The organism is Actinacidiphila epipremni (assembly GCF_012034175.1).
GTDB classification, from domain to species: Bacteria; Actinomycetota; Actinomycetes; order Streptomycetales; family Streptomycetaceae; genus Actinacidiphila; species Actinacidiphila epipremni.
Genome location: NZ_JAATEJ010000006.1, coordinates 224161 through 281831, shown reverse-complemented (window position 1 = coordinate 281831; position 57671 = coordinate 224161). Strand labels below are relative to the sequence as shown.

Genomic DNA, 57671 nt, shown 5'->3' with positions numbered 1-57671 from the left:
GCGCAGGTCGTGACGCGCACGCAGCGCGGCCGGCTGGGCGTCAGCCCGTATCTGCTGCCGGGGATGCTGCCGAACATGGGCGCCGCCCGGGTCGCGATCCGGCACGGCATCCGCGGCTACAGCTCCTCGATCGGGACGGCGTGCGCGGCGGGCGCGCAGTCCGTGGGCGAGGGGCTGCGGCTGCTGCGCGCGGGCGAGGCGGACGTGGTGGTGTGCGGGTGCAGCGAGGCGCCGCTCTTCCCGACGCTCGCCGACACGTTCAACAACGCCCGTGCGCTGGCCCGCGGTTGGGCCGCCGACCCGACGGGCGCGAGCCGGCCCTTCGACCGGCGGCGCAACGGGCTCGTGCTGGGCGAGGGCGCGGGCGTGCTGGTCCTGGAGCGCGCGGACCACGCGGACGCGCGCGGCGCCGCCGGTTACGCGGCCGTCGCCGGCTGGGGCGCCACGAACGACGCCCACCACCCGACGACCCCGCACCCCGACGGCGAGGGCGCCGCGGCCTGCATGCGCCGCGCCCTGGCCGACGCGGGCCTGGAGCCGGCCGACATCGGCTACGTCAACGCGCACGGCACGAGCACGAAGATCGGCGACCGCGCGGAGTCCCTGGCCATCCGCCGGGTCTTCGGCCCGGACGCCCCGCCGGTCAGCGGCACGAAGGCCGTCACCGGCCACATGCTCGGAGCGTCGGGCGTCGTGGAGGCGGGCGTCAGCGTCCTGGCCCTGCGCCGCGGTGTGCTCCCGCCGACCCACAACCTGGACGACCCGGACCCGGAGTGCGACCTGGACCACATCCGCAAGAGCCCCCGCCCGGCGCCCGGCATCACCCACGTGATGTCCAACTCCTTCGGCTTCGGCGGCCACAACGTCTCCCTCGTCCTCGGCCCACCGGCCACCCGGCTGGCCCGGAACGTCTGAGCGGCTGATCGTCAGCGGCCCTGACCGTCAGCCTGCCGGCCGGGCTGATCGTCAGCGGCCCTGACCGTCAGGCCGGCGGACGGGCGGACGGGCTGGGCCGGCCGTCAGCAGCCCCGATCGTCAGCCCACCTGAGCATCAGCCCGACCGAGCATCAGTCCACCCGACCCGCCGACCGTCAGCGCTCCCGACCGTCAGTCCGCCTGATCGTCAGCCCAACCACGCCCCGACCCCGCCAGCCCTCAGCACCCCTGACCGTCAGCCCGCCTGAACCTCAGCACCACCGAACGCCGGAACCTCAGCACGCCGGAAGCTCAGCGCACCTGAACGTCAGCGCACCTGAACGTCTGCACGTCATCGACCAAGGAGCGGCAATGGATTACCTCGGCATCGATCATGTCGAGTTCTACGTGGGGGACGCGCGCCAGGCGGCGTTCGTCCTGTGTTCCGCCTTCGGCTTCCGGCTGTACGGACAGGGCGGCCCCGAGACGGGACTCGACGGGCAGCGCAGCCTGCTGCTGGGACAGGGCGACAGCCGGGTGCTGCTGACCTCGGCGTTGCGGCCCGACCACCCGGCGGTGGACTACGTGGCCCGGCACGGGGACGGCGTGGCGGTGGTCGCGTTCGGGACGCCGGACGCGCGGAGTGCGTTCGCCGGGGCGGTGGCCGGTGGGGCGACCGCGATCGAGGCGCCGCGCACGCACGAGGGCAAGGACGCCACCGTGCTGACCGCGACCGTGTCCGGCTTCGGCGATGTGACGCACCGGCTGGTGGAACGGCACGGCGCGCCGGGCGAGTTCCTGCCCGGCGTGATCGAGATGCAGGACGTGCCGCCGCCCGCGGAAGCGGACCTGCTGCACACCATCGACCACGCGGCGGTGTGCCTGGAGGCCGGCACGCTCGACGCGACGGTCCGCTTCTACCACGAGGCGTTCGGCTTCGACATGATCTTCGAGGAGTACATCGAGGTCGGCGGCCAGGGGATGTTCTCGCAGGTGGTGCAGAGCCCCGGCGGCGGCGCGACGCTCACCCTCATCCAGCCCGACCTCACCCACACGCCCGGCCAGATCGACGACTTCCTGGCCTGGCACGGCGGCCCCGGCGTACAGCACCTGGCGCTGAGCACGCACGACATCGTCGCCGCCGTGGACGCGCTCGGCGAGCGCGGGGTCGGCTTCGCGCCGACGCCGGCCAGCTACTACGACACGCTCGGCGGCCGGCTCGGCGCCGTGGACGTGCCGGTGGACCGGCTGCGCCCGCGCGGCATCCTCGTCGACCGCGATCACTGGGGCCAGATGTACCAGATCTTCGCCCAGTCCCTGCACGTACGGCGGACCTACTTCTGGGAGCTGATCGAGCGGCACGGCGCCCGCACCTTCGGCACCAGCAACATCCCCGCGCTGTACGAGGCCAAGCAGCGCGAGCTGGACGCCGTCCGTCCGACCACGAAGGCAGGGCTGTGAGATGACCACCGACCAGGACCGTACGACCACCGCGCCCGCGCGGACCGACCCGCCCGCGCAGGCAGAACCGCTCGCGCAGACCGACCCGCTCGCGCGCGAATTCGCCCTCACCGAGGCCGAGTCGGCGCTGCTGCCCGATGACGACGACGTCGCCTTCTACGCCGAGCACGGCTGGTTCCTGACCAAGAAGCTGCTGACCGACGACGAGGTGGACGCGCTCGTCGCGGCGAGCGACGCCTACTACGAGGGCGAGCGCAGCCGTACGCTGCCGGTCCGGCCGCCGCGGCTCGCGGCCTGGCAGCCGTCGGACGGGCCGGTGCAGCGGCACAACGACTACGTGCACTACGAGAGCGACCCGATCGCCCGCGTCCTGCGCAAGCCGCTGATCGGCGCGGTCGCGGCGCGCCTTGCGCAGGCGGCGGAGATCCGGGTCTTCCAGTCCACGCTCATCCTCAAGCCGCCGATCGCGGGCGAGCCGAGCAACGTCGTGCCGTGGCACATCGACAAGCACTACTGGTCGACGTCCACCTCCGAGCGGATGCTGACCGCGTTCATCCCCTTCCACGACTGCGGCGAGGAGATGGGCACGCTCACCGTCGTCGACGGCAGCCACCGGTGGAAGGAGACCGGCCGGGAGGACTCGATGACCCGGCACTTCGCCGACCGCGACAAGAGCCAGCTGGAGCAACTGCTCGCCGAGAACGCCGCGTTCAACGGCGCCGAGGTGCGCAAGGTGCCGCTGGCGATCCCCAAGGGCCATATGACCTTCCACCACTGCCTGACCTACCACGGCAGCGGCACCAACCGCAGCGACCGGCCGCGCCGGGCGATCTCGCTGCACATGCAGGACGGCGGCAACGAATACCGCCGCTTCCCGCTGAGCGACGGCACGCACGCCGCGTACAACCACGACGTGCTGGTGCGCCGGCTGCCGGACGGCCGGCCCGACTACGCCGACCCCGCGTACTGCCCGGTGCTGTGGCGTACGGAAGCCGCGGCGGACCGTGGCTGACGCACCACCCGCGGCCGGGGACGCCGCCGCCGGGCTCTACCGGACGATCGCCCTCATCCGCGGCTTCGAGCAGCGCGCGGTGGAGCTCGTGCGCTCCGGCGTGATCCGCGGCGGCATCCACCCGTGCACGGGCCAGGAGGCGGTCGCCGCGGGCACGTGCGCGGCGCTGCGGCCCGGCGACGTCGTCACCAGCACCCACCGCGGCCACGGCCACGTCCTGGCCAAGGGCGCCGACCCGGCCCGCATGATGGCCGAGCTCGCCGGCCGCACGACCGGGCTCAACCAGGGCCGCGGCGGCTCGATGCACGCGGCGGACTTCGCGGTGGGCGTGCTGGGCGCGAACGCGATCGTCGGCGCCGCGGTGCCGATCGCCGCGGGCGCGGCGTGGGCGATGCGCCGCTCGGCGGCGTACGGGCCGGGTACGTACCGCCCCGCCGCGGCGGACGGCACGGACCGGGTCGCGCTCACGTACTTCGGTGACGGGGCGGTCAGCCAGGGCGTGGTGCTGGAGGCGTTCAACCTCGCCGCCCTGTGGCGGGTCCCGCTGGTGCTGGTGTGCGAGAACAACGGCTTCGCGACGTCCATGCGCCCGCAGGACACCATGGCCGGCACCGTCACCGCCCGGGCCGCGGCCTTCGGCATCCCCGCGGTCACGGTGGACGGCATGGACGCCGAGGCCGTACGGGACGCCACCGCCGAGGCCGCCGCACGGGCCCGTACGGGGGCGGGGCCGTCGCTGGTGGAGTGCGTGACGTACCGCTTCGACGCCCACCACACGTGGGAGCACACCGCCCGCCCCCGCTACCGCACCGACGCCGAGGTCGAAGCCGGCCGGGCCCGCGATCCGCTGGAGGTGCAGGGCGCCCGCATCGCGCGGGCGACCCGGGCGGCGATCGACGCGGAGACCGCGGGGCTGCTGGACGCGGCCGTACGGTATGCGCTCGACGGGCCGCACCCGGACCCGGCGACCGCGCTCGACGGGCTGTACGCGAGCGGGCTGCGGCCCAGGGCGGGGGCGCTGTGATGCCGAACCTGTCCTATCTCAAGGCGCTCAACCGGGCCATCGGCGACGAGATGGAGCGCGACCCGGCGGTGTGCGTGCTCGGCGAGGACGTCGGGGTGGCCGTCGGCTACGCGACCGCCGGGCTGCTGCGGCGCTTCGGGCCCGACCGGGTGCTGGACACGCCCATCTCGGAGCAGGCGTTCACGAGTTTCGCGACCGGCGCGGCGATGGCCGGGATGCGACCGCTGGTGGAGTTCCAGATCCCGGCGCTGCTCTTCCTGGTCTTCGAGCAGATCGCCAACCAGGCGCACAAGTTCGCCCTGATGACGGGCGGGCAGACCCGGGTGCCGGTGACGTATCTGCTGCCCGGTTCCGGTTCGCGCGACAGCTGGGCGGGCCAGCATTCGGACCACCCGTACAGCCTGTTCGCGCATGTCGGGGTGAAGACGGTGGTGCCGGCGACGGCGACGGACGCGTACGGGCTGCTGGTGACGGCGATCCGGGACGACGACCCGGTCGTCGTCTTCGCGCCGGCCGGCGCGCTGCCGCTGCGCGAGGACGTGGACTTCGGGGCGCTCGCGCCGGTGCCGCTGGGCTCGGGGCGGGTGCACCGGGCCGGTACGGACGTCACGGTGGTGGCGGTCGGGCATCTGGTGCGGGACGCGCTCGCGGTGGCGGAGGAGCTGGCGGGGACGGTGTCGGTGGAGGTGTTCGACCCGCGCACGCTCTACCCGTTCGACTGGCGGGGGCTGGCGGCGTCGCTGGAGCGGACCGGGCGGCTGGTGGTCGTGGACGACTCCAACCGGACGTGCGGCATCGGGGCGGAGATCGTCGCGACGGCGGCGGAGGAGATGCGGCTGACGGCCCCGCCGCGCCGGGTGACCCGCCCGGACGGCGCGGTGCTGCCCTTCGCGCGCGAGCTGGACCTGGCGTGCCAGCCGACCCGGGCGCAACTGCGGGCGGCCGTCGAGAAGGTGGCGGGGGTCGGGTGAACGCGCATGAACGGCGGACGGCGACGGGTGACGAGTGGCGGCGGGTGGAGACGGATGAAGCGGCGCAGGACGAGGCGATACGTAGGAGGAACGCTGTGACCGGCAGCAACATGCGGGCCAGGCTCGCGGCCGACCCGGAGCTGGGCGCGGGCAACGTGCTGCCCCGGCTCTTCGCGCACGGGGCGGACCCGGACGGGCCGGGCGCGGCCTTCGACGTGCCCGTGGACGGGCACCCGGCGTGGCAGGAGCTGACGCTCGGCCAGTTGCGGGACCGGGTGGCGGCCCGGGCGGCGTGGTGGCACGCGCACGGCATCGGGCCGCGCGACCCCGTCGCGGTCTACGTGTCGAGCTCGGCGGACTGCATGCTGAGCTTCCTCGCGCTGGCCTGGCTCGGCGCGATCCCCGCGCTGATGAACCAGTACCTGCCCGGTGACATCGCCGCGGAGTACGTACGGCGGCTGCGCGGGGTCGCGCTGGTGACCGACGCCGAGCACCGGGCGCGGCTGGCCGGCCACGACCTGGGCGGGCCCGCGGTGCACGCGGACGCCGCGGAGACCGGTACGGCCGACCCGGCGGACGCGCCCGAGCCGTACCGGCACCACGCGGACGACCCGATCGCGATCACGCACTCCTCCGGCACGACCCGTACGCCCGCCGCGGTCGTGCACTCGCACGCGAGCCTGTTCGCCGCGATGCGGCTCTTCCGGCTGTCGGCGCCGCGCGCGCGGGGCGCCGAGCGGATCCTCAGCGCGCTGCCCGCGGCGCACGCGGCCGGCATCTCGGCGCTGAACATGGCGCTGTGCCTGCGCAGCGGGCTGCTGTTCCTGTCGACGCAGAACGACGGCGCGGCGGTCGTGCGGGCGATCGAGCGCTGGAAGCCCAGCGGGGTGCTCGGGTTCGCCGCGACCTGGGCGCAGATGGCCCGGCTGGACCTGGCGGGGCGGGACCTGGACTCGGTGTCGCTGTGGTTCAACACCGGGGACTGCGCGCACGAGCCGCACATCCGGCGGCTGGTGGCGGTCGGCTCGCGCGAGACGGTGACGCGCGAGGGCGTACGCCGGCTGCCCGGCTCCAGCTTCGTCGACGGCCTGGGCTCCACCGAGATGGGCCACTCCGCCTTCCACATCACCCACACCCGCACGACCGGGCGGTACGGGCGCTGCGTCGGCGTGCCGCACGGCTTCGCGGAGGTGGCGCTGCTCGACACGGCGACAGGCCGCGAGGTGCCGGTCGGCGAGGTCGGCCAACTGGGCTTGAAGGCGCCGACGTTGGCGCCCGGCTACTGGAACGACTCGGGCGCGACCTACCGCAACCGGCTGGCCGGCTACTACCTCACGGGCGACCTGATGTACCGCGACGAGGAGGGCTACTACTACCACGTCGACCGGGCGGTGGACGCGGTCGACCTGGGCGGCGGGGAGTGGCTGTACACGGCGATGTCGGAGGAGCGGATCCTCGCCGCGTGCCCGGACGTGCACGACTGCACGGTGGTCTCGGCGGAGGTGGACGGGCGGGTCGTGACGGACGTGCTGCTGGCGCTGCACGCGGACGCCGACGCGCACGGGGACGGGGACGGGGACGCGAACTCCGCGGACGCGGGCCGGGACCGTACGGCCGCGGTGCGCGGCGCGCTGACCGCCGCGGCGGCGGCGACGCTGCGGAACGTCGTCGTCATCTCGGAGTCGGACCTCATCACGGGGCCGACGGGGAAGGTGCGCAAGTTCCTGATGCGGCAGCGGCACCGGGCGCAGACGGCGGGGGTGTGACATGACGACGCAGGAGCGGGCGGCGGACGCCGCCGAAGACGTGCCGGGCGTGGCGGGTACGGGCGGGGACGCAGGCGAGGTGGAGGGTACGGGCGGGGCGCCGGTCGTCAGCGAGCGGGTGGTCGTGGACTTCGCCGGGGACGGCGAGGGCGTGGCCGAGATGTCCTGGGGCATGTGGGAGATCTGGCAGGCGATGGCCCGGCAGCGCAGCCCGCTGCCGATCGGCGGGCGGGCCGCGCTGGAGCCGGGCACGACGGTCGACGACCTGGCGGCCGAACTGCGCTATCTGCTGGAGCGGTTCCCCTCGATGCGCACCCGGCTGCGTTTCGCGCCCGGCGGCCGGGCCCTGCAGCAGCTCTTCGCCACCGGGCAGACCGTGCTGGAGGTCTACGACGCCCCGCCGGACGCCGACCCGGACGAGGTCGCCGCCGCAGTCGAACAGGCGTACCGGGACCGGGAGTTCGACTTCGCCGGGGAGTGGCCGGTGCGGATGGGGGCGGTACGGCAGCACGGCCGGCCGGTCCATCTGGTCACCGTCATGCACCACTTGGTGACCGACGGCCTCGGCGGCGCGATCATGCTGCGCCAGGTCGCGACCCGGGACACCTCGCCGGTCAGCGGCATGCAGCAGCTGGAGCAGGCGCGGTGGCAGCGCTCACCCGCCGGGCAGCGGCAGAGCGAGCGGGCGCTGCGGCACTTCGAGAACGTCCTGCGGACCATGCCGGCACGGCAGTTGCCCGGTCCGACGGACCCGCGCAGCCCCCGGCACTGGGGTGCCGAGTTCCACTCGCCGGCGCTGGTGGCGGCGCTGCCGCGGATCTCGGCGCGAACGGGCACCGGCATACCGGGAGTTCTGCTGGGGCTGTTCGCGATCGGGCTGTACCGGGCCACCGGGATCGATCCGGTGGTGGTGCGGCCGGTGGTCAACAACCGCTTCCGGGCGGCCTTCTCGGACGTCGTGTGCATGGTGGCGCAGGCGGGCGTGTGCGTGATCGACGTCGCCGGCGCGACGGCGGCCGAGGTCGTCGAGCGGGCCCGGCGCGGCAGCATGGCGGCGTACAAGCACGCATATTTCGATCCCGAGGCGCTGGACGAGCTGGTCGCGCGGATCTCGGTCGAGCGCGGCGAGGACGCCGAGATCCGCACGTACTTCAACAACCGCAGCACGTACGAGCCGCCGCCGGGCGCCGGCGCGGACGCGGAGGCGGACCCGCAGGAGCTGGCGCGGGAGCTGCTCGCGGCGCGCGCGGACACGGTCTTCCGCTGGATCGCCGAGGAGGACGCCCAGACCGAGCGGTTCTTCATGCACGTGGACGACACGGCGGAGGGCGGGCTGCGGTTCGAGATCCGCATCGACACGCATTACGTCTCGCCCGCGCAGGCGGAGGCGTTCGCCTACGCCATGGAGGCCGCGGCGATCGAGGCGGCGGTCTCGGAGGTGGTCGCAGAGGCGGTCGCGGGGCCGGTCCCGGAGGCGGTCCCGGAGGCCGTCCCGGCGGGGCTCGCGCCGGGTGAGGGAGCGCAAGCCGAGGCCGCTGGAGCCGAGCCGGTGGAGGCCGGCCGGTGACCTCGCTCGCCGCGGTGGCCGCGTACGTGCCGGCGGGCCGCGTGCCGATCGAGGAGCCCGCCGGCCGGCTCGGGCTCAGCGCCATGCAGGTCAAGGTCTTCCGGCGCTACCACCGGCTCGGCGAGGTCGCCCGCGACCCCGGGGGCGGCCTCGGCGATCTGCTGCGCGGCGCCCTCGACCGGCTCGAAGGACTCCGCGGCCAGGAGCACCGGGTGCGGTACGTGCTGCACGCCCGCACCTTCCCCACCGTCACGCCGTACGGCCACGACCCGCTGCGGCGGCTGTGCGAGGAGTACGGGCTGGGCCACGCCACGGCGTTCTCGGTCGGGCACCACGCGTGCGCGTCCGGCCTGCTGGCGCTGGACGCGGCCGGGCGGCTGCTCGCGGCGGACGGCGACCCGGACGGCCTCGCGCTCGTCCTCACCGGCGAGAAGGCCTTCACCGGCGAGGCCCAACTCGTGCCCGACACCTCCTTCTTCGGCGAGGGCGCGGCGGCCTGCCTGGTCGCCGCGTCCGGCGAGCGCGACCGCATGCTGTGCTACGCGACCGAGCTGCGCGGGGAGTTCGACTCCGAGGAGCCCGAACTCGCCCTGGAATTCCAGCGGATCTACGCCGAAGCGCTCGCCGCCGCGATCACCGCGGCGGTCGGCCGGGCCGGGCTGGCGGTGGACGGCATCGCGGCGATCCTGCCGCACAACGTGAACCACCAGGCGTGGAAGCAGGTGTGCCGCATCCTCGGCTACCCGCGCGAGCGCGTGCTGCTCGACCACGTGACGGGCACCGGGCACCTCTTCTGCGCCGACAGCTTCGTCAACTACCGCACCGCGAAGGAGCGCGGGCTGCTGCGGCCGGGCGAACCGTATGTGGTCGCCGCGGCCGGCGCCGGTCTCGGCGCGGCCTTCTCCGCGATGGTCCTGGTCCACTGACCCGCCCCGACTCCCCCGTTCTTCCCAGAGAGGCTTGCCTGACCATGACGGAGCAGAACACCGCCGCCCCCGCCGCGGCCGATCCCGAGCTGCGCGAACGGCTCGTCGGCAGCATCCGCGAGCTGCTGCCGCAGGTGCTGCGGCGCGAGGTGGACGGGGTCACCGAGGACACCGCGCTGATGGACGCGCTGGGGCTCAGCTCGACGACCGGCCTGGAGCTGGTCCTCGAACTGGAGGAGCGGCTGGAGCTGGAGATCAGCGTCGAGGACCTGGGCCGCGACGACTTCGGCACGGTCGGCTCGCTCGCCGACTACGTGGCGGGGAATCTGCTGACGGAAGCCTGAGGCGGCCGAGGATGCGCACCTATCTGCCCAGTGGCCCCGACCAGGACGTCCCCGCGGGCTGGGGCGTCCGCCGGGCCGCACGCCTGGCCTTTCCCGGCGCCGCGGCCGTCGCCGCCGACCCCGTGCACAGCGGGCGGCTGCGCACCTACCTCACCGACATGCTGCGGCCGTACGAACTCGCCCTGGACGAGGCGGCGTTCGCCCGCGGCGGCCAGTCGTACGGCGAGATGGCCGAGGCGCTGATCCGCGCCGCGGTGCCGCCGGGCGAGTCGGTGGACCTGCTGGTCCTGGCGTACAGCGTGCCGGACGTCACGCCGGGCCGCGCGACGGCGACGTGGCTGAGCCATGTGTGCCCGGGCGGCCCGCTGGCCTTTGCGGTGTCCGACGAGACGCACACGGCCGCCTTCACGGCGCTGCGGCTGGCCCGGGCGTACGCGGCGGGCGCGGGCCCGGCGCGGGCACTGCTGCTGGTCGTGGAGCAGCCGGTGCTGCCGTACCCTCCCGGGGCGGCGGTGCTGCCGTCCGGCGCGTACGGGGTGGGGCTGCTGCTGGGCCCGACGGGGCTCGCGGGCCCGGACGGGGAGGCGCCGGGGGACGTCACGGCGATCCTCGGCCAGGGGCTGGCGGGCGGGCTGCCGGACGGGTTGCCGGGCGAGCTGGCCGGCGTACAGCGGGTGCGGACCGCGGAGCCGGGGCGGCCCGGCACCGGGGTGTGGTGGGAGCTGGCCGGGGAGGTCGAGCGGGCGGCCCCGGGCCGCGCCCGGGTGGGCGACGGGACGCCCGAGCCGCGCGTGCTCGTCGGCGCGGACCGTACCGGCGCCCGTACCGGGCCCCCGGCGGCGATGCGGACCCAGCCGCCGCCGGACGGCCGCCCCGTCGCGCGGCGCTTCGTGCTGGCCGACCGGGCGGCCGGCGGCGGCCTCGCCCTCGCGACCGTGGACGCCGCCGCCGGCTCCCTCTCCGGCTCCATCTCCGGCTCCGGGGGGCGGCGATGACGCTGCCGCAGACCGTGGCACCGGCCACCCTCCACGACTACGAGCAGGTCGCGCGCGGCCGACTCGACGGCGCCGTCTGGGACTTCATCGAGGGCGGCGCCGAGAGCGAGCGGACCGTCGCGGCGAACCGGCGGGCGTACGGGCGCGTTTCGCTGCGGCCCCGGGTGCTCGTGGACGTCTCGGTGTGCGACACCGGCACCGAACTGCTCGGGGCGCGCCTGCGCACCCCGGTCGGGATCGCGCCGACCGCGTACCACCAACTGGTCCACCCGGACGGGGAGGTGGGGACGGCGCGGGGCGCGGCGGCGGCGGGGGCGCTCTTCGTGGTGAGCATCTACGCCAGCCGTACCGTCGAGGACATCGCCGCGGCGGCGGGCGGCCCGCTGTGGATGCAGCTGTACTGGCTGCGCCGGCGGGAGGCGCTGGCCGCGCTCATATCCCGGGCGGCGGCGGCCGGTTGCCGGGCGATCGTGCTGACGGTGGACGCGCCGCGGCTCGGCCGCCGGCACCGGGACGCACGCAACGGCTTCGCCCTGGGCCCCGGCATCCGCGCCGCCAACCTCGACCCGGCGCTGACGGCCGCCGCGCACGTCCCGGGCGCCGGCCGCTCTGCGCTGGCGACGCACGCCGTCGAGGCCGTGGACCCCTCGGTGACCTGGGCGGACCTGGCGTGGCTGCGGGAGCGCAGCGATCTGCCGCTGGTCCTGAAGGGCATCCTGACCGGCGAGGACGCGGCCCTGGCGGTGGCGCACGGCGCCGACGCGCTGATCGTGTCCAACCACGGCGGGCGGCAGCTGGACGGGGCGCCGGCGAGCCTGGACGCGCTCGCGGAGGTCGTGGCGGCGGTCGGCGGGGCGTGCCCGGTGCTGCTGGACGGCGGGGTGCGCGGCGGCACCGACGCCTTCGCGGCGCTCGCGCTCGGCGCCCGGGCGGTGCTGCTGGGGCGGCCCGTGCTGTGGGGGCTCGCGGCGGGCGGCGCGGCGGGCGTGGCGGGTGTACTGGACCTGGCGACCGAGGAGTTGGCGCACACGATGGCGCTGACCGGCCGCCCGGACCTCGCGTCGGTCGACGCGTCGGCGGTGGTGCTGCGAACGGAGGCCCGATGACAGTGGAGTTGGCCCGCGAGGACCTGCACGCGTCCGTGTCCGACCCGGAGTCGGCGTCGATGAACTTCCTCAACGAGGTCGCCGCCCGCTTCCCCGACGCCATCTCCCTTGCGGCGGGCCGCCCTTACGACGGCTTCCACACCACGGACGACGTCCACCGCTACTTGCGCAGCTACCTGGCGCACCTGGAGGCGCAGGGCCTGAGCCACGAGCAGCGCGAGCGGCGGCTGCTGCAGTACGGCCGCACCAACGGCTATCTCGGCGACCTCATCGCCCGGATGCTCGCGGTGGACGAGGGCATCGAGGTGCCCGGCGACGCGGTGATGGTCACCACGGGCTGCCAGGAGGGCATGGTCGTGGCGCTGCGCGGCCTGTGCGCGCTGCCCGGCGACGTCGTGCTCGCGGTCGAGCCCTGCTATGTCGGCCTCACGGGCGCGGCCCGGCTGCTGGGCGTCGAGGTCGTGCCCGTACCGGAGTCCGCGGACGGGCTGGACCCGGAGACGGTACGGGAGGTGGCCGCCGCGGTACGGGTTTCGGGGCGCCGGCCACGGGCCCTCTATGTCGTGCCGAGCTTCGCGAACCCGTCCGGCGCGTCGATGCCGGTGCCGGCGCGGCGGCGGCTGCTGGAGGTCGCGGCGCAGTGCGAGCTGCTGGTGCTGGAGGACGACCCGTACGGGCTGTTCGGCCTGGACGACGAACCGCGGCCCACGCTCAAGGCGTTGGACACCGACGGGCGGGTGGTCTACCTGGGCTCGTTCGCCAAGTCCGCCTTCCCCGGCGCCCGGGTGGGCTTCCTGGTCGCCGACCAGACGGTGCGGGCGGCGGACGGCACGCGCACGCTGCTCGCGGAGGAACTGTCCAGCGTCAAGAGCCTGTTGACGGTGAACACCGCGCCGGTCGCGCAGGCGGTGATCGGCGGCTACCTGGTGGAGTCCGGGTGCAGCCTGCGGGCGGCGGGCAAGGAGAAGACGGCCTTCTACCGGGCCAACCTGCGGGCGCTGCTGGGGGCGTTGGAGCAGTCCTTCGGTGAGGATCCGCGGGTGCGGTGGAACGCCCCGGCGGGCGGCTTCTTCGCCGTCGTGGACGTGCCGTTGACGGCGGACGGGGCGATGCTGGAGGTCTCGGGGCGGGACTTCGGGGTGCTGTGGACGCCGATGGGCTTCTTCTACGCGCCGGGTTCCGGCGGCGGGCGGCGCTCGGTGCGGCTGTCGTGCAGCGCGCTGCCGCCGGAGCGCGTCGCGGAGGGGGTCCGCCGGCTGGCGGAGCTGGTGCGGGCGCACGGTGACCCGGTGGAGGCGGCGGGGAGGTGAGCGGCGCTCGTGGACGCGGATGCGGATGTGGATGAGGATGAGGTCGAGGTGTGGGTGGTGGCCGGGCCCGGCCCGGCGGAGGCCGAGCTTTTCGCCGTGCTGGACGCGGAGGAGCGGGAGCGGGCGGCGGCGTACCGCTCGGCGGTGGACCGGCGGCGGTTCGTGCTGGCGCACGGGGCGCTGCGGCACATCGTCGCGGCGCGGCTCGGGGCGCCGGCCGGGGAGCTGCGGTTCCGGCGCGGGCCGCACGGCAAGCCGGAGCTGGCGGGCCGGTGGCAGGGCGCGCAGCTGAACCTCTCGCACTCCGCGGAGGTCGCGATGGTCGCGCTCAGCGCGGCCCGGCCGGTCGGCGTGGACGTCCAGCAGGTGCTGCCGCGGCTGGACGCGGAGGCGATGGCCCGCCGCTACTTCCCGCCCCAGGAAGCCGGTCACGTCGGCGCCGCGCCCGACGCCCTCACCCGCGCCGAGCGCTTCGCCCGGCTGTGGGCCCGCAAGGAGGCGCTGACCAAGGCCCACGGCGGGCGCCTGGCCCAGGCCCTGCGCGTCCCCGTCCCGGACGGCCCGCCGCCGCCCGACCTGCCCGCCCGCGACGCCTGGTCCCGCGGCTACCGCCTCACCGACGTCCCCGCCCCGCCCGGCTACCGCGCGGCGGTGGCCCTCTCGGGCGACGCGGCCTTCACGGTCGCCCAGCACCACTGGACGGGCCCCCCGAGCCCCGCCCCCGCCCTCGACCCCGAACCGCAGCCATGACGACCACGAAACGCACCCGAACCGAGCGGCCGGCCGCCCGCACACCCCCGGCCTCCACCGCCACCGAACCGCAGCCATGACGCCCACGAAACGCGCCCGGACCGAGCCGGCGGACCGCCGCACATCCCCGGCCGCACCGCCCGCCCGGCGCGCAGCCGCCGCCGAGCGGCGTGTCGCCGGGCCCCCACGCCAGCCGAAGAGCCCCGCACCCGGAGGTGCCCCGCATGCCGCTCCACCCGCAGTTCCAGGCCCTGCGTGACCGGCGCGCCCGCAGCGGGGAGCCGCCGCTGTACGCGATGTCGGTCGCGGACGCCCGTGCCGCCGACCTCGCAGCGATCCGGGCCGACGGCGGGAGCCCGCGGGCGCTGCACCAGGTGACGCACCGTACGATCCCCGGGCCCGGCGGCGCGCTGCCGATCCGGGTCTACCGGCCGGGGCCCGGGCGTCATCTGCCGGTGCTGCTCTACTGCTTCGGCGGCGGCTGGACCCTCGGCAGCCTGGACACCAGCGACGTGCTGTGCCGGACGCTCGCCGCCGAGGCGGGGTGCCTGGTGGTGAGCGTCGGCTACCGGCTCGCGCCCGAGCACCCGTTCCCGGCGGCGGTGCACGACTGCCACGCCGGGCTGCGCTGGGTCGCCGCGCACGCCCGGGAGCTGGGCGCGGACCCGGCGCGGCTCGCGGTGGGCGGGGACAGCGCGGGCGGCAATCTCGCCGCCGCGGTGACGCTGCTCGCCCGCGAGCGCCAAGGCCCGCCGCTCGCGGGCCAGTTGCTGGTCTACCCGAACACCGACCAGCTCGCCGACGACGCCTCGCTGCGGGAGAACGACGACCCGCACCTGTTCAACCACCACTCGGTGGCCTGGTACGCCCGCAACTACCTGCGCGACCCGGCGGACGCCGCGAACCCGCTGGCCTCGCCGCTGCGGGCCGCCGACCTGTCCGGCCTGCCGCCCGCCCTGGTCGTCACCGCGGAGTACGACCCGCTGCGCGACCAGGGCGAGGCGTACGCCCACCGGCTCGCCGACGCCGGCGTGCCGGTGGAGCTCACCCGCTACCCGGGCATGGCGCACGGCTTCTTCGCCATGGCCGGCACCCTGGACGCGGCGACCGCCGCGACCACCCAGGCCGCCCGCCACCTGCGCCGCTGCTTCGGACTCCCCGAGCACGACGGGGCCGAGGACGCCGGGGGCATCGGCTAGGCCGCGGTCGCGTATCCGAAGTCCGCCCGTACGCCGGTCATTTCCTCCGACAGCGTCCACAACCGGCCGGCGGTCGCGGTGTCGTGGAGGGTACGGGTGCGGTGCCAGGTGCGCGGGGCGCCGCGCTGCTGCATGGGCCCGCCCGGGGCGACGTAGCTGCCGCCGGGCAGGTCGGCGGTGGCCGCGTAGAGCACGGGTGCGGCGCCTTGCGCCGGGGGCTTGCCGAGCAGCCGCACCACCCGGCGCAGCACGGCGTGTTCGCCGTTGGCGCCGAGGACGTTGGTGCGGGTCAGGCCGGGTGCGGCGCCGATGCTCAGCAGCGGGGTGCCGGCCGCGTCGGCGCGCCGCTGGAGTTCCGCGGCGAAGTACAGGTTGGCCTGCTTGGAGCGCAGATAGGCCGCCCAAGGGCGGTAGCGGCGCTCGCAGTTGGGGTCGGCGAGGTCGAGCGCGGCGACCCGTTGCGCCTCGCTGCTGACGGTGACCACCCGCGGCCGGGGCGCCGCCAGCAGCCGTGGCAGCAGGAGCAGCGTGAGGGCGAAGGTGCCCAAGTGGTTGACACCGAAGTGGGTTTCGAAGCCGTCGGCGGTGCGGGAGCGCGGGGCGAGTGCGAGGCCGGCGTTGTTGACGAGTAAATCGACGCGTGCGTAGTCGAGTCGGTCGGCGAAGCGGCGGATCGCGCTGAGGTCCGCGAGGTCGAGCAGGCCGGTCCCGACGGTGGCGGACGGGTGCGCCCGGCGGATCAGGGCGGCGGCGGCGCGGGCCATGTCGGGCCTGCGGCAGGCGAGGACGACCCGGGCTCCGCTGCCGGCCAGCGCGCACGCGGTCGCGAGGCCGATACCGCTGCTGGCCCCGGTGACGACGGCCGTGCGGCCGGTCAGGTCGGGCAGCGCGAGCGGGGACGCGGACGGTTCCGTGCCGGACGGGGCGGGTGTGGCGGACGTGTTCGAGGTGGCTGACTTTTCCATTGGATGGTGCCCTCCCCCAAGGTGCGTCGATGCGACTACGCCATATGTCTGCGTGGTCTCCGTCGTTGTGACGGGCTGCGGTGACCCTAGGCGGCTGCGTCGTGTACCGACGACTTCGGTCTTGCTCCACTCACCCCCGGGGGACAAACCTTCACAACCGGAACGCACCGGAGCGGCGCCTTCCGCGCCGGGCCGGACGGCGGTGCCTTCCGGCCGGGGCCGGACCCGCGACGTAATCTGTGATCATGACCGCCGCCCCGCAGCAGCCTGAGCCGTTCGCCCTCACCACCGACCCCGGCGCGCTCGCGGACCTGCGGAGCCGGCTGCGGGCGACCCGCTGGCCCGACTCCCCCGCGGACGCCGGGTGGTCGCTCGGCACCGACCTGGGGTATCTGCGCGCACTCGTCGACTACTGGGCCGAGGAGTTCGACTGGGGCGCGCAGGAGGCCGCGCTCGCCCGGCTGCCGCACTTCCGGGCCGTGCTCGGCGCGGGCCGCCACCGGGTGCATTTCGTGCATGCGCGGGCCGCCGGATCGCCCGCCGGCGGGGCGCTGCCGCTGGTGCTCAGCCACGGCTGGCCCGACTCCTTCTGGCGGTACGCCAAGGTGGTCCCGCTGCTGACCGACCCCGGCGCGCACGGCGCCGACCCGGACGACGCCTTCGATGTCGTCGTCCCCGACATGCCCGGCTTCGGCTACTCCGACCGCCCGTCCGGCGACCCGCTGGACTCTGTCCAGGTGGCGGGGCTGTGGGCCGAGCTGATGGACCTGCTCGGCTACCGGCGGTTCGGCGCGGCGGGCGGCGACATCGGCAGCCACGTCAGCCGCTACCTGGCCCTGGACTTCCCCGACCGGGTCGCCGCCGTGCACCGCACCGACGCCGGCGTGCCGTACGCCCCCGGCGACCTCGCGGACCTGACGGCCGAGGAGCGCGACTGGATCGCCGGCGCGGCGGCGTGGGGCGCGAGCGAGGGCGCGTACGCGGCGATGCACCGGACGAAGCCGCAGACCGCAGCCGCCGCGCTCAACGACTCGCCGGCCGGGCTCGCCGCGTGGATCGTGGAGAAGCTGCGGGCCTGGAGCGACTGCGGCGGGGACGTGGAGCGCGCCTACACCAAGGACGAGATCCTCACCAACGTCACCCTCTACTGGCTGACGCAGACGATCGGCTCGTCGATGCGGATGTACCACGCCAACGCCGCGATCGCGCCGGAGCAGTTGGCCCGGCGGGTCGAGGTGCCGTCCGGCTTCGCGCTCTTCCCCGGCGACATCGTCCGCCCGCCGCGCGCGTGGCTGGAGCGCACGGCGCACACCGTACGGGTCACCGAGCCGGCGCGCGGCGGGCACTTCGCGGCGTTCGAGGAGCCGGAGCTGTACGCGGCGGAGCTGCGCGAGTTCTTCCGCCCCTACCGGTCCGCGGCGGCGGCTGCGGGCTGAACGGCGGCCGGGCGGGCTCCTGTTCGCGTCCGGGGCCGGGTGCGGTTCCGCGGACCGCCCCCCTCCGGCGGTCCGCGGGCACCCGGCCCCGCGGTGGCGGAACCCCGCGGGGCCGGTCCACAGCCCCGCGACATCCGCTCACCGTCTCCGACGACGTAGCCCGGCGATTTGTGAGACGCGGGGGGCGGCGGACCCGCAGCACCTTCCGCGGCGGACCCGCCGCGTCAGCGCGAGCCGGGCCCGTACGGTCCGGGCGCACCCGCACCCGTGCCCGCATCCACACCGGCAGCCGCACCCGCACCCGCTGCCGCGGCCTGCGCGGTGAGGCGGGCGCGGTGGCGCTTGGCCCGTACCGCGTTGGTCGTCAGCCCGGCGCCGCCGGCGAGGGTCAGCGCCAGGCCGATGGGCAGCGGGGCGCGGTGGCGTGGCGGGACGGCCGCCGGGTCGACGGCGACGCCCTTGACGGTGGACGCGGCGATCGTGCCGTCGCCGGTGTCGCCGGGGCGGTAGCGCGAGTCCAGGGAGTCGTTGCGGTTGTCGCCCAGCACGTACAGCCGGCCCTCGGGCACGGTGAGCTGCGAGGTGCGGTCGCGGGGCAGCGGCGGGGCGAGCAGGTACGGCTCGCGCAGCCGCTCGCCGTTGACCACCACCGCCCCGTCGGCGCGGAGTTCCAGGCGGTCGCCGCCCCGGGCGACGGCGCGCAGCAGATGGGTGGTGCCGGGCTCCTGGGCCCAGCCCGCGTCGGCGAAGAGGACGACGTCGCCGTCGCGTACCGCGGAGCCGCCGGTGCGGCGGATCATGACGGTGGCCCCGTCGGGGTAGGTCGGCCGCATCGTCACGCCCGTCGCGCGGACCTGCTCGTAGCGGGCGGTGAAGCGCACGGCGTAGGCGAACCCGACCGCCGCGACGACGATCCCGCCGCCGAGCACCCCGAGCCACAGCGCGAGCATCAGCCTGCTCCCGCCGGACCGCGCGAGCCTGGCCGGATACGGCTGCCACGTCCGCTGCCACGCGAACGGCTCCGCGCCCGGTCTGCCCTGCTCCCCACCCATGTCCTGCCCCCTCGCCCGTCCGCCGCCGCCGGCAGAAGGTGCATCATGGCAGGCCGGCGCGGGCGTCAGGCAGGCGGGGCCGTGAGGCGTACCGGAAGGGTCTCGTAGCCGCGCAGGACGACGCGGTCGCGGCGGGTCGGGGCGGTGCCGGCCGGGGCGAGCCGGGGGAAGCGGGCGAGCAGGCGGGGGAAGGCGACCGCGGCCTCAAGGCGGGCGAGGCCGTTGCCGAGGCAGACGTGCGCGCCGACGCCGAAGCTGAGCGGCTTGTTCGCGGGCCGCGCCGGGTCGAAGCGGTCGGGGTCGGGGAAGCGGGCCGGGTCGCGGTTGGCCGCGCCGATCAGCAGGATCAGCCGCGAGCCGGCGGGGATCGGCACGCCCGCCAGTTCCAGGCCCTCGGCGAGCGCCACCCGCGAGGTGACCTGCACCGGCGACTCGCAGCGCAGCACCTCGTCGACGAACGCGGCGACGTCGTCCTGGCCGCCGCCGGCCGCGCGCAGCCGCCGGGCGGCCTCGGGGTGGTCGAAGAGCAACTGGAGCCCGTTGCCGAGGAGATCGGTCGTCGTCTCGAAGCCGGCGACCAGCAGCAGCGTGAGGTTGGCGAGCAGTTCGGCCTCCGACAGCCGGCCGTCGTCCGCGTCGCGCGCGGCGGTCAGCGCGCCCACCAGGTCGGACCGGTCGGACGGGGCGTCGCCGCTGTCGTCGCGCCGCTCGGCGATCAAGTCGCCGAAGAAGGCGGCGAGTTCGACGGCCGCGGCGTCCGCGGGCGCCAACTGGCTGTGGTCGGTCATGAATTCCAGCGCGGTGGTGAGGCCGGCGGCGAGCCGGCGGAAGCGCTGCCGGTCGGTGACGGGCACGCCGAGCATCTCGCAGATCACGGTGACCGGCAGCCGGAAGGCGAACTCCGCCATGAAGTCGACGGGTTGGCCGTCCGCGCCCGACTCCGCGAGCCCGTCGAGGAGTTCGTCGACCGCCGCGCGGATCATCGGCTCCAGCGCGGCGATCCGGCGCGGGGTGAAGACCGAGCCGATGAGCGAGCGCATCGCGGTGTGCCGGGGCGGGTCGCTCTCCAGGATCGAGGGGGCGAGCAGTGCGAGCGCGGCGTGCTCGTCGCGCCGCTCCTGGCTGATCTGCGCGCCGGTCACGCCGTAACCGGTGCTGCGGAGGACCTGGTTGACCGCGTCGTAGCCGGCGACGACGAACCAGCCGCCGCCGATGCCGGCGACCGGGCCGATGCGGTGGGCCGTCGCGTACAGCGGGTAGGGGTCGATCCTGCCCTGCGGGGAGAGCAGTTCCATGGCGACGGCCACCGGGTCGGCGGGCGGCCCGGGCGGCGCGGCCTGCGGCGCCGGCTCCGCGTCGTGCGCGTGCGCCTGCTCGTGGGCCTGTTCCAGGGAGGCCGCCAGGGCCGTCCTGCCCATCGGCTCCGTGCGGCGGTCCGGCTGTTCCGGGGCGACGGCCATGGGGCTCCCTTCCTGCTCTTCCTCGTGGTACGTGGTGGGTTGCGCGCCCGCTGCGTTCTCGCTGCGTTCTCGCTGCGTTCTCGGTACGCGCTCGGTACGCTCCCGGGCCCGCGCGTGTGCGGGCACTGCCCCGGGGACGGCCCCGCGGGATCGTTCCCGACCCCTTCGCGGGTGTCAACGCGGCCGGGCCGCCCGGCAGTTGACCACTCGCCGGGAGGGCGTCAGCGCCGCTCCTCCAGCTCGTCGGCGAGCGTGAGCCAGGCCATCGCGCACTGCCGCGCCAGCTCGGCGACCGGCGCCGACCAGTGGTCGGGGATGGTGCCGCCGACGTCGCGACAGCCGTCCAGGTCCACCGTGTGGTGGTGCAGCCAGCGCAGCGCCACCCGCCCGGCGTCGCTGAACCGCAGCGAGGGGTCGCTCATCAGCTTGGCCAGCAGCGACCTGCCGTCCACCCGCGCGGCGGGCGCGGTGCGCCGGGCGGCGGGCGCCCCGCCGGCCGGTGCGGGCGAGGGCGCGGGCCTGGGCACCAGCTCCGTGGCCGCCGCCTCGCGGTATTTCGCCGGTACGGGATCCTCGCCGCGCCCGGTGCGCAGCCGTACGTCCCGTACGGTGGCCGGCGACAGGCCGGTGGCACGGGCGATCTCCCGCAGCCCGGCGTCGGGCCGCTCGGCGATCATCACGGCCGCCTGGCGGCGCCGGTCGGCGCTGTTGAGCGGCCGGACCCTGCCGTCCCTGCCGACCCGCTCGCGGGGCTGCGGGGCGTCGCACGCGGGGGTGGTGCGCAGCGCCGAGACGGTCTTGTCGGACAGCCCGGTGGCGGCGGCGACCGCCCGGTCCGACCACTGCGGGTGCAGCGCGATGATGAACTGCGCCGCGGCCCTGCGGTCCTGGGGCGGCAGCGGCAGGCCGTGCGTGACGTTGGCCCGTACCGCGAGGACGAACGCGGTGGCCGAGTCGCAGTCGACCATCCGGGCCCTGATGACGGTGCGCCCGTTGAGCTGGGCCGCCCGTACCCGGTGCATGCCGTCGATGACCTGCATCGTCGCCTGGTGCACCAGGATGGGCGGCAGGTCGTCGATCTCGGCGAGCGCCCGGGTGTGCACCGGGTCCTCGCCCGCCGAGCGCGGTGAGCCGAGCAGGACGAGGTCCGCCAGTTCCACCAACCGGATCGGACAGGTGTCCACCGAGATCCCGGGCGCGGTCTCCTTGCGCCCGACGACGAGTCCGACATGCTCCCCGTCCGTGTGCCGGACCAGATCCAACATGTTCCCAACCCCTTTTGTCCTGGACGTCTCCAGGACATCGGAACGTGGCGTGATCTCCTGACGTCGGCCGGGCTCCGTCGCCCGTGTCCGCCCCCGTGAACGGCCGGGAAATACAAGGGACAGCAGCCGGCCCCCCGGGGGAAGGGGCCAGCCGCCGTCGGTCTGCGGGTCACACGAGGTCGGGTTCCTTCACCCGCTCCTCGGGTTCCCCGGGCCCCGCGGGCCCCGGGTCGCGCGCGCCGGGGTCGGCCCGGCCGCGCAGCCGGGCCAGCGGGCCCGGCGCCCACCAGGCGGCGGGGCCGAGCAGCCGCAGCACCGCGGGCATGAGGACGACCCGGACCAGCGTGGCGTCGACGATCAGCGCGATCACCATGCCGATGCCGATCATCTTGGTGAAGACGATGCCGCTGGTGGAGAAGCCGGCGTCCACGACGCCGAGCAGCAGGGCCGCGGCGGTGATGATGCGCCCGGTCTTCTGCAGGCCGCCGGCGATGGCGTGGCCGGCCGCGTCCCGGGTGCGGGCGGCGGCGCCGGTGGGCCATGCCTCGCGGACGGCGGAGACGAGGAAGAGCTCGTAGTCGGTCGCGAGCCCGTAGAGGGTCGCGAGGATGAGCACCGGGACGGTGGGTTCCAGGAAGCCGGTCGCGGTGAAGTCGAAGGCGCCGGACAGGTGGCCCATCTGGAAGATCCAGATGATGACGCCGAACGACGCGGCGATCGACACGAGGTTCATCACCACGGCGACCAGCGGCAGCACCACCGAGCCGAAGGCGAGGAAGAGCAGCACGAAGGTGGCCGCCGCCATGATGCCGAGCATCCACGGCAGCCCGTCGCCGAGGGTGGCGAGCCGGTCCACGTCCATCGCCGGCCGGCCGCCCACCAGCACCTGCACGCCCGGGGGTTCGTGCAGCGCCCGGATGCCGCGGACGGCGTCGTAGGCGATGTCGCCGGTGCGCTCGCCGCGGTAGCCGACGTCGAGCATCGCCGAAGTGCCGCGCTGCGCGGCCACCTTGACGTCGGTGACCCCGGTGACGGTGCCGATGTCGCGTACCAGCTGCTGGAGTTGGGCCGCGTCCGCGTGGCCGACGTAGATCTCGATGGGTGCCTCGGAGCCGCCGGGGAACTCGGCCGCCAGGCGCTGCGAGACGATGCGCGCCTCGGTGTTCTTGGGCAGGACGCGCTCGTCGCTGCCGGCGAAGTGCACCTTCATGAAGGGCGTGGCGAACAGCGCGAGGATCACCAGGACACCGACGGCGTACGCGACGGGGCGGCGCATCACGGTGTGCGCGATGCGCTCCCAGCTGCCGCCGCCCCCGGCCGCCGCGGCGGCCTCGCGGCGCCGCCGGCCGGGCAGCGGCACGCGCCAGGAGTTGATGCGCCGGCCGAGCACCGCGAGCAGCGCGGGCAGGACGGTCAGCGAGCTGATCATCGCGACGAAGACGGCGGACATGCCGCCGAAGCCGATGGAGCGCAGGAAGACCAGCGGGAAGATCAGCAGGCTGGACAGCGCCAGCACCACCGTCAGGCCGGAGACCAGGACGGTGCGGCCGGCGGTCGCCAGGGTGCGGACGACGGCCTCGGCCGGTTCGTGGGTCTGGAGTTCCTTGCGGTAGCGGCTGACGATCAGCAGCGAGTAGTCGACGGCGAGGCCGAGGCCGAGCAGCGTGATGGTGTTGGCGGCGAAGGTGGAGACGTCGGTGAACTCGGCGATGACGCGGGTCGCGGTGAGCGCCCCGAGGATCGCCAGCACCCCGACGAGCAGCGGCATCCCGGCGGCGACGACCCCGCTGAAGACGATGACGAGCAGCACCAGCAGCAGCGGGAAGGCGATCATCTCGCCCTTGCTGATGTCCTTCTTGGCCATGTCGTCGGTGACGACGGCGAGCGGGACGACCCCGCCGACCTGCTTGGTCATGCCGGGTACGTCGAGATCGGCCTCGATGGCCTTGTACTGCTTGTTCTTGACGTCGTCGTCGAGCGACCGCAGCGTGATCAGCACGCCGGTGGAGTGCCCGTCGCGGGAGCGCAGCGAGGGCAGTCCGGTCTCGGTGTAGGTGGTGACGTTGGCGACCTCGGGGCGGTGCCGCAGGGTGGCGGCTGCGGTGCGCAGAGCGCCGGTCGCGGCCGGGTCGTCGACGGTGCCGGTGCGGGCGGTGTAGAGCACGACCACGTCGACGTCGCGGGCCCCGAGGTCGGCGGCGATCCTGGCCGAGGCCCGCCCCGACTCGCTGTGCGGGTCGTCGAATCCACCGGACTTGAGGGTGTCGAACACCCCGCCGCCCCAGGCGCCGCCGATGAGGACGACCACCACGCTGGCGGCGATCACCGCCCAGCGGAACCGCACGAGTAACCGGCCCCAGGTGGATAACATGACGACTCCCCGCAGTTGTAAGTCGCAACTCTCGGGGGAGAATACCCAACAGGGGTTGCTCACCGCAACCCTCATTCGCCGCCGCCCCTTCGGCCCCCCGGCGCCCGCCCCGGAAGGGCGAATTCGGCCGGGCGTTTGACTGCGCCGCCTCCGCAGTTGAACCGCCCGGGGCGGTCCGCCGGCCGTGGTTAGTCTGGGCAGCGCCTGACGGCATCCGGCGCGTGTCCCGCCTTCCCGTCGCCCACCAGGAGCGATCGTGACGAACTGCAGAATCTGCTCGCTGAGCGGCGAACACCCCGGGATCAGCGTGGACACCGAGGGCCTGTGCAATCTGTGCCGGCTCGATATCGCCGGCGACCTGCTGGTGAACTTCCGGTACACCAGCGCCGTATTCGACGAATTCCAGCGCGCGCCGCAGGATCCCGACTCGCGCTACGACTGCCTGTTCATGTACAGCGGCGGCAAGGACAGCACCTACATGCTGGACAAATTCGTCAACGAATACGGCAAAAGGGTGCTCGCCTACACCTTCGACGTCCCCTTCGAGAGCGCCCACGCGGCCGACAACATCCGGCTCGCCCGGGAACGCATCGCCGCCGACTTCGTCCTCGACGCCGACGACGAGAACATCAAGAGGGTGATGCGGGAGGTGTTCAACGCCCCCGCGCCGGCCAGGCCCGGCACCTACCTCGACGAGAAGCTGCCGTGCGCCTCCTGCCGCACCTTCTTCGTGCTGCGGGCCGTCCTGCACGCGCACCGCAACAACATCCGCTACATCGCGATGTGCGCGGACCCGCAACAGATCCTCACCATGGAGTCCAACGTCCGGGAAATCGTCCGCGGCTTCTACCAGCGCTTCGGCGACCGGCTCACCGACGAGGTCTTCCGCGGCGAACTGGAGGAGCTGCTCTTCGCCGAGGACGACGAACTGCCGCGTATCGTCTTCCCGTTCATCGCGATGCGGCACACCTACGACCCGGACCGGATCATCGCCGAGCTCAAGGCCAAGGGGCTGTACGAGTCCTCGCCGCTGGAGACGCACTGCACGCTCTTCCCGCTGCTGAACTACTACGCGTTCAAGCACTGGAACTGCATGTTCTACAAGCTCAACGCGGCGAGCCATCTGCGGGCGGTACACAGGAACGGCGCCGCGGGCGGACGCTCGACCTTCAGCATCAAATTCCCGCAGGTGATGAACATCGCCGAGATCGAGGAGCGGCTGCACAAGGTGACGCTGCAGATCGCCGCGGGCGAGGGCGACCGCGCCGAGCAGCTGCGCGAGGTCACCGGGATCTTCCGCGACCTCGACGCGGACGAGGACGCGGCGCGCTTCGTGGCCGAGAGCTTCGTCGACATGCCGAAGGTGGCCGCGGACGTGGGCATCCGGCTGCCCTGAGCGCGCCGGGTACGCGGCGCCGCCGCACCGCCACCACAGCGCCGCCGCACCGCCGCCGCACCGCCAGACCGTCAGACCCGTCACCCGAGGACGAAGGACGCAGCGTGGACCTTACAGACGACGTCCGTGACGCCGACGTGGCCATCGTCGGCATGGCCTGCCGCTTCCCCGGGGCGGAGGACACCGGGGCCTTCTGGCGCAACCTGTGCGACGGCATCCGGACCACCACCTACTTCACGGACGCCGAGCTGCGCGCCGCGGGCGTGAGCTCCCGCGACCTCGCCGACCCGCGGTACGTGAAGGCCGGCCAAGTGCTGCCGGACATCGACCGGTTCGACGCCGGGCTGTTCCGCATCCCGCGCGAGGAGGCCGAGATCCTCGACCCGCAGCAGCGGATCTTCCTCGAATGCGCGCTGACCGCGCTGGAGGACGCCGGCTGCGACCCCGACCGCTTCGCCGGCCCGATCGGCGTCTACGCGGGTGTCGGCCTCAACGCGTACGCGCTGCACCTGCTCGCCGAGCGCTACCGTGAGGCCTCCGAGGTCGAGCGGTACCGGCTGATGCTCGCGGCGGACAAGGACTTCCTGGCCACCCGGGTGTCCTACAAGCTCGGCCTGCGCGGGCCCAGCGTCAACGTCGGCACCGCGTGCTCGACGTCGCTGGTCGCGCTGCACATGGCGTGCCTGGCGCTGCTCGGCGACGAGTGCGACGCGGCGCTCGCCGGCAGCGCGCACATCCGCTTCCCCCAGGACCAGGGCTACCTCCACCAGCCCGGCATGATCTTCTCCCCCGACGGCCACTGCCGGCCCTTCGACTCCAAGGCGGAGGGCACGGTCATCGGCAGCGGGGTGGGCGTGGTGCTGCTCAAGCGGCTCACCGACGCGCTGGCCGACGGCAGCCGCATCCACGCGGTGATCCGCGGCACGGCGATCAACAACGACGGCTCGCTCAAGGCGAGTTACACCGCGCCCAGCGTGCGCGGCCAGGCCGCGGTGATCGCCGACGCGCTGCATGTGGCGCAGTGCCCGCCCGACACGATCGGCTACGTCGAGGCGCACGGCACCGGCACGGTGCTCGGCGACCCGATCGAAGTGGCCGCGCTCAACGAGGCGTTCGCGTCCGCCTCGCCCGGCCACTCGGTCGCGCTGGGCTCGGTCAAGTCGAACGTCGGCCACCTCGACACGGCGGCGGGCATGGCGGGCCTGATCAAGACCGCGCTGATGCTCTCGCACGCCAAGCTCGTCCCCACGCTGGACTTCGAGGCGCCGAACCCGGAGATCCCTTTCGACGAGGGGCCGTTCCGGGTCAACACCGAGCTGTGCGACTGGCCGGCGCCGCCGGACGCGGGACCGCGCCGGGCGGGCGTGAGCGCGTTCGGCATCGGCGGGACGAACGCGCATGTGGTGCTGGAGGAGCCACCGCCCGTGCGGCGGGCGGGCGTGGGGGCCGCACCCGGCGACGGGCCGGGGGCCGCTGCCACGGCGGTGGGCGGTACGGCTGCGGTGGGCGACGTCCCCGCGGCGGGCGGCACGTCCGCTGCTGAGGGTACGGCCGCGGTGGGTCGCGAGGAGCCGGCGTTGCTGGTCGTGTCGGCGGCGACGGAGGAGGCCGCGGATCGGGCGGTCGCGGAGCTGGCGCGGCATCTGCGCCGGAACGCCGGGACGCCGCTGGGCGACGTCGCCGGGACGCTGGCGCTCGGGCGGCGGATCCATCCGCACCGGCGGTTCGTCGTGGCGACCGGCGTGCGGGACGCCGCGATGGCGCTCGCAGTGGGCGGCCGGGAGCGGGTGCCGGCCGCGGAGGTCACCGCGGAGGCCGCGGCGGCGGCCTTCGTGTGCACCGGCACCTCGCCGGACAAGGGCGCGCACGCGGTGGCCCTCTACGAGCAGTCCGCCGCCTTCCGCGACGCCGTCGACACGTGCCTGGCCCGCGCGGAGGCCGGCAGCGACGCCCGTGCCGCCCTCACCGCCGGTGACGCGCCCGCCGCGGCGCTGGCCGAATACGCCACCGCCCGGCTGCTGCGGACCTGGGGCGTCCAGCCCGCCGCCCTGGTCGCCGCGGGCCCGGCCGGCTGGCGCGCGGCGGGCTGCCTGGCCGGAACGGTGCCGCCCGCGGTGATGCTCGACCCGCACGCCACCTGGCCCGCCGCCCCGGCGCCCGGGCTGCCGCTGTGGTCGGCCGGCGCGGCGGGCTGGTCGGGGCCCGAGGGGCTGCCGCCCGCCGCGCCGGACACGCCCGCGCCGGACACGCCCGCGCCGGGTGCGCCCGCGCCGGGTGCGGACCCGGCCGGTGACGCCGCCGCCCGGGCCGAGGCGATCGCCGCGGCGCTGCACGGCACCGCCTGGGCGCCGCTCGACCTGACGCCCGACCCGGGCCACCCGCCCGGCCTGCCCGCCGTGCTCGCGGCGCTGGGGCGGGCCTGGCTCGCCGGGCTGGTCGTCGACTGGGAGGCCTTCCACGCCACCCGGCCCTTCGTGCGGACGGCGCTGCCGACGTATCCCTTCCAGCGCGAGCGCTACTGGTACGACGGCGCCGCCGCCTCCCGTACGGCCGCGCCCGCGGCCCGCGGCGGGTCGCTGCGCGAGCAGCTGGCCGGGCGGCCCGCGGTCGTCCAGGCCGCGCTGGTCACCGAGTACCTGCGGGACGAGATCGGCCGGGCGCTGGGCCCGCAGCCCACGCAGGACGGGCTGCCCGACCCGGCGGCAGAGCTGTTCGACCTCAACGCGGAGTCCTTGATGCTCATCGAGCTCACCGCCAAGCTGGGCGACGAGCTGGGCCACGAGGTGCCGGCGACCGGCTTCATCGACTACCCGACGATCGACTCCTTCGTGGAGAACCTGTTCGAGGAGCTGCGCGAGTCCGGCTTCCTCCCCGAATAGCCCCCTGCCTCTCCCCTGCGGCCGATGTCGGGCCCCCGGACCCGTAGCGCGGTTGCGGACGTCACCGCGCTACTCCCCCGGCGGGAGGGCGGCTCCACCCCCGGGCCGCCCTCCCGCCCCCCGTACGTGTCAGGCGCGGCGCTTGCGGCGCCGGATCAGGGAGCGGTCGATACGGCGGGCGGGCTCGTCCGCGGCGGCGGGCGGGGCGGCCGGCGCCGCCAGGCACCCGGCCATCGTGCGTACCGTCGGATTGCGGAACATGTCGACGGACCTCAGCCGTACGCCCAGCTCCGCATTCAGCCGGGTCACCGCCTGCGTGAGCAGCAGCGACGTGCCGCCCGCGTCGAAGAAGTTGTCGTCCAGGCCGATGTCGTCGCGCCCGAGCACGGCCCGCCACACCCGCGCGACCGCCGCCTCGGGGGCGGTACGGGGCCGGGCGGCCGGCGGGAGCGCGGTCGCGGTGGTGCGCGGCGGGTCGGGCAGCGCCTTGCGGTCGACCTTGCCGTTGCGGGTGAGCGGGATCTCCGGGAGCGGGACGTAGCGGGCGGGCACCATGTAGCCGGGCAGGTCGCGCGCGAGGTGGCGGCGCAACTCCTCGGCGCCGGGCGCCACTTGTCCCGCCGGGACGACGTACGCGACGAGCCGCCGGGTGCCGGCGGCGTCCGCGCGGGCGGCCACGACGGCCCGCCGTACGCCCGGGTGCCGCAGCAGCGCCGCCTCGATCTCGCCGGGTTCGATACGGAAGCCGTCGATCTTCACCTGGTCGTCGATCCGCCCGAGGCAGTCCAGCCGGCCGTCGCCGAGCCGGCGGACGAGGTCGCCGGTGCGGTAGAGCCGGCCGGTGCCGGTGAAGGGGTCGGGGACGAACTTCTCGGCGGTCAACTCCGGTCGGCCCAGGTAGCCTTCGGCGACGCCCGCGCCGCCGATGCACAACTCGCCGGGGACGTACGGCGGCAGTGGCCGCCCGGCGCGATCCAGCACATAGCAGCGGGTGTTGGCGAGGGGACGGCCGAGGGTGATCCGGTCGCCCGGCCGGACGCGGGCGGCGGTCGACCAGACGGTGGTCTCGGTCGGCCCGTAGAGATTCCACAACTCGCCGGTGCGGTCGAGGAGTTCGTTCGCGAGGTCGGCGGGCAGCGGCTCCCCGCCGCACAGCGCCCGCAAGTTGCCGTCGCCCTCCCAGCCCGCGGCGGTCAGCAGCCGCCATGTCGCCGGCGTCGCCTGCATGAGCGCGGGGCGCGAGCGGCGCAGCCGTTCGCACAACGCGAAGCCGTCCCGCGCCGCTTCGGCCGGCACCAGCTCCACGCAGCCGCCGGTGACCAGCGGCAGGAACAGTTCGAGCCCGGCGATGTCGAAGCACACGGTGGTGACCGCGAGCAGCCGCTCCCCGGGCCGGCAGCCCGGTTCCGCGGCCATGGAGAGCAGGAAGTTCGTCAGCGCCCGATGCCCGATCCGCACGCCCTTGGGGCGGCCGGTGGAGCCGGAGGTGTAGATGACATACGCGAGATCGCCGGCGCGATGCGGGAGTTGGGCGCCCGGGCCGGCGGCGCCGGGACCGGCGTCCGCCGCCTGCGGGGGCGTGGCTGCGGGCGCCGGCGCCCCGGCCTCCCCCGGCGGGAGGGCCGGGTCCGTCACGTCCAGGCGCGCGATGCCGGTCGCGGCGAGCTCGGGCGGGAGGGGCAGGCCGCCGCCGGTCAGGAGCAGGCGCAGGCCCGCGTCCTCGGCCATCGCGCGGATGCGGTCGGCGGGGTAGAGCGGGTCGAGGGGGACGTACGCGGCGCCCGTGTGCATGACGCCGAGGAGCGCGGCCACGAGGTCGGCGCCGCGCCCGAGGTGGACCCCGACCAGGTCGCCGGGGCCGATGCCCGCACCGCTCAGGGCGGCGGCCACCCGGCGGGCGCGGGCGGCGAGTTCGGCGTACGTCAGCGTCCCGTCGTCGGCGACGACGGCGACCGCGTCCGGGCGGGAGGCCGCCTGCGCGGCGAACAGGTCGCAGACCCGGGCGTCGGGCCGCGCGGCGGTGTCGGTGGCGTTCCACTCCTCCAGCACCTGCGCGCGGCGCGGCCCCGACAGCAGCGGGACCGCCGCGACGTCGCCGGGCGCGCCGGCCAGCGCGGTGAGGAAGGCGGCGAGGTCGGTCCGCAGCGCGTCGGCGGCGCCGGGCTCGACCCGGTCGGCGGCGAGCAGCAGCCGGCAGCGCTCCCCGCCGGGCGCGGCGATGACCTGCACGGCGGCCCCGGGTACAGCCCCGCCCGCGCCCTCGGCCCCCACGACGACCGGCAGCCCGGGCGCGCCCGTGAGCGCCGCGTGACGCACGCCGAGGTCGCGCGGGTACGTCCCGCCCCATGCCTCGACCTCCGCGACGGCCGCCGCGAGCTGCCCGCAGTACGCGGCGAAGCCCGTCCCGTCCGCCGCCTCCGGCACCCGCAGGGGCACGGTCTCCGCGAAGTACGGCCCCGGGTCCGCCGCCGCCCGCAGCCCGACATCACCCGCTGCCTCCCCGGTGACCCCGGCGACCCTGCCGAGGTACAGCAGCACACCCGCCAGCGCGGCCAGCTGCGGCTCGACGCCGGCCCCGGCCACGAGCCCGGACGGCACGGCCACGTCGTACGCGACGACCCCGGCCCCGCCCTCGGCGCGACCGCCGGCCCCGGCCACCGGCCCCGCGACCCCGCAGTACGGCAGGTCGAGGGGCCGCACCGACGCCAACCGGCGTACCCAGCGGGCCTCGTGGCGGCGGGTGGCGCGCAGCCGGGCGGTCAGGGCGGCGGTGTCCGCGGCGGTCGGGAGCGGAAGCCGGGCCCCGGGGCCGAGCCCGAGGGCTTCCGCGGAAAGCGGCGTGCCCTCAGGGCTGCGCAATGGGCCGAGGAAAAGATCCTGGTCCCCGGTCGCCACCGTCAGGCCCGACGCGTCGGCGGCGAGGACCGTGCCCGGCGGGCGGCCGGAGCGGGTGGGGAGCAGCCGGCTGCCGGCCGGCACCGCCCAGCCCGCCGGCAGCGCGATCTTCGCGGTGCCGAAGGCGTTGTCGCCGCGGCCGAGCAGCGTCGCCCGTACCAGCGCGTGCAGTTCGCGCCCGGGCCGCTCCCAGCGCAGCAGCCCGCCGGCCGGCAGCACGTCGGCGCGGGCGTGGTACGTGCGCTGCCGCAGGTCCTGCGGTACGGGCACGGCCCGGCCGGCGGTGAGCAGGTCGGCGAGCTCGCCGAAGGAGTCCATGCCGGCCTGGAAGCACGCGGTGTTGAGGTCGTACGCGGTGTCGTCGGGCCCGACGGCGACCTCGCGCCGGAGCAGGATGTCGCCCTCGTCGGCGCCCTCGGTCATGACGTGCCAGGTCACCCCGTGCTCGGCCGGAGCGTCCAGCAGCGCCCAGCTCGTCGCGTACATCCCGGCGTTGCGGGGCAGCAGCGCGTCGTGGAAGTTGACCGCGAGCCGGCGCGGCAGGTCCAGCAGCGCGCGCGGCACGATCCGCAGGTAGGTGATGCCGAAGAAGTAGTCGAAGGGCTCACCGCCGAGCACGGCCGGGAGCCCGTCGAGCCGTTCGACCGCCGGGACGCCCCGCTCCCGCGCCCATTCCCGCAGCGCGGGCTCCGGCGAGACCAGGGCGCTCAGCCGGTGGCCGCGCTCCAGCCAGCGTGCGGCGCACTCCACGAGCAGCGTCCGCTCGCCGGCCATGACCGCGCTCGCGGGCACCGCCCCCGTGCCCTCAACGGGCATGGACCGCCCCGCTGTTGCGGGTGCGCCGGGTGCTGGGCGGCTGGAAGACCAGGGAGACGTTGTGGCCGCCGAACGCGGAGGACGTCGAGAGCGCGGCGGTCAGCCGGGCGGGCCGGCCGCCGCCGCGCACATGGTCGAGGTCGCACTTGGGGTCGGGGTCGTCCAGGTTGCGGGTCGGCGGCAGGACGCCGTCCGCGACGGCGAGGACGGTGGCCGCGGCCTCCACCGCGCCGGCGCCGCCCAGCAGATGGCCGGTGACGCCCTTGGTGGAGCTGACGGCGGGCTGGTCGGGGCCGAACACCTGCTGGATGGCGGCGGCTTCGGCCATGTCGCCGATCTTCGTGCCGGTGCCGTGCGCGTTGACGTAGCCGACGTCGGCGAGGCCGAGCCCGGCCTTCTCGATCGCGCCGCGCATGCACGCGGCGACGCCGGAGCCGTCCGGGTTGGGCATGATGAGGTGGAAGGCGTCCGTCGTGGAGCCCCAGCCGGTGAGGTCGGCGTATCCGGCGGCGCCGCGCGCGTCGGCGAGGTCGGCGCGTTCGACGACGAGCATGCCGCCGCCCTCGCCGAGGACGAAGCCGTTGCGCCGGGAGTCGAAGGGCCGGCTCGCGGCGGTCGGGTCGTCGGCCCAACCGGTGGCCAGCGCACGGGCGTTGCGGAAGCCGGCGATGCCGGTGAGGCCGCCGAGCGTGGCCTCCGTACCGCCGCAGACGACGACGTCGGCGTCGCCCGCCGTGATCAGCCGGAAGGCTTCGGCGATGGCGTGCGCGCTGGCCGCGCAGGCGGTGGTCACGGTGGAGGAGAAGCCGCGGATGCCGTGCTTGAGGGCGATCCGCGCGGTGGCCATGTTGGGCAGGAAGGCCGAGTAGAGGTACGAGCTGACGCCCGGCGCGCCGCGTTCGCCCGACAGCCGGGCCTGCCGCTCGAAGGTGATCATGCCGCCCGCGCCGGTGGAGGCGATCACGGCGACCCGGTAGGGGTCCACGTCCTGCCCGACGGTCAGCCCCGCGTCGGCGAGCGCCGCGTCGGCCGCGGCGACGGCCATGAGCGAGAACCGGTCGACGACGCTGCGGTCGTGCCGGGGGACGTGGGCCGCCGGGTCCAGGTCGGGGGCGATGCCGGCCGCGTCGACCAGGCCGGCCGCGACATGGTCCGGCGGGGGGCTGACGAGGCCGGAGCGCGGCTCGCACAGGGCCGCGAAGAAGTCCGGCACGTCGGTGCCCAGCGGGGTGACCAGGCCGATGCCGGTCACGGTGGCCCGCGGTGCTGCGCTGTTCACTGCCGCGTCCTTTCCGCTGTGGTCCGGTGTCAGTCCGCGAGCCCGGCGGCGGACGTCGCGCCCATCCGCTCGACGACCAGCGCGGAGAACTCGTCGAGGGTGAGGTCGGCCATGCCGGGCAGCTCCTCGTCGGCGAACTTCACGCCGAAGTCGTCCTCGATGTGGACGGCGAGTTCGGCGACGGCGAGCGACTCCAGGTCCAGCCCGGCCGGGCCGAGCACCATGTCGTCGGCCAACTCGCTGATGTCGTAGTCCATTTCCAGCAGAGCCGTCTTCACCGCGTCACGTACCGTCTCGAACACGTCGAACCCTTCGGTCATGGCCACCGCATGGCTGTGCGAAAGTCCCGCTGCGCGCTCACCCTGGCATGGCCGGGCCCGGCTGGCACGCGGTCACCGGGGTTGCACACGTCGTGTGCGCGCGGGGTCGGCGCGGGGCTGTGCAACATCGGATTCTCCGCGGTTGTACGGCTCCCGGCGGCGGATTCCGCTCGGGGCGGCGGGAGTTGGCCGTACCGGCGGGCCGGGCCGTTCCCGGAGTACGGCTCAGGTCGCGGGGCCGGGCTGCGCGGCGCGGGCGCGGGCCTGGTCCAGGACGGCGGCGACCGGCAGTCCTGCGCGCCGGGCCAGCGCGGCGGCCTCGTCGTACTCGGGCTGGACGGTGACCAGGCGCCCGGCCAAGTAGCCGCGTTTCACCGGGACATGGCCGCCGGCCACCGCGACCTCGACCTGGTCGCGGGGCAGCGAGCGGCGGTCGACCGGTGAGACGCGGACGCCGAGCGTCGTGGTCTGCTCGAAGACCACCGCGCAGACCAGGTCGAGGCGTTCGGCGTCGACCAGCACGCTGAGCACCTGCCCGGGGCGGCCCTTGCGGGTGAGCGCGGGGGTGCACCAGGCGTCGGCGGCGCCCGCGGCGCGCAGCGCGTCCAGCAGGTCGGGCCAGATCCGCGGGTCGAGGTCGTCGACGGTGGTGTCGACGCGGTGCAGCGGCGCGCTGGTCCAGGGCGCGGGTGCGTCGGGGGCGTCGCCGAGGAGGACCCGCAGGACGTTGGGGTGGCCGCGCGGGTCGGCGGTGCCGGCGCCGGTGCCGACGGCGGACGGGGTGAGCGCGGGCGGCGGGCCGTAGCCGGTGGCCAGCGCGCACAGCAGGGCGGCGCCGGTGGGGGTGCACAGCTCCATCGCGGCGGGGTGGGCGGCGATCGGGGCGCCGGCGGCGGTGAGCAGGCCGAGCACGGCGGGCCCGGGCACGGGGATCGTGCCGTGCGCGCCGGTGACGGTCCCGGAGCCGACCGCGACGGGCCCGACGATCCGCCGGGCCCCGTCGCCGAGCAGGCCGAGGCTGTGCAGGGCGACGGCGCAGCCGACGACGTCCGCGATCGCGTCGAGCGCGCCGACCTCGTGGAAGTGCACCTGCTCCGCCGGTATCCCGTGCACCCGCCCCTCGGCGGCGGCCAGCCGCCGGAAGACGCCTGCGGCGAATTCGGCCACGGTCTCCGGCAGTCGGGCCCGCGCGACGACGTCCAGCACCTCGCCGAGCCCCCGCCGCACGGCCGACTCCGCGGCGACGACGGTGACATGCGCGGCCCGGAAGCCGTGCCGCCTGACCTCCCGCCGCTCCAGCCGCACCCCCTCGACCGGCAGCGCGCCGAACGCCCCCTCGACGGCCTTCTGTTCGGCCCCGGCGTCGAGCAGCGCGGCCAACAACATGTCCCCGGCGGCACCGTTGCCCGGGTCGACCCACAACGTCCTCACGCCCGCCCCTCCTTCGCCGCGCCTCGCGCTGCCGCCCGCGGCGCAGGTGCGGTCGCGTCGCCGGCGGCCGGATCGGCGGCGCAAGCCGGGCGCATGCGATCCGCGGTGTCCGCCCCCGGCACGTTCGCCATGTCCTCGGCCGCGGCGCCGGAGCCGGCCGGCTGCCACGCGGGCGCCGTCCCGTCCCCGCCCGCCGGGTCGGCGGCGCACGCCGGGCGTGCCCGATCCGCCACGTCCCCGGTGTCCCTCGTGCGCTCGGCCCCGCGGGCGATGCGGGCCGCTGCCACGCCCGCGCCGAAGCCGTTGTCGACGTTCACCGAGAGGACGCCCGCCGCGCAGGAGTTGAGGGTTGCGAGCCAGGCGGTGAGGCCGTCGAGGTGCCAGCCGTAGCCGACGCTCGTGGGGACGGCGATCAGGGGCAGGCCGGTCAGGCCGCCGAGGACGGAGGGCAGCGCGGCCTCCATGCCGGCGACCGCCACGACGACGTCGCAGGCGGCGATGCGGTCCATGCGGGCCAGCAGCCGGTGCAGGCCCGAGACGCCGACGTCGACGATCTCCTCGGCCTCCGCGCCGAACGCCCGTACCGTCGTGGCGCATTCGCGCAGCACCGGCAGGTCCGCGGTGCCCGCGCACACCACCGCGACCCGGCCCCGGCGCGGACCCGGCGGCCCGAGCGTCGCCGTGCGGCCGAGGTCGTCGACCTCGGCGCCGGGCAGCTCCCGGCGGACCAGCGCCCGGGTCTGCTCGTCGAGGCGGGTCGCCAGCACCGTGCGCCCGGGGTGCGCGAGGGCCAGCGCCCGCAGCGCGCCCACCGTCTGCGCGGGCGTCTTCCCGGCGCCGTAGACCACCTCGGGGTCGCCGGTCCTGGCGGCCCGCCCGACGTCCAGCCGCGCGTACCCGAGGTCGACCTCCCGTGCGTCCCCGGCGCCGGCCGCAACCGCGCCCGCCGGCTCCCTGCCGCCCCGCGCGGGCCCCTCGCCGCCCGAACCCGCCCCCGTACGTGCCGCCTTGTGGCCCGCGGCCGTCTGCTCCATGGTGTTCGAACCCTTCGTTCCGGCCCCGGCGCCGGGTGCGTACCGGCTGACCCAGGAGGTGGACGTGGTGGCGGAGTTCGCTTCCGCGGCGGACGCGGCGCGGGCGCTGCTCGCCGAGACCGCGGGGTACGGCGCCACTCTGGTCGCCTTCTCCGGCGGCGTCGACTCCAGCGTGGTCGTGGCCGCCGCCGTACGGGCGCTCGGCGCGGACCGGGCGGCGGCGGTGACCGCGGTCTCACCGGCGCTGCCGGCCGCCGAACTGGCGGCGGCGCGGCGATTGTGCGCCGACCTCGGTGTCGTCCACCACCTCGTGGAAACCCGGGAGTTGGAGGTCGCGGGCTATCGCGACAACGGCCCGCAGCGGTGCTTCTTCTGCAAGAGCACCCTGCTGGAGGCGGCCGTGGACCTCGCCCGGCAGCTGGGCTTCGCGAACGTGGCGACCGGCACGAACGCCACCGACGTGACCGACCGCTTCCGCCCCGGCATCGCCGCCGCGGCCCGGCGCGGCGCGCTCACCCCGCTGGCGGACGCCGGGCTCGGCAAGGACGCGGTGCGGGCGGTGGCCCGGCTGTGGGGGCTGCCCACATGGGACAAGCCGGCGATGGCGTGCCTGTCGAGCCGGATCGCCTACGGGCTGCAGATCACGCCGGGCCGGCTGGCCCGGGTTGAGCGCGCCGAGGTGCTGGTGCGCGCGGCGCTGGGCGCGGGCGCGGACCGCGCCGACGTACGGGTGCGCGACCTCGGCGAGGCGGTGCGCGTCGAGGTCGGCCCCCGGGTCGCCGCCGACCCGGCGGCGCACCCCGCGCTGGTGGCGGCGGTACGCGCGGCCGGCTTCACGGACGGCGCGGTGACGGTCGAGGTGTTCAGGTCCGGCTCCATGAACGCCGCCCCGCAGCCGCGTTGACCTGCGTATACCCCAACTCCCGGGCCACGTGCACGCGTTGTGCGCCCCCGGGCCGTGTCCTAACCTGAGCCGCGTCCCGAGGGCCAAACCCCCCGCCCCGGACCCCCTCCGCACACCCCGACCCCCGCTCGTCCCCGCCCCGACTCCAGGACCATCCACGGAGGTTCCGCCGTGCACGTGCTGCTGACCGGCGCGACCGGCTTCCTCGGGCAGGCGATGCTGGAGCGGCTGATCGTCGACCACCCCGACGCCCGGATCACCGTGCTGGTCCGGCGGCGCGGCGACGCGTCCGCGGCGGACCGGCTGGCCGGGCTCGCCCGCAAGCCGGTCTTCCGCACCCTGCGCGAGCGCATCGGCGCCGCCGGGGTGCGGGCCGCGCTCGCCGAGCGGGTGGACGCCCTGGAGGGCGACCTCGGCAGCGGCGGTGTCCCCGCGCTGCCCGGCACGCTCACCGCGGTGCTGCACTGCGCCTCCACCGTGTCGTTCGACCCGCCCGTGGACGAGGCGTTCCGGATCAATGTGCTGGGCGCCCGCGAGCTGTACGAGGCGGTGCTGGCGTCCGGCGCGAGCCCGCACGTCGTGCATGTCTCGACCGCGTACGTGTCGGCGCTGCACCGCGGTGTGGTCGCCGAGCGCTCCTTGGACCACGCGGTGGACTGGCGCGGGGAGTTGCGGCACGCGCAGGCCGCCCGTGAGGCGGCCGAGGTGCGGTCGCGCACGCCCGGGGTGCTGGGCCCGCTGCTGGCGGCGGCCCGCGCGGAGCACGGCAAGGCGGGCACGTCGGCGGTCGCGGCGGCGGCCGAGCGGGCCCGCCGCGACTGGGTGCACGAGCACCTGGTGACGGCGGGGCGGCTGCGCGGGCAGAGCCTGGGCTGGACGGACGTCTACACCTTCACCAAGGCGCTGGGCGAGCGCGTCGCCGAGGAGTACGCGCAGGACCATGACCTGCGGGTTTCGGTGCTGCGGCCGACGATCGTGCAGGCTGCGCTGGACCTGCCGTACCCGGGCTGGTTCGAGTCGTACAAGATGATGGACCCGATCACGCTGGCCTACGGGCGCGGTGAGATCCGGGAGTTCCCGGTGCACGCCGACTCGGTCGTGGACATCGTGCCGGTGGACGTCGTGACGTCCGCGGCGCTCGCGGTCGCGGCGGCGCCGCCCGAGCCGGGCCGCCCTGCGTACTTCCACGTCGGCACCGGCGCCCGCAACCCGCTCACGCAGGACGACCTGCACCGCCATGTGAAGCGCTACTTCACCGCGCACCCGCTGCCCGACGCCGGCCGCGGCCACGTCAAGGTGCCGCCGTGGCGGCTGAACGGCGCGGCGCCGGTGGAGCGGGCGCTGCGGGCGGGCGAGCGGGCGGCGGAGCTGGTGGAGCGGGCGCTGCCGCTGCTGCCGGCGAGCGCCCGGCTCAGGGAGCGCGCCGACCGGGCCCGTACCGACAGCCGCCGGGTGCGGGCGCTGCGCCGGCTGCTGGACCTCTACGGCGGCTACGGCGGCGTCGAGGCGGTCTTCGGCGACGCCAACACCATTGCCCTGCACCGGGGCAGGCCGCCGGGCACCGCCGGCTTCGACGTCGCGGAGATCGACTGGCCGCACTACGTGGCCGATGTCTACTGCCCGGCCGTCACCGCGGCGAGCCGCCGCACCTCCGGGCCGCGCCGCAGCCGCGCCGCGGCCGGCGGCGCCGACGTGAACGCCGCGCTGCCCGAAGGGCGGGACGTGGCCGCGCTGTTCGACCTGGAGGGCACGGTGCTGGCCTCCAACCTCGTCGAGGTCTTCGTGTGGACGCGGCTGATCTCGGTGCCGCCCGCGGGCTGGGCCGGCGAACTGGCGTCGCTGGCCCGGGCGGTGCCCGGCTACGTGGGGGCCGAGCGGCGCGACCGGGGCGACTTCGTGCGGGCCTTCATGCGGCGCTACGCGGGCTGCCGCGAGGCGGAGTTGCGGGCGGCGGTGGCGCACCGGATCGGCGACGCGCTGCTGCACCGCTCGTTCCCCGAGGCGGTCGCCCGGATCCGCGCCCACCGCGCGGCCGGCCACCGCACCGTCCTGATCACCGGCACCGCGGACCTGTTCGTGCAGCCGCTCGCCCCGCTCTTCGACGAGATCGCCGCCAGCCGGCTCCAGGTGCGCGACGGGCTGCTGACCGGCCGCCTGGAGCGGCCCCCGGTCGTCGGCGAGGCCCGTGCGGCGTGGGCCCGCCGGTACGCCGAGACCGCCGGGCTCGACCTGCGGCGCTGCTACGCGTACGGCGACAGCTTCTCCGACCGGGCGCTGCTGGACCTGGTCGGCAACCCGGTCGCGGTCAACCCCGACCACCGGCTGCACCGGCACGCGGCGGGCCGGGCGTGGCGCGTCGAGGAGTGGGGCGCGCACACCGGCGGGCGGCTCGACGCGGTGCTGACGGCGCTGTCCGGCCCGGCGCGGGCGGTACGGCCGGCGGGGCGGGCGGGGGCGGTGCGGTGAGCCAGGCGCTGGAGTACTACCGCTCCCCGGCCCGCTACCTGGCCGCGCGCGGGCTCGCCGCGGCCGGGGCGGGCGGCGGCCGGCTGGCGGGCGCGGTGGCCGGTTCTGTGTCGCCGCTGCGGCTGGTGGACCGGCCGGCGGTGCGGTCCGGGGCGCCGGGCATGGTGCGGCTGCGTCCGCTGCTGTCCGGGATCTGCGGCTCGGACCTGGCGCTGCTGGGCGGGCACGCGTCGCCGTATCTGACGGCGCTGGCCTCGACGCCGTTCGTGCCGGGGCACGAGATCGTCGCGGAGACGCTGGAGGAGGCGCCGGGGCTGCCGGCGGGCAGCAGGGTCGTGGTCGACCCGGTGCTGCCGTGCGCGGCCCGCGACACCCCGGTGTGCGCCGAATGCCGGGCGGGGCGGCAGAACCGCTGCGGGCACATCACGGCGGGCGCGCTGCGGGCCGGGCTGCAGACGGGTTTCTGCGCGGACACCGGTGGCGGCTGGAGCCGGTCGGCGCTCGCGCACGTCTCCCAACTGCACGTGGTGCCGGAGGGGTTGCCGGACCGGCAGGCAGTGCTGGTGGAGCCGCTGGCCTGCGCGGTGCACGCGGTGCGCCGGGCGGCGGTCGCGCCGGGCGCGTCGGTGCTGGTGGTCGGCGCGGGCACGGTGGGGCTGCTGACGGTGCTGGCGCTGCGGGAGTTCACCGCGGCGGGCCCGGTCTACGTGGTGGCCAAACATGCGCACCAGCGGGCGCTCGCCGAGGCGTTGGGCGCCACCGAGACGCTCGCGCCGCGCCATGTCGCCCGGACGCTGCGGATGCTCACCGGCGGCAGCCTGGAACACCCGGACCTGGGCGGGGACTTCCTGCTCGGCGGGGTGGACGTCGGCTTCGACTGCACGGGTGGCGCGGCCGGCCTGGACACCGCGCTGCGGACGGTACGGGCCGGCGGCACGGTGGTGATGTCCGGCATGCCCTCGGGCGCGGTGGACCTGGCGCCGGTGTGGTTCAGGGAGCTGCACCTGGTCGGCACGTACGCCTCGGCCGCGGGCCTGCCCGGCGGGGCGGACGCCCGACAGGACGTCCCCGGGCCGGACTTCCCCGAGGCGCTGCGGCTGGCCGGCCGGGTGGCGGCGCTGGCCGGTTTCGTGGACGCCGTCTACCCGCTGTCCCGCTGGCGCGAGGCGATCGGCCACGCGCTCGCGGCGGGCCGGCTCGGCAGCGTCAAAGTCGCATTCGATCCGAACCGGGGATAGAGCCCGAGCTAGGGGGAGCACCACCGTGGGCAGACCGGGCTTCGTACTCGAAGTCGACGAGCGCACACCGGCGTTGCTGGTCAACGAGGGCGAGGGGGCGCGGCTTGAGCGCTTCCCGCTGGGCACCCGGGTGATCTATCCGCCGGACTCGCTGCCGGGCATCCGGGACGTGCGGGCGGCGATCCGGCACGCGCTGCTGCACCCGCACGGCGACGACCCGCTGCCGGCGCTGCTGCGCCCCGGGATGCGGCTGACAGTCGTCTTCGACGACATCTCGCTGCCGCTGCCGCAGATGCGCACCCCCGACATGCGCCAACTGGTCATCGAGCAGGTGCTGGAGTACGCGGCGGCGGCCGGCGTGGACGACGTGGAACTGCTCGCCGCGAACGCGCTGCACCGCCGGATGACGGCGGCCGAGCTGCGGCGCACGGTCGGCGACCGGGTGTTCCGGTCCTTCTTCCCCGGCCACTTGAAGAACCACGACGCCGAGGACCGGGCCAACCTCACCGAGGTGGGCACGACCCGGCACGGCGAGGTCGTGGAGATCAACCGGCGGGCCGCCGAGAGCGACCTGATCGTCTACGTCAACATCACCCTGACCGGCATGAGCGGCGGCAGCAAGTCCGTGGCCGTGGGCCTGGCGTCGTACCGCAGCCTGCGGCACCACCACAACGTGCACACGCTGCGGCACTCGCGGTCCTTCAACGACCCGCCGAAGTCGGCGATGCACCACTCCTACGACCGGATGGCGGGCGTACTGGCCGACAACGTACGGGTGTTCACGGTCGAGTCGACGGTCAACGGCGACTCCTACCCGCCGCAGGTCGGCTTCATGAACCGGCGCGAGTGGGAGTGGTCGGCGGCCGACCAGGCGTCGTATCTGGCCTTCCGCAAGCTCAACGGCATGGCGCCGGCCAAGCTCAGGCGGCAGATGTGGCAGCGCAGTTACGCCCCTTACGGCATCACGGGCGTGCACGCGGGCGCGCCGGCGGACGTGCACCCGTACACGCTGGCCGCGGTGCACCGCCAGCAGCTGACCGAGGTGGACGGGCAGAGCGACATCGGGGTGTGGGGGCTGCCGTTCATCTGCCCCTACAACGTCAACTCGGTGATGAACCCCGTCCTGGTGATGTCGCTGGGCCTGGGCTATCTGTTCAACCTCTACCGGAACAAGCCGATCGTGCGGCAGGGCGGGGTCGGCATCTTCTACCACCCGATGCCCGCGGAATTCCATCCGGTGCACCACCCCAGCTACATCGACTTCTACGAGTCGGTGCTGTCCCGCACCAAGGACCCGGCGCTGATCGAGGAGAAGTACGAGGAGCAGTTCGCCACCGACCCCTGGTACACGCATCTGTACCGGACCAGCCACGCCTACCACGGTGTCCATCCGCTCTACATGTGGTACTGGGGCGCGCACGCCCTCCAGCACCTCGGGGACGTGATCTTCGTGGGCGCCGACCGGGGCGCCGCGGCCAGGCTCGGCTTCCGTACCGCGAGCACGCTGGGCGACGCGCTGGAGATGGCGCGGGAGACGGTCGGCTCCAGTCCGTCGATCACCTACCACCACAGCCCGCCGCTGGCCCTGGCGGACGTCCGATGAGGCGCCGGGGCGAGGGCGTGCGGGCCGGGCTGCGGCTGCTCGCGCACGGGCGGGACCTGCGCGGGCGGGCCCGGGTGCCGCGCTCGGCCGAGCAGTGGGAGGAGCCGGCCGAGCCCGGCCGCTTCCCCACCGCGTGGGCGCGCACCCCGGTCGCCGGCGCGGTGCGCTACGGGCTCCAGCGCGGCCTGCTCAAGCCCACGACGTGGACGGTGGTGGCGCCGCAGGTGGAGGGGGTCGAGCGGCTGGACGGGCTGCGCGGCCCGGTGGTCTTCGTCGCCAACCACGCGAGCCACCTGGACACGCCGCTGATCCTGGGCGCCCTGCCGCCGCGGTTCGCCCGCCGGATCGCGGTCGGCGCGGCGGCGGACTACTTCTTCGACACCCCCTGGCGGGCCGCGCTCACCGCGCTCGCCCTGAACGGCTTCCCCGTCGAGCGGCGCGGCGGCCGGCGACTCAAGAGCCTGGCCCCGGAGCTGGTGGCGGACGGCTGGCATCTGCTGCTCTTCCCCGAGGGCACCCGGTCCGCGGACGGCTGGATGAACCGGGTACGGGCCGGCAGCGCGCATCTGTGCTGCGGTTACGGCATCCCGGCGGTCCCGGTCGCGGTGCGCGGCTCGTACGCGGCGATGCCGCGCGGCCGGGGCTGGCCGGTGCCGGGCCGGCCGCGGGTGTCGGTGCGCTTCGGCGACCCGCTGCTGCCCGGACCGGACGAGAACGCCTGGGACTTCAACGCCCGGCTCAGCACCGCGGTCGCCCGGCTGTGGAACGAGGAGGAGCTGGGCTGGTACGGCTCGCTGCGCGACGCGCGGGAGGCGGCGGTCGCCCGCCCGGCGGGCCCGGCGAAGGCCGGGTCCTGGCGCCGGGCGTGGGAGGCGAGCCGGCCGCTGCCCAAGCGGCACCGGGGGCCGCTGCCGGAGGACGACGCCTGAGCGCCGGCAGCCCCTCAGGGAAGGTCAAGTGCGGGTAAAATCCCGGGAGTTGGTCTAGTCCACTCCATCAGGCACGACGGGGCTGCCGCCGGCCGAGTGGTCCAGTCCAATTCCGGGCCCGCGCATTGCCGCGCGGCGCCTTGTCCGGTGTCCTGGGAGCGCCGCCCTCGCGCCCCCACACACCGAGGAGAGCCGTGTCCCCCGGACTGAGATTGCCCAGATCCCCCCGTCCCCGCAGCGCCCCGCCCGCCGGGCGTCCCGCGGCCCGGCTGCGCCGCCGACTCGCGGCGGTCGCGACCGCCTGCGCGCTGGCGCTGGCCGGCCTCGCCGGGCTGAGCGCGCCGGCCGCGCACGCCGCCGGCGCGGTCACCGCGGAGTTCAGCAGCACCGGCAGCGGCTCGTCCTGGACGGGCACGTACACCGTGAAGAACGGCACCTCCAGCGCGATCAGCACCTGGCAGCTGGAGTTCGACCTGCCGGCCGGCGTGAAGATCACCAGCGAGACGTACGGCACCTCCACCGTGACCGGGCAGCATGTCGTCGCCTCGCCCGCCTACTACAACGCGGCCGTCCCGGCGGGCGGTTCGACATACCCGTACAGCTACACCTTCACCGCCTCCGGCCCGATGTCGGCGCCGACCGGGTGCCTGGTCAACGGCGACAAGTGCGACGGCAGCCCCGCCGTGCCGCCGCAGGCGCCGACCGGGGTCGCGGTCGCCGACGCCACCGCGCACACGGTGACGCTGAAGTGGACCGCCGCCGCCCTCGGCGACTTCCCCGTGGCCTCCTACGACGTGCTCCAGGGCAGTACGGTCGTCGCCTCCAGCGCCACCACCAGCGCGACCGTGCAGAACCTCGCGCCGGCCACGGCCTACCAATTCACCGTCCGCGCCAAGGACAGCCGCGGCAACACCGGCCCGCTGAGCGCACCGGTCACCGCGACCACCTTCGACCCGGCGACGGACCGGATCCCGCCGACCGCGCCCGGCAACCTCCGCGCCGGCACGGTCACTTCGAGCACCGTGCAGCTGTCGTGGGACGCGGCCACCGACAACAACCGGGTCGCCGCCTACGACGTCTACCAGGGCACGGCGCTGGTCGCCTCCACGCCCGCCGACACCCGCACCGCCACCCTCACCGGCCTCGCGCCCGCGACCGCCTACACCTTCACCGTCAAGGCCCGCGACCTCGCCGACAATCCCTCGCCGGCGAGCAGCGCGGTCACCGTCACCACCCAGGAGGCGGTCGGCAACGGCGGCTACGCGAAGGTGGGTTACTTCGTGCAGTGGGGCATCTACGGGCGGCAGTACTTCGTCAAGAACCTCGACACCTCCGGCGCCGCCGCGAAGCTCGACGTCATCAACTACGCCTTCGGCAACGTCGATCCGCAGAACCTGACGTGCCTGAACGGCGTCACGAAGGCCACTACCGCCGACCCCGAGGACCCGGGCCAGGGCGACGGCGCTGGTGACGCCGAGGCCGACTACGGGCGGGCCTTCCCCGCCGCGCAGTCCGTCGACGGCCAGGCGGACGACGGCTGGGGCAAGCTGCGCGGCAACTTCAACCAGCTCAAGGAGCTCAAGGCGAAGTACCCGCACCTGAAGGTCGTGATGTCGCTCGGCGGCTGGACGTACTCCAAGTTCTTCTCGGACGTCGCCGCCACCGACGCCTCCCGCAAGAAGTTCGTGTCGTCCTGCATCGACATGTACATCAAGGGCAACCTGCCGTCGTACGAGGGCGCCGGCGGCCCCGGGGTCGCGGCCGGCATCTTCGACGGCTTCGACATCGACTGGGAGTGGCCCGGCTCCCCCGACGGCCACCCCGGCAACCACTACTCGGCGAACGACAAGGCGAACCTGACCGCGCTGCTCGCCGAGTTCCGCCGCCAGCTGGACGCGCTGGGCGGCGACCACCTGCTGCTGACCGCCTTCACCCCCGCCGACCCGGCGAAGATCGCCGCCGGCTGGGACCTGCCGCAGGTGTCGAAGTCCCTGGACATCGAGAACGTCCAGGGCTACGACTTCCATGGCTCGGGCAGCGACAACTCCTGGGAGCCGGCCCGCACCGGCAACCAGGCCAACCTGTACGCCGATCCGACCTCGCCCGTGCCCGACGACTTCAGCGTCGACAAGGCCATCCGGACCTACCTCGACGCCGGGGTCTCCCCGCGCAAGCTCACCGTGGGCCTGCCGTTCTACGGCCGCGGCTGGCAACAGGTCACCGACGGCGGCGTGCACGGGGTCTGGCAGCCCGCGAACGGCGCCGCGCCCGGGCAGTTCGCCGAGGAGGCCGGCACCCGCGGCTACAGCAACCTCGTCACGAGCGTGCCGGGGCTGACCGTCTACCACGACACCACCTCGGTCGCCACCTACGGCTACACCGGCAACGGCGGCCAGTGGTGGTCCTTCGACGACGCCTGGTCGATCGGGAAGAAGGCGCAGTACATCACGTCCGAGCACCTGCTGGGCGCGATGATCTGGGAGATGTCCGGCGACACCCCGAACGGCTCCCTGCTCACCGCCCTGACCACCGGCCTGGGCGGCTGACCGCATGCCGTGACCGGCGCCCGGGCGGGAGAACCGCCCGGACGCCGGCCCGGCCGGGAAGGGCAGGCTCAGGGAGCCCAGGGGGAGGCGGTCGCCCAGCTCACGTCCCCCGACGGCTCCGGGGGCCGCGCCGCCCGCCCGGCCAGAACGGTCAGCGGGCCGTGCCCGGCGAGCGCGCCGGCCCGCGCGAGCGCCCGCCACGCGCCGCGGGCCCGGCTCACCGGCAGCCCCGACCAGACGGCGAAGTCCTCCGGCCCGGCGGGCGCGTGGGCGGCCAGGTAGCGGCGGGCCAGCTCCGCGAGGGCGGCCTCCCCGGCGGGCTGCGGCTCCCCGGCGGGCGGCAGCCAGTCGTCGAGCAGGACGTACGTGGCCTCGCCGGCACGCTGCGGGCCGTGGCAGAGGATGCCGCGCAGCGCGGCGTGCCGGATCAGGTGGAAGGGCGCCTGCCCCTGCGCGGGCACCCCGATGCCGGCCAGCGCCTGCGTCAACTCCGCCCGGGTGAGGGGTCCGTGGGCGGCGAGCTCCTTGCACAGCAGGGCGTCGGAGCGCCGCCGCAGGTCCTCGTCGAGGCCCAACTGGCCGTACCGGCGGGCGGTTGCGGCGAGGGTGCCCGGCCCGAGCAGCGCCGGCAGCCGGCGGGCGTCCTCGGCGGGCACGGTGTGCAGCGTCCCGCGCAGGTACCAGCCGCGCACGATGCTGCGCTCGTCCTCGTACGCCGCCCGCACCGCCTGCCGGGTGATGCCGCGCCCGCGCGCCCGGATGCCCAGTTCGGCGGCCACCGCGTCCTGCGCCTGCACGGCGAACACCCGCCGTACGACCGCCGCGACGCCGTCCTCGCGCACTCCGCCGGCGAGGGCCTGCGCATGTGCCCGCAGCAACCGGACGTCCTGGGGCGGGGGTTGGGTCATCGGGTCGGCCTCCGGTCGGCTGCGGTGTCGGCTGCGCCGCCGACCCTACGGGAGCCCGCCGGCGACGCCCGCCGGTCAACTCCCGTGTCGCTGCGGCGGTGTCGGGGGCTCGGGGAGCGGCCGGACCAGGAGCCAGCCGAGCGCGGGCAGCGCGATGAGCGGCAGCAGGGCCGTACGCAGCGAGGTCGCGTCGGCGAGGGCGCCCACCGCCGGGCTCACGACACCGCCGACGCTCACCGCGAGGCCCAGCGTGACGCCGCTGGCGGTGCCGACGCGGGAGGGCAGGTAGTCCTGGCCGAGGGTGACCTGGAGCGAGAAGGGGACGTAGAGGCCGGCCGAGGCGAGCGCGACGAAGAGGTAGAGGGCGGGCCCGGGGACGAGGACGACGCCCGCGACGGCGAGCACGCTCGCGACGTACGACCCGCGCACCACCCGCACCCGGTTCCAGCGGGCGGCGAGCGCGCTGCCCACGACCGTGCCGACCGCGCCGCCCGCGTACAGCACGAACAGCGCGACGGCCCCCGCGGTCGTGCCGCCGCCGGTGCGCTGCCGCGCGTACAGCGAGATGAAGCTGCCCAGGACGACGAAGACGACCGAGCGGCACACGATCGCGAGCGTGAGCCGTACGAAGCTGCGCCGGTCGTCGTCCCGCCGGGCGGCCGGCCCGGGCCCGCCCGGCGCGGGGCGCCGCGGCGCGCCGGAACCGGAGCGCACGGCGAACAGGGCGAGCGCGGTGCCGAGTGCGGCGGGGACGACGAGGACGGGGGTGGCGCCCAGCCCGCCCGCACCGACCACCGGCGTCACCAGGGCCGGCGCGAGGGCGAAGCCGATGTTGCCGCCCAGCGAGAACCAGCCCATCGCGGTGTGGCTGCCGCGGCTCGCGATCCGCGCGACCCGCGCGGACTCCGGGTGGTACGCCGCGATCCCGACGCCGGCGAGCGCGACCGCGAGCAACGTCAGCGGATACGACCGGCTCACCCCGCTCAGCCCGATCCCGAGCCCGGCCAGCGCGGTGCTCAGCGGCAGCAGCCACGGCATCCGCCGCCGGTCGGTGAGCGCCCCGAACACCGGCTGCACGAGCGAGGAGAGCAGCGAGGCCGCGAGCACGACACCGGACGCGGCGGCGTAGGAGTAGTCCCGGTCGGCGACGAAGAAGGGCACGAGCGCGGAGACGGCCCCCTGGTAGACGTCCACGCACGCATGCCCGACGGACAGCACGCCGATCGCCCCCCGGGCGGAACCCCCACGCCGGCCGCCCCGCTGGACTCCCCCGCCGGCCCGGCGGCCGGCGGCGTGCCCGGACCCGGCGGCGTACGCGAGCCCCGGCCCGGACGCGGGCGCGAGCGCGCCCTCGGCCGCGGATACGGCCCCGGGTCCGGTCCCGGACGCAGCCGCACGCGCAGGCCCGGACGCCGCCTCGGGCCCGGGCGCGAGTGCGCCCTCGGCCGCGGGCGCGGCCCGGAGGGACGTCGTCCCCCCAGGCGTGGATGCGGGGTCCGGTGGGGCGTCGCCCGGGGGGCGGGAAGGCTCGCGGGAGGTCATGACGGGATCGTCGCGCCCGGCGTCGGCTCCCGGCTTCCGATAAAGTGCCGGGTTGTGTCGAAAATCCGCCACATGCCCGCACCGCTCGCCTCCGTACGGCCGCTCGCCGCCGGGCAGGCCATCGACGCGCACCGGCACGACGAGCACCAGATCCACTACGCGGGCCGCGGCGTGCTGACCGTCACCACCGGCGCGGGGACGTGGATCGCGCCGGGGAACCGGGCGCTGTGGGTGCCGGCCGGGACCGTGCACGCGCACCGGGCGCACGGCGCCCTCGACCTGCACACGATCGGGCTCCCGGCGAGCGTCAACCCGCTCGGCCTCGACGTGCCCGCCGCGCTCACCGTCGGCCCGCTGCTGCGTGAGCTGATCCTCGCCTGCACCCGCGACCAGCCGCCCGCCGCCGAGGCCGAACTCCCGCCGGAGACCGAGCGGTTGCGGGCCGTCCTGCTGGACCAGCTGCGGACCTCGCCGCGCGGGCCGATGCACCTGCCCATGCCCGCCGACCCGCGGCTCGCCGCGGTGTGCGCCCTGCTGCACGACGACCCCGCCGACGACCGCACCCTCGCCGCCTTCGGCGCCCGGGCCGGTGCCGGCGAGCGCACCCTGAGCCGGCTCTTCCGCGCCGAGCTCGGTATGACCTTCCCGCAGTGGCGCACCCAACTGCGCCTCTACCACGCCCTGGTGCTGCTCAGCGAGGGCACGTCCGTGACGACCGTGGCCCGCCGCTGCGGCTGGTCCTCCCCGAGCGCCTTCATCGACGTCTTCCGCCGCGCCTTCGGCCACACCCCGGGCACGCACCTGCGCGACTGAGCCGCCGCGCCGCCCGGGCTCACACCCCTGCCGCGCCCGCCGTCACGCGCTTTCGCCGCCGCCCGCCGGTTCCCCCAGCAGCCGCCGCAGGCACTCCGCGTCCGGCCCGGCGAGGGCCACGTCGACGACATGCCCGTTGGCCGTGAGGTGGAGGGCGACGGCCTGCTGCCCGCGCGACCACCCGTCGGCCGGCTCCACCGGCCCGGCGGAAAGAATCCGCACCTCCGCCAGCGGCGCGGTGTACTGGATGAAGTGCCACTCCGGCGCGAAGACCAGCCGCCCCTCGCGCTGCGCGAGCCGCGCCCCCACCCACGGGAACCTCGCCCGCCCGGCCACCCGTATCCGGCACGGCGCCTCGAACGGCCCGCCCCGCTCGAACCGCGCCTTGCGCCGCCGCGCGCCCCGCCGCGCCAGCGCGACGCCCCACGACGCGCCCAGGCGGCCCGGGAGCAGGGAGAGGATGAGGTCGTCGATCACCGTGTCCCTCCGGGGTCAGTCTCCGGTCGTACCATCCGCCATTTCGCGCAGGATGTCGAGATGGCCGTTGTGCCGGGCGGTCTCCTCGATCAGGTGCATGAGGATCCAGCGCAGATTCACCTCGTTGCCGCCGCGGCGCAGGGTGCGCGCGGCGGGCTCGTCCAGGGAGTGCGCGGCGACCAGGTCGCGGTGCCGGGCGTTCTGGGCCGCGTAGTCGGCGAGCAGGTCGGCGACGGGGAAGTCGAGGGCGATACGCATCTCGCGGTCGGGGTCCTCGTCGGTCCACGGGCCCTCGTCCTCCTGGCCGAGGAACATCACGTCGAACCAGTAGTACTCGACCCACCGCAGGTGGTTGACCACGCCGCTGAGGGTCATCAGCGGTGAGCCGGGCAGCGGCGCGCTGCGCGCGAGGTCGTCGGAGAGGGCCTCGCACTTCATGCGGGCGGTGTCGCGTACGTAGTCGAGCATGGTGACGAGGGTGGTCCGCTCGTCACCGCTGGGCGGGACATCCGTTCTGGTCATGGTGCCGCATCGTCTTCGATCGACGCGGCCGTGTCGACCGTATTAGCCCCCGTGTCGCCGGCCGGGGAGCAGGCCCCGCGTCCGCCCCCGTACCGGCCGCCGTACCGGCCCCCGTGCCGCCCGCCGGGAGGCCGTGGCACCCTTGACCCGTCCGAACGCCGGACCGGCGCGCCCCCGCCGGGCCCCGACCAGAGAGCCGAGTCGCGCCATGCCGCTGCAGATCAGGGCCTTCGACGCCGACCACCCCTCCGCCCTGCTGGACCTCGAATGGCATCTGCCGCTGGAGCAGTGGTCGGAGGACAAGCTCGTCGCCCTGCCCCGCGGCATCTCCCGGCACGTGGTGCGCTTCGCCCGCGCCGGGGACGAGGTCGTCGCGGTCAAGGAGGTCAGCGAGTGGGCGGCGGTGCGCGAGTACGGGCTGCTGCGCGACCTCGACCGGCTCGGCATACCCGGCGTCGACCCGATCGCCGTGGTCACCGGGCGGCGGGCCGCGGACGGTTCGGCGCTGGAGCCGGCACTGGTCACCCGGCATCTGAACGGCTCGCTGCCGTACCGCTCGATGTTCGAGACGACGATGCGGCCCAGCACCGTCAACCGGCTGCTGGACGCGCTCGCGGTGCTGCTGGTACGGCTGCACCTGGTGGGCTTCGCCTGGGGCGACTGCTCGCTGTCCAACACCCTCTTCCGCCGGGACGCCGGCGCCTTCGCCGCCTACCTGGTGGACGCCGAGACCGGCCAGCTCCAGCCGGAACTCAGCACCGGGCAGCGGGACTACGACATCGAGCTGGCCCGGGTGAACATCGCCGGCGAGCTGATGGACCTGGAAGCCGGCGGCTCGCTGCACCCGGCCGTCGACCCGGTCACCTTCGCCGAGGCGATCTGCTCGCGCTACACCGACCTGTGGCACGAGCTGACCCGCGAGTCGGTCTACCCGGCCGACAAGCGGCACTACATCGACCGCCGCATCCGCCGCCTCAACGACCTCGGCTTCGACGTCGCCGAGATGCAGATCCAGCGCTCCCCCGAGGGCGACACCATCAGCTTCGTGCCCAAGGTCGTGGACGCCGGGCACCACCAGCGCCAACTGCTGCGGCTGACCGGCATGGACACCGAGGAGAACCAGGCCCGCAGCCTGCTCAACGACCTGGAGTCCTGGATGACCACCCAGGACGACTACGCTCCCGGTGATCCTCTGGGCGCCCGCCCCGAGGTGCTGGCGCACCGCTGGGTGCGGCAGGTCTTCCGGCCGGCGGTGCGGGTCATACCCCCGGAGATGCGGCGCAGCCTGGACCCGGCGCAGATCTACCACGAGCTGCTGGAGCACCGCTGGTACCTGTCGGAGGAGGCGGGCCACGACGTGGGCCTGGACGAGGCGACCGCGTCGTACGTCTCCGACGTCCTGCCGTACATCCCCGACCCGACCGCGCTCGCGCCGGACCCGGAGTAGGCCCCGCCCGGACTAGGCCCCATCCGGCGCCGGCGGAACCCGCGCCCGGCCGCGCGGCACCGAAACCCGGACCCCGCCGCGACCGTCGATTTCAGGCCAGTCGCAGCGCCGCCTCCCGTACGGCGAGCGTGTCGGCCCGCGCCTCGCGCAGCCCGGGCAGCGGCCAGATACCCGGCCGGGGGGCCGGCGGGCCGCCCGGCTCGACGGCCCAGGAGATGCTGCGGGTCCAGGCCCGCAGCTGCTCGCGGAAGCCCGTCACCGCAGGTCCCGAGCGGTGCGTGGTGCGGGTGGCGGCGCCGGTGGCGGCGTCCCAGGTGTCGATGTGCAAGGTCGCGCCCTCGTCGCGCGCGTACGGCGAGGGCAGCGTCAGCGTGGCGACGGAGTCGGTGCCGGTGAACTCCAGCGTCTCGCGGTAGCGGCGGTGCGCCGGCAGCCGCAGATGGCTCGCCTCGACGACCAGGTCGTCGTCGGGGCGCCAACGGCAGCTCACCGCGCTGGTCCCGGCCCACTGCCCGGCGTGCTCCAGCCGGCCGTGCAGCTCGCGTCCGCTGCCCGCCAGGGCCGCGTGCACGATGTTGACCTGGTGGATGAGCGAACCGCCCAGGCCCCGCGCGTACGCCTCGCGTTGCACGTCGGTGGAGCCGGGCCCGAGCGCGCGGACCAGGGCCTCCCGCCCGGCCGGCGGCTGCGGGCCGAAGGGCGGCGGCGGGTACGGGACCAGGTGCGCGACCTGGTGCGGGGCGTTGGGGTCGTGGATGTCGACGCTGATACGGCGGGCGGTGGCGGCGTGCGCGCGGCAGTGCTCGACGAAGCGCTGGACGACCGGGTCGTGCCGCTTCATGTACCCGGCGGTCACCGGCACCCCGGTGCGTACCTCGGCGGCGATCAGCTCGTCGATCTCGCCGACGTCCAGGGCGACCGGCTTCTCGCACAGCACCGGCAGCCCGGCCTCCAGGCAGCCGATGACGGCGTCGCGGTGGGTCCACCACGGCGACAGCACGAGGGCGGCCTGCGCCCCGGCCCACACCGCCTCCTCCGGTGTGGTGCAGACCGCGACCCGGTCGAATCCCGCCATCAGCGCGGCGCGGTGCCCGGGGTCCGGGTCGATGACGGCCGCGGGCCTGGCCAGATGCGGCAGGTCGCGCATTTCCCGCAGGTGCGCGGCGTGCGCGACCTTCCCGGCGCCGATGACCACGACCGGTACGGGCGCGTGCGCGGACCGTGCCGCGCCCTCGTGGCCGCCGTCCGGCGCCGCCGCGGCCTCCCGCGCCGGCCCCGCGGATCCCGCCGGCCCAGCCGGCCCCTGCCGCCCCGTGTGACGCATGGTGCTCATCCTTTCACCGCTCCGGCACTCGTTCCTACCAGGAAACGTGGCGCGACCGCGATGCCGGGGTGTCCGAACCGTGATCTCACCCATGGCGCGGGGGCCATCCATTGCTAGAGTCGGTATAGGGTGCGGTTGCCACCTTGGGGGCACCTGCACGTTTCGGCGCACCCGGCGACGAAAGAGGGAATCCGTGGCCAATTCGGTGAGGGGTGGTGGGCCGAATGCGGCCGACATCGGGCTCGCCCTTTATCAGACACTGCGCACCAATGGGTCCGCCGTTCCGGCCAAGGCTGCGGCGGCGCTGGGGCTGACCGAGGCGGAGGCCGAGGTCGGCTGGCGGGAGCTGGAGGAGCTGGGGCTCATACGCCCGGGCGAGACCGCCGACGTGGTGGACGCGGTCGAACCGGACACCGCGCTCATCGAGCTGCTGGCCCGGCAGCGCGCCTCGCTGCGCCGCCAGCGCGACGAGCTGACCTCGATGGTCTCGGCCGCCGAGTCCCTGATGGAGCGCTACCGCCCGGCCGTGATGCGGGAGAACGCCGAGATCGAGGTGGAGCTGGTCACCAAGGACCACCGGCGGCGGCAGTTCCTGCGGGACTTCGACGCCACGATCACCGAGACGGCCAGCTGGATGCACCCGGGCCCGCTGCCCTCCAGCGAGGTGCTGGCCGGCTCCCTCACCGCCGACAACGAGCTGATCGCCCGTGGCATCAAAGTACGGGCAATTTATGGCCAGAGTATTAATTCAGCACCCAGGCAACGTAAATACCTGTCGGATCTGACGGCCGCGGGGGTGGAAGTGAGGCTCGCCCCGCAGGTCCCTTTCGACCTGCTGATGGCAGATACACACAGTGCACTGGTGCTGGCCAATCCCGATGAACCCTCCGGACCCGCCGTGGTAATCCGCGGACCTGCCCTGGTTCGCTCGTACGTGGCAATGTACGAGGACTGCTGGCTGCGTTCCGTGCCGTACAGCCCGAACCAGCCGATCGGTATCGAGGCCGACAGCGAGCTCACCGAGCAGCACCGCACGACGATGCGTCTGCTGGCCAACGGCCTGACGGACGAGCGGATCGCCCGGAAACTCGGGGTGTCTCTGAGGACAGTGAGTCGCCTGGTTTCCGAGATCATGCGGTATCTTGAAGCAGACAGCAGATTCCAGGCAGGAGTCCTCGCCGCAGCGCACGGTCTGATCTGACGCGATCAGACCGGCGTATTCACGCCATGGCGGATATACGCACAAGGGCCGGCTGGCAGGCGCCGGTTGCATTTGCCACCATTGGCAAAGTCATGTGTCGCCACACCACATAGTGAGCACCCAACTCTCTGCCCACCTAAGGATTATGATGTCGCGGATCCGGCGTTCGACCCATGTCTCGGCTGTTGCAGCACTGGTGCTCGTTCTGTCGTCGGCTGCCGGCACAGCCGTTGCCGCCGACACTTCTTCCGCCCCCGCGCCGGCCTCCCACGCCGGCGATGTCACGCCTGACGGCTGGTTCCCGCAGGCGGAGCCCGCGGGTTGGTTCCCTCAGTCCATTACGACGGTTTCCCCCGACGGCTGGTTCCCCCAGACCGAGCCGGCCGGGTGGTTCCCGCAGAGCGAGCCCGCCGTGACTCCCGCCGGCTGGTTCCCGCAGGCCGAGCCGGCCGGGTGGTTCCCGCAGGTCGCCCCCGCCGGCTGGTTCCCGCAGGCGCAGCCCGCCGGGTGGTTCCCGGGCGACGTCGCGGCCTGAGCCCGCCCGCCCGTACTCCCGTACAAGGCACCGCAGAAGGCAGCGCACACAGCACCGTGCGGTCCGTGATGATTCGCGGACCGCACGGTGCTCTGTGCATTTGTGGGGGGATCCTCGCGGCCGGTGGGCCAGGGTGTGGGGGTGTGCGGGGTGTGCGGACTCGGGTCAGGGTCCGACGGGTACGGCGAGAGGTGCCAGTGGCGCCAGGGCTTCGTGCGGCCTGGCGACGGCCAGGGCGCGCTGGAGGACGGTGTCGATGTCGTTCGCCGCGTCGTCGGCCGCCGGATGGACGGCCAGCCACCCGAGGTGGCGACGCAGGAAGGCCGCGAGGGCCGGCACCGTCCGCAGGGGGAGGCGGACGGTGCGGCCCTCGACCATCAGATCGGCCCAGGAGGTCAGGGTGTCTCGAATAGCCGCGCGCGCCTCGACTGCCGGCCCGTTCAGGGGGATGCCGGGCCGGTCAGTGCCGGACAGTCTGTCGCCGGGGTCCTGCGCTGCTACGAGTACGACCTCCAGCTCGCCGTATACCCGGGGAAGCAAGGCGAGCTGCCGATCCAACCGCTCCTGGCAAGGGACGCAGAGTGCAGGGTCCGTGTCGACACACAGGTGGCCGGTCCGGAACCCGTAGTCATGCACTTCCACTGTCCCTTCTCGTTGCCGGGGGCGGTGATTACAGACTTCCAGCCGCCCGGCGCCGGGACAATGTCCGCCGACCGGCCGGATCCCGCCATGGCGCGTTCGCGCATCTAGGCACCTCAGAGGGTGGGTGGCGGCGCGGCTGCCACCCCGGCCAGTGGGTTCAGCCCGGGTCAGCGGGGCAGGATCGTCTCGATCGCCCCAACCACCTCGTCCGCCTCCGGAACGACGCGCGGACGGAACCGGGCGACCGGCTCGCCCTGCCCGTCGAGCAGGAACTTCTCGAAATTCCAGCTGATATCTCCCGCTTCGCCCTCGGCGTCGGGCAGCTGGGCGAGCTCGGCGTAGAGGGGGTGCCGGTTCGCCCCGTTGACGTCGGCCTTGGCCAGCAGCGGGAAGCTGACGCCGTAGGTGGTGGAGCAGAAGGTCTGGATCTCCTCGGCGGAGCCGGGCTCCTGGCCGGCGAACTGGTTGCAGGGCACGCCGATGACGGTGAAGCCGCGGTCGGCGTACTTCTTCTGCAGCCGCTCCAGGCCCTCGTACTGCGGCGTGAGTCCGCACTTGGACGCGACGTTGACCAGCAGGACGACCTTGCCGGCGTGCGCGCCGAGGGTCGTGGGGTGGCCGTCGAGGGTCTGCAGCGGGATGTCGTGCAGGGTGCTCATCGCTTGGTGCTCCTTCTGGTGCGCGTGGCGGGGGTGCGCGCGCCGGCGATGCTCGGGCCGGCGGCAGGTGCGGCGGGCTCGGCCACGGTCAGGCCGAGGGTCTGGGCGAGCGCGGGCGCGAGGTCGAGCAGCTGGGCGGGGGTGATGACCGCGCCGCGCAGGCTGTCGTAGCCGTCGGCCAGGTCGATGGCCGCGGCGCCGCGCAGGTCGGCGCGGGCCAGGGTGGCGCGGCCGAAGCGGGCCTGCTCGATACGGGTGCCGGGGAAGGCCACCCCGTCGAGCCGGGCCTCGCCGAAGTCGACGTCGCGCAGGACGCAGTCCTCGAAGACCACGTCGTGCAGCGCGGTCGCCCGCAGGTTGACCGAGTCGAGCTTGCAGCGCACGAAGGCGACCCGGCGCAGCACCGCGTCGTACACCTCGACGCCGGCCAGCGAGCAGCCCACGACGGCGGTGTCCAGCCACTGGCTGCCGGCCAGGGTGCAGCCGGTGAGGCGGCAGCCGCCGGCCCACACGTCGTTGAGCCGGGCGCCGCGCAGGTCGGTGCCGGCCAGGACGCAGTCGGTCAGCGCGGACTCCAGGAAGCGCGCGCCGGCCGCGCGGGTGCCCTCGGGGGCCGTGAGGCCGTCGAGGTGGACGGTGTCGTAGTCGCCCTCGACCTCCAGCTCCCCGCGGTAGGGGACCAGCGCGCCGGCGTACGGCAGATCGGCGACGGACTCCGGCACGGCGCCTCGCGCGGGCTTTGCGCTCACACCCGCCACCCTACGCGCGCCCCGCGGCACCCCCGCCGCGCACCTCCCCCACCGCCCGCTCGCCGTCCGCTCACCGCCCGCTCGTGCGCGTTCCCGCCACCCCGCCGCCCGTACGCGATCCCGCCGCGCCCGTACGCCCGCCGCGACGCCTCGCGGGTGACATGACGGACATGTCGCCCCCGCCTTGCTAGGTTGCCGTCCATGAGCGCAACGTCGGCCGACGCTCCGCCGCCGCAGGCCGCGCCGGTCGCGGCGCCCGCGGCGGTGCCGGTACGGGCCCGGCGCCGCGGGGTCGAGCTGTCGCTGACCGTCGCGGCGGTGCTGGTGTCGGTGTACGGCTACGCCGAGGTGGGCCTGGCGACCGCCGGCCGGGTCCCGCCGGGCGCGGCCGGCTACGGGGCGGGCCTGGCGCTGCTGGCGGTGCTGGCGCATCTGGCGGTCAGGGCCCGGGCCCCGTACGCCGATCCGCTGCTGCTGCCGATCGCGGTGCTGCTCAACGGCGTCGGGCTGGTGCTGATCTACCGGCTCGACCTGGCGCCGGTGCTGGGCCCGCGCGCGGCGCCTGCGCAGCTGGTGTGGTCCACGCTCGGCGTCGCGCTGTTCATCGCCGTCGTCCTCGCCCTGGACGACCACCGGGTGCTGGCCCGCTACTCCTACCTCGGCGTGACCGCGGCCCTGGCGCTGATGGCCGCGCCGATCTTCTTCCCGGCGGTCAACGGCGCCAAGATCTGGATCCGGTTCGCCGGACTGTCCTTCCAGCCCGGCGAGTTCGCCAAGGTGCTGCTCGCGGTCTTCTTCGCCGCCTACCTCTCGGCGAACCGCGCGGCGCTGGCGTACACCGGCCGGAAGATCCTCGGCCTGCGGCTGCTGCAGCTGCCCACCGGCCGGGTGCTGGGCCCGGTGCTGACGATCTGGCTGCTGAGCGTGGGCCTGCTGGTGCTGGAGCGCGACCTGGGCACCTCGCTGCTGTTCTTCGGCCTGTTCGTGGTGATGCTGTACGTCGCGACCGGCCGCACCGCCTGGGTCGCGGTGGGGCTGCTGCTGAGCGCGGCCGGCGCGTTCGCCGTCGGCTCGCTGGAGCCGCATGTGCACGGCAGGGTCGAGGACTGGCTGCACCCCTTCGCGAGCGTGCGCGCCGGCCTCGGCCCCGGCCAGCTCGCGCAGTCCCTCTACGCCTTCGGCGACGGCGCCGTCCTGGGCACCGGGCTCGGCCAGGGCCAC

Annotated in this window: 46 protein-coding genes (2 of these 46 only partly in view); 28 read left to right on the top strand and 18 right to left on the bottom strand. The window is 75.2% G+C overall.

The genetic code is table 11. The features are described 5' to 3' along the window. From HCN08_RS11210 to HCN08_RS11145, 14 genes are all read left to right on the top strand, one after another. Positions 1 to 915, top strand: partial view of a beta-ketoacyl-[acyl-carrier-protein] synthase family protein gene (locus HCN08_RS11210; protein WP_167982825.1) — the 3' portion only. 366 nt of this gene lie to the left of the window's left edge; only the last 915 of its 1281 coding nucleotides appear in the window; its start codon lies beyond the left edge, outside the window; its stop codon occupies positions 913 to 915. Positions 916 to 1287: 372 nt separating this feature from the next. Next, a complete protein-coding gene (gene hppD / locus HCN08_RS11205; RefSeq protein ID WP_167982824.1) occupies positions 1288 to 2376 on the top strand; it encodes a 4-hydroxyphenylpyruvate dioxygenase in 1089 nt (362 codons plus the stop codon). 1 nt (position 2377) lies between these two features. After that, the gene (locus tag HCN08_RS11200) at positions 2378 to 3388 is read left to right on the top strand and encodes a phytanoyl-CoA dioxygenase family protein (protein WP_167982823.1); all 1011 of its coding nucleotides are present in this window, start codon (positions 2378 to 2380) and stop codon (positions 3386 to 3388) included. Further along, complete coding sequence (locus tag HCN08_RS11195) at positions 3381 to 4412, top strand: thiamine pyrophosphate-dependent dehydrogenase E1 component subunit alpha (RefSeq protein WP_167982822.1); 1032 nt, start codon at positions 3381 to 3383, stop codon at positions 4410 to 4412. Before HCN08_RS11200 ends, HCN08_RS11195 begins: the two co-directional genes overlap by 8 nt. Then, the gene (locus HCN08_RS36115) at positions 4412 to 5383 is read left to right on the top strand and encodes an alpha-ketoacid dehydrogenase subunit beta (protein ID WP_167982821.1); all 972 of its coding nucleotides are present in this window, start codon (positions 4412 to 4414) and stop codon (positions 5381 to 5383) included. Before HCN08_RS11195 ends, HCN08_RS36115 begins: the two co-directional genes overlap by 1 nt. Positions 5384 to 5478: 95 nt before the next feature. Continuing rightward, the gene (locus tag HCN08_RS11185) at positions 5479 to 7149 is read left to right on the top strand and encodes a class I adenylate-forming enzyme family protein (RefSeq protein WP_322974376.1); all 1671 of its coding nucleotides are present in this window, start codon (positions 5479 to 5481) and stop codon (positions 7147 to 7149) included. Position 7150: 1 nt separating this feature from the next. Then, on the top strand, positions 7151 to 8716 hold the full coding sequence (locus HCN08_RS11180; RefSeq protein WP_167982820.1) for a condensation domain-containing protein: 1566 nt from the start codon (positions 7151 to 7153) through the stop codon (positions 8714 to 8716). Then, on the top strand, positions 8713 to 9642 hold the full coding sequence (locus tag HCN08_RS11175) for a 3-oxoacyl-[acyl-carrier-protein] synthase III C-terminal domain-containing protein (RefSeq protein WP_167982819.1): 930 nt from the start codon (positions 8713 to 8715) through the stop codon (positions 9640 to 9642). Before HCN08_RS11180 ends, HCN08_RS11175 begins: the two co-directional genes overlap by 4 nt. 44 nt (positions 9643 to 9686) lie before the next feature. After that, positions 9687 to 9986, top strand: a complete 300-nt coding sequence (locus tag HCN08_RS11170; RefSeq protein ID WP_167982818.1) for a phosphopantetheine-binding protein — start codon at positions 9687 to 9689, stop codon at positions 9984 to 9986. A gap of 11 nt (positions 9987 to 9997) precedes the next feature. Next, positions 9998 to 10981, top strand: coding sequence for a hypothetical protein (locus tag HCN08_RS11165; RefSeq protein ID WP_167982817.1), 984 nt, complete (start codon positions 9998 to 10000; stop codon positions 10979 to 10981). Next, positions 10978 to 12087 carry an alpha-hydroxy acid oxidase gene (locus HCN08_RS11160; protein ID WP_167982816.1) on the top strand — a complete coding sequence of 370 codons (1110 nt, stop codon included), beginning with the start codon at positions 10978 to 10980 and terminating at the stop codon, positions 12085 to 12087. The genes HCN08_RS11165 and HCN08_RS11160 overlap by 4 nt, the downstream gene beginning before the upstream one ends. Further along, the gene (locus HCN08_RS11155; RefSeq protein ID WP_206318618.1) at positions 12084 to 13397 is read left to right on the top strand and encodes an aminotransferase-like domain-containing protein; all 1314 of its coding nucleotides are present in this window, start codon (positions 12084 to 12086) and stop codon (positions 13395 to 13397) included. Before HCN08_RS11160 ends, HCN08_RS11155 begins: the two co-directional genes overlap by 4 nt. 27 nt (positions 13398 to 13424) lie before the next feature. After that, entirely contained in the window at positions 13425 to 14147 is a 723-nt protein-coding gene (locus tag HCN08_RS36530; RefSeq protein WP_167982815.1) for a 4'-phosphopantetheinyl transferase family protein, read from the top strand. Positions 14148 to 14371: 224 nt separating this feature from the next. Continuing rightward, positions 14372 to 15346 carry an alpha/beta hydrolase gene (locus tag HCN08_RS11145; RefSeq protein ID WP_167982814.1) on the top strand — a complete coding sequence of 325 codons (975 nt, stop codon included), beginning with the start codon at positions 14372 to 14374 and terminating at the stop codon, positions 15344 to 15346. Here HCN08_RS11145 and HCN08_RS11140 read toward each other — a convergent pair. Next, the gene (locus HCN08_RS11140) at positions 15343 to 16311 is read right to left on the bottom strand and encodes an oxidoreductase (RefSeq protein WP_167982813.1); all 969 of its coding nucleotides are present in this window, start codon (positions 16309 to 16311) and stop codon (positions 15343 to 15345) included. The two genes, HCN08_RS11145 and HCN08_RS11140, sit on opposite strands and share 4 nt — an antisense overlap. A gap of 245 nt (positions 16312 to 16556) precedes the next feature. On the opposite strand from HCN08_RS11140, the gene HCN08_RS11135 reads away from it, so the two are divergent. Further along, positions 16557 to 17747, top strand: coding sequence for an epoxide hydrolase family protein (locus tag HCN08_RS11135; RefSeq protein ID WP_167982812.1), 1191 nt, complete (start codon positions 16557 to 16559; stop codon positions 17745 to 17747). Positions 17748 to 17971: 224 nt separating this feature from the next. Here HCN08_RS11135 and lepB read toward each other — a convergent pair whose 3' ends face one another. The 4 genes from lepB to HCN08_RS11115 all read right to left on the bottom strand — a co-directional run bounded on the left by lepB (position 17972) and on the right by HCN08_RS11115 (position 23895). Beyond that, the gene (lepB, locus tag HCN08_RS11130; protein ID WP_167982811.1) at positions 17972 to 18799 is read right to left on the bottom strand and encodes a signal peptidase I; all 828 of its coding nucleotides are present in this window, start codon (positions 18797 to 18799) and stop codon (positions 17972 to 17974) included. A gap of 65 nt (positions 18800 to 18864) precedes the next feature. After that, positions 18865 to 20259, bottom strand: a complete 1395-nt coding sequence (locus HCN08_RS11125; RefSeq protein WP_240969978.1) for a cytochrome P450 — start codon at positions 20257 to 20259, stop codon at positions 18865 to 18867. A gap of 221 nt (positions 20260 to 20480) precedes the next feature. After that, on the bottom strand, positions 20481 to 21524 hold the full coding sequence (locus HCN08_RS11120) for a ParB/RepB/Spo0J family partition protein (RefSeq protein ID WP_167982810.1): 1044 nt from the start codon (positions 21522 to 21524) through the stop codon (positions 20481 to 20483). A gap of 169 nt (positions 21525 to 21693) precedes the next feature. Further along, positions 21694 to 23895, bottom strand: coding sequence for an MMPL family transporter (locus HCN08_RS11115; protein WP_167982809.1), 2202 nt, complete (start codon positions 23893 to 23895; stop codon positions 21694 to 21696). A 256-nt stretch (positions 23896 to 24151) separates the two neighbouring features. Between HCN08_RS11115 and HCN08_RS11110 the strand changes: the two genes are divergently transcribed. After that, positions 24152 to 25291 (top strand): adenine nucleotide alpha hydrolase family protein, encoded by a 1140-nt coding sequence (locus HCN08_RS11110; protein ID WP_167982808.1) that lies wholly within the window; start codon positions 24152 to 24154, stop codon positions 25289 to 25291. Positions 25292 to 25395: 104 nt separating this feature from the next. Then, positions 25396 to 28170 carry a type I polyketide synthase gene (locus tag HCN08_RS11105; RefSeq protein WP_167982807.1) on the top strand — a complete coding sequence of 925 codons (2775 nt, stop codon included), beginning with the start codon at positions 25396 to 25398 and terminating at the stop codon, positions 28168 to 28170. Between the two features lie 129 nt (positions 28171 to 28299). Here the strand turns inward: HCN08_RS11105 and HCN08_RS11100 are convergent, their stop codons facing one another. The 5 genes from HCN08_RS11100 to larB all read right to left on the bottom strand — a co-directional run bounded on the left by HCN08_RS11100 (position 28300) and on the right by larB (position 35945). Further along, positions 28300 to 31881, bottom strand: coding sequence for an amino acid adenylation domain-containing protein (locus HCN08_RS11100; protein ID WP_167982806.1), 3582 nt, complete (start codon positions 31879 to 31881; stop codon positions 28300 to 28302). Then, a complete protein-coding gene (locus tag HCN08_RS11095; protein WP_167982805.1) occupies positions 31871 to 33160 on the bottom strand; it encodes a beta-ketoacyl-[acyl-carrier-protein] synthase family protein in 1290 nt (429 codons plus the stop codon). Before HCN08_RS11095 ends, HCN08_RS11100 begins: the two co-directional genes overlap by 11 nt. A 29-nt stretch (positions 33161 to 33189) precedes the next feature. Next, the gene (locus HCN08_RS11090) at positions 33190 to 33480 is read right to left on the bottom strand and encodes a phosphopantetheine-binding protein (RefSeq protein ID WP_167982804.1); all 291 of its coding nucleotides are present in this window, start codon (positions 33478 to 33480) and stop codon (positions 33190 to 33192) included. A 225-nt stretch (positions 33481 to 33705) separates the two neighbouring features. Next, on the bottom strand, positions 33706 to 34911 hold the full coding sequence (gene larC / locus HCN08_RS11085; protein ID WP_322974375.1) for a nickel pincer cofactor biosynthesis protein LarC: 1206 nt from the start codon (positions 34909 to 34911) through the stop codon (positions 33706 to 33708). Next, the gene (gene larB, locus HCN08_RS11080; RefSeq protein WP_167982803.1) at positions 34908 to 35945 is read right to left on the bottom strand and encodes a nickel pincer cofactor biosynthesis protein LarB; all 1038 of its coding nucleotides are present in this window, start codon (positions 35943 to 35945) and stop codon (positions 34908 to 34910) included. The genes larC and larB overlap by 4 nt, the downstream gene beginning before the upstream one ends. Between larB and larE the strand changes: the two genes are divergently transcribed. From larE to HCN08_RS11050, 6 genes are all read left to right on the top strand, one after another. Continuing rightward, a complete protein-coding gene (gene larE, locus HCN08_RS11075; RefSeq protein ID WP_167982802.1) occupies positions 35944 to 36849 on the top strand; it encodes an ATP-dependent sacrificial sulfur transferase LarE in 906 nt (301 codons plus the stop codon). The two genes, larB and larE, sit on opposite strands and share 2 nt — an antisense overlap. 171 nt (positions 36850 to 37020) lie before the next feature. Next, positions 37021 to 39315: an HAD-IB family hydrolase gene (locus tag HCN08_RS11070; protein ID WP_167982801.1), complete on the top strand. Its 2295-nt coding sequence runs from the start codon at positions 37021 to 37023 to the stop codon at positions 39313 to 39315. After that, the gene (locus HCN08_RS11065) at positions 39312 to 40553 is read left to right on the top strand and encodes a zinc-dependent alcohol dehydrogenase (RefSeq protein WP_167982800.1); all 1242 of its coding nucleotides are present in this window, start codon (positions 39312 to 39314) and stop codon (positions 40551 to 40553) included. Before HCN08_RS11070 ends, HCN08_RS11065 begins: the two co-directional genes overlap by 4 nt. A gap of 25 nt (positions 40554 to 40578) precedes the next feature. Beyond that, a complete protein-coding gene (locus HCN08_RS11060) occupies positions 40579 to 42156 on the top strand; it encodes a lactate racemase domain-containing protein (RefSeq protein WP_167982799.1) in 1578 nt (525 codons plus the stop codon). Next, positions 42153 to 43085, top strand: coding sequence for a lysophospholipid acyltransferase family protein (locus HCN08_RS11055; protein ID WP_167982798.1), 933 nt, complete (start codon positions 42153 to 42155; stop codon positions 43083 to 43085). The genes HCN08_RS11060 and HCN08_RS11055 overlap by 4 nt, the downstream gene beginning before the upstream one ends. A gap of 269 nt (positions 43086 to 43354) precedes the next feature. After that, positions 43355 to 45631, top strand: a complete 2277-nt coding sequence (locus tag HCN08_RS11050) for a glycosyl hydrolase family 18 protein (RefSeq protein WP_407648741.1) — start codon at positions 43355 to 43357, stop codon at positions 45629 to 45631. 68 nt (positions 45632 to 45699) lie between these two features. Here HCN08_RS11050 and HCN08_RS11045 read toward each other — a convergent pair whose 3' ends face one another. Next, on the bottom strand, positions 45700 to 46539 hold the full coding sequence (locus HCN08_RS11045) for a DNA glycosylase AlkZ-like family protein (RefSeq protein WP_167982796.1): 840 nt from the start codon (positions 46537 to 46539) through the stop codon (positions 45700 to 45702). Positions 46540 to 46614: 75 nt separating this feature from the next. Further along, positions 46615 to 47733: an MFS transporter gene (locus tag HCN08_RS11040; protein WP_407648737.1), complete on the bottom strand. Its 1119-nt coding sequence runs from the start codon at positions 47731 to 47733 to the stop codon at positions 46615 to 46617. Between the two features lie 402 nt (positions 47734 to 48135). Between HCN08_RS11040 and HCN08_RS11035 the strand changes: the two genes are divergently transcribed. Continuing rightward, on the top strand, positions 48136 to 48894 hold the full coding sequence (locus tag HCN08_RS11035) for an AraC family transcriptional regulator (RefSeq protein ID WP_407648736.1): 759 nt from the start codon (positions 48136 to 48138) through the stop codon (positions 48892 to 48894). Positions 48895 to 48936: 42 nt separating this feature from the next. Here the strand turns inward: HCN08_RS11035 and HCN08_RS11030 are convergent, their stop codons facing one another. Together HCN08_RS11030 and HCN08_RS11025 are read right to left on the bottom strand one after the other, a co-directional pair. Next, positions 48937 to 49371: a hypothetical protein gene (locus HCN08_RS11030; protein WP_167982793.1), complete on the bottom strand. Its 435-nt coding sequence runs from the start codon at positions 49369 to 49371 to the stop codon at positions 48937 to 48939. A 15-nt stretch (positions 49372 to 49386) separates the two neighbouring features. After that, complete coding sequence (locus tag HCN08_RS11025) at positions 49387 to 49893, bottom strand: DinB family protein (RefSeq protein ID WP_167982792.1); 507 nt, start codon at positions 49891 to 49893, stop codon at positions 49387 to 49389. A gap of 208 nt (positions 49894 to 50101) precedes the next feature. Here HCN08_RS11025 and HCN08_RS11020 point away from each other — a divergent pair, with 208 nt between their 5' ends. Beyond that, complete coding sequence (locus tag HCN08_RS11020; protein WP_167982791.1) at positions 50102 to 51340, top strand: DUF4032 domain-containing protein; 1239 nt, start codon at positions 50102 to 50104, stop codon at positions 51338 to 51340. Between the two features lie 91 nt (positions 51341 to 51431). Here HCN08_RS11020 and HCN08_RS11015 read toward each other — a convergent pair whose 3' ends face one another. Next, the gene (locus tag HCN08_RS11015) at positions 51432 to 52664 is read right to left on the bottom strand and encodes a Gfo/Idh/MocA family protein (protein WP_167982790.1); all 1233 of its coding nucleotides are present in this window, start codon (positions 52662 to 52664) and stop codon (positions 51432 to 51434) included. A 193-nt stretch (positions 52665 to 52857) separates the two neighbouring features. On the opposite strand from HCN08_RS11015, the gene HCN08_RS36525 reads away from it, so the two are divergent. Both HCN08_RS36525 and HCN08_RS36105 read left to right on the top strand, forming a co-directional pair. After that, the gene (locus HCN08_RS36525) at positions 52858 to 53865 is read left to right on the top strand and encodes a helix-turn-helix transcriptional regulator (RefSeq protein ID WP_167982789.1); all 1008 of its coding nucleotides are present in this window, start codon (positions 52858 to 52860) and stop codon (positions 53863 to 53865) included. A gap of 412 nt (positions 53866 to 54277) precedes the next feature. Continuing rightward, positions 54278 to 54400 (top strand): hypothetical protein, encoded by a 123-nt coding sequence (locus HCN08_RS36105; RefSeq protein ID WP_265738188.1) that lies wholly within the window; start codon positions 54278 to 54280, stop codon positions 54398 to 54400. Between the two features lie 165 nt (positions 54401 to 54565). On the opposite strand, the gene HCN08_RS11005 is transcribed toward HCN08_RS36105, so the two are convergent. The 3 genes from HCN08_RS11005 to HCN08_RS10995 form a co-directional block, all read right to left on the bottom strand. Next, the gene (locus tag HCN08_RS11005) at positions 54566 to 54940 is read right to left on the bottom strand and encodes a hypothetical protein (protein ID WP_167982788.1); all 375 of its coding nucleotides are present in this window, start codon (positions 54938 to 54940) and stop codon (positions 54566 to 54568) included. Positions 54941 to 55209: 269 nt separating this feature from the next. Beyond that, a complete protein-coding gene (locus tag HCN08_RS11000; protein WP_167982787.1) occupies positions 55210 to 55701 on the bottom strand; it encodes a glutathione peroxidase in 492 nt (163 codons plus the stop codon). Next, positions 55698 to 56450 (bottom strand): pentapeptide repeat-containing protein, encoded by a 753-nt coding sequence (locus HCN08_RS10995; RefSeq protein ID WP_322974373.1) that lies wholly within the window; start codon positions 56448 to 56450, stop codon positions 55698 to 55700. Before HCN08_RS10995 ends, HCN08_RS11000 begins: the two co-directional genes overlap by 4 nt. A gap of 201 nt (positions 56451 to 56651) precedes the next feature. Here HCN08_RS10995 and HCN08_RS10990 point away from each other — a divergent pair, with 201 nt between their 5' ends. Continuing rightward, positions 56652 to 57671, top strand: the 5' portion of a protein-coding gene (locus HCN08_RS10990; protein WP_167982786.1) for an FtsW/RodA/SpoVE family cell cycle protein. Its footprint extends 369 nt past the window's final position; 1020 of the gene's 1389 nt are visible here — the first part of the coding sequence; it begins with the start codon at positions 56652 to 56654; its stop codon lies off the right edge, out of view.

What these genes read in the sequence shown, in the direction of transcription:
- hppD (WP_167982824.1), top strand. Translation starts at nt 1,288, where the DNA reads ATGGATTACCTCGGCATCGATCATGTCGAGTTCTACGTGGGGGACGCG.
- HCN08_RS11200 (WP_167982823.1), top strand. Translation starts at nt 2,378, where the DNA reads ATGACCACCGACCAGGACCGTACGACCACCGCGCCCGCGCGGACCGAC.
- HCN08_RS36115 (WP_167982821.1), top strand. Translation starts at nt 4,412, where the DNA reads ATGCCGAACCTGTCCTATCTCAAGGCGCTCAACCGGGCCATCGGCGAC.
- HCN08_RS11180 (WP_167982820.1), top strand. Translation starts at nt 7,151, where the DNA reads ATGACGACGCAGGAGCGGGCGGCGGACGCCGCCGAAGACGTGCCGGGC.
- HCN08_RS11170 (WP_167982818.1), top strand. Translation starts at nt 9,687, where the DNA reads ATGACGGAGCAGAACACCGCCGCCCCCGCCGCGGCCGATCCCGAGCTG.
- HCN08_RS11165 (WP_167982817.1), top strand. Translation starts at nt 9,998, where the DNA reads ATGCGCACCTATCTGCCCAGTGGCCCCGACCAGGACGTCCCCGCGGGC.
- HCN08_RS11160 (WP_167982816.1), top strand. Translation starts at nt 10,978, where the DNA reads ATGACGCTGCCGCAGACCGTGGCACCGGCCACCCTCCACGACTACGAG.
- HCN08_RS11155 (WP_206318618.1), top strand. Translation starts at nt 12,084, where the DNA reads ATGACAGTGGAGTTGGCCCGCGAGGACCTGCACGCGTCCGTGTCCGAC.
- HCN08_RS11145 (WP_167982814.1), top strand. Translation starts at nt 14,372, where the DNA reads ATGCCGCTCCACCCGCAGTTCCAGGCCCTGCGTGACCGGCGCGCCCGC.
- HCN08_RS11140 (WP_167982813.1), bottom strand. Translation starts at nt 16,311, where the DNA reads ATGGAAAAGTCAGCCACCTCGAACACGTCCGCCACACCCGCCCCGTCC.
- HCN08_RS11135 (WP_167982812.1), top strand. Translation starts at nt 16,557, where the DNA reads ATGACCGCCGCCCCGCAGCAGCCTGAGCCGTTCGCCCTCACCACCGAC.
- lepB (WP_167982811.1), bottom strand. Translation starts at nt 18,799, where the DNA reads ATGGGTGGGGAGCAGGGCAGACCGGGCGCGGAGCCGTTCGCGTGGCAG.
- HCN08_RS11125 (WP_240969978.1), bottom strand. Translation starts at nt 20,259, where the DNA reads ATGGCCGTCGCCCCGGAACAGCCGGACCGCCGCACGGAGCCGATGGGC.
- HCN08_RS11120 (WP_167982810.1), bottom strand. Translation starts at nt 21,524, where the DNA reads ATGTTGGATCTGGTCCGGCACACGGACGGGGAGCATGTCGGACTCGTC.
- HCN08_RS11115 (WP_167982809.1), bottom strand. Translation starts at nt 23,895, where the DNA reads ATGTTATCCACCTGGGGCCGGTTACTCGTGCGGTTCCGCTGGGCGGTG.
- HCN08_RS11100 (WP_167982806.1), bottom strand. Translation starts at nt 31,881, where the DNA reads ATGCCCGTTGAGGGCACGGGGGCGGTGCCCGCGAGCGCGGTCATGGCC.
- HCN08_RS11090 (WP_167982804.1), bottom strand. Translation starts at nt 33,480, where the DNA reads ATGACCGAAGGGTTCGACGTGTTCGAGACGGTACGTGACGCGGTGAAG.
- larE (WP_167982802.1), top strand. Translation starts at nt 35,944, where the DNA reads ATGGTGTTCGAACCCTTCGTTCCGGCCCCGGCGCCGGGTGCGTACCGG.
- larB (WP_167982803.1), bottom strand. Translation starts at nt 35,945, where the DNA reads ATGGAGCAGACGGCCGCGGGCCACAAGGCGGCACGTACGGGGGCGGGT.
- HCN08_RS11055 (WP_167982798.1), top strand. Translation starts at nt 42,153, where the DNA reads ATGAGGCGCCGGGGCGAGGGCGTGCGGGCCGGGCTGCGGCTGCTCGCG.
- HCN08_RS11045 (WP_167982796.1), bottom strand. Translation starts at nt 46,539, where the DNA reads ATGACCCAACCCCCGCCCCAGGACGTCCGGTTGCTGCGGGCACATGCG.
- HCN08_RS11025 (WP_167982792.1), bottom strand. Translation starts at nt 49,893, where the DNA reads ATGACCAGAACGGATGTCCCGCCCAGCGGTGACGAGCGGACCACCCTC.
- HCN08_RS11020 (WP_167982791.1), top strand. Translation starts at nt 50,102, where the DNA reads ATGCCGCTGCAGATCAGGGCCTTCGACGCCGACCACCCCTCCGCCCTG.
- HCN08_RS11015 (WP_167982790.1), bottom strand. Translation starts at nt 52,664, where the DNA reads ATGCGTCACACGGGGCGGCAGGGGCCGGCTGGGCCGGCGGGATCCGCG.
- HCN08_RS11000 (WP_167982787.1), bottom strand. Translation starts at nt 55,701, where the DNA reads ATGAGCACCCTGCACGACATCCCGCTGCAGACCCTCGACGGCCACCCC.